The sequence below is a fragment of the Amycolatopsis sp. NPDC023774 genome (assembly GCF_040639695.1).
In the GTDB taxonomy this organism is placed as follows: domain Bacteria; phylum Actinomycetota; class Actinomycetes; order Mycobacteriales; family Pseudonocardiaceae; genus Amycolatopsis.
Genome location: NZ_JBFAAJ010000043.1, coordinates 1 through 46,912 on the forward strand (window position 1 = coordinate 1; position 46,912 = coordinate 46,912).

Here is a 46,912-nt window from a genome sequence, read left to right on the forward strand (position 1 = left end):
GCCCGCTCACGCAGCTCGTCGCTGTACTTCTTCGGTGCCGCCATGCTCCGCATCCTCCATGGGATCAGAGCCTGCACCAGACCCGGGGCGCATCAGACCTTCACACGAAGCTAGTTGCCGCGACGCTCGATCTGGCCGTGTTGTCGCGCACCATCGGTCGCCTTGTTGACCATGAGTTGATCGTAACTGCACCCACTATGGCTCCCATTGATCAACTATGAGGGCAGGTACTTCAGAGAAACTCCTGGTCAGAAGAGTGGAGCTGAGGGGAATCGAACCCCTGACCCCCGCCTTGCAAAAGCGCTGGTCAACACCATCTCCGGCGTCCACTGCTGGTCAGAGTGACTTTGCTGTTGTCTCCGCTGCCTCGCGTGGATGGTGCAGACGTCGTTTCGCAGTCATCATGACCGTCATTGATCAACTTAGACTCGGTGTGGCGTAGCCTTGGTCGTCGTCGATGTGCCGGCTGCATCCGGGCTCGTCGGCATGGCTGGTGATCGCTCAGCCGTCGTCTTCCACGTGCTGCCGTTGGTCGCACTCTGATGCCCGTCGAGCCCACGGTCCGGAAAGTGCATGCTGAGAGGTTCGAGGCGTTCGTTGTGCGCCGTGAGTGTCGACGTCGTCCTCGGCGTCGGCCGGCACCCAGCCGCCCAGGGAGATGTCGCGGGTCTGCTTGAGCGGGGCGCCGGCCCGTTTGCGGTACCAGACCTGCTTGAACTCGGCGCTGGCCGATCGGTGCACGGCGGGCATCGTCACCGGCACGCCGGCCTGGCTGACCTACTCGACGATGTCGGGATCTCCCCACGCGCCGGTCAGGTCGTGATCGACCGTGCGGACCTTGCGCAGCGTCGCGCGCAGCTGTTCACGTGTGCGGATCGCGCCCTCGGCGCGCCGCTGCACGCGGTGAGGAGTACGGCGAGCGCGGCAAAGGAGACGACGGTGGCCACAGTGGTGACGCGCATGGGGAACCCTTCTTCAGGTGCCGGGTCGTTCCACCCGGTTCATCACCGCCTCACGGACCGTGCCGGGATTCGGTTCAACGCGACGGTTTCGCAGCTGCGGTGTGTGTGCTTCTTCTCGGCCGCGGTTAGAGCCGTGGTGGAGGCCGTACTCACCACCGGCGTGCGTGTCGTCGCCGCCCGGTCTATCCGCCGGACCAGGCAGATGCTGGCCTGCATGTTCAGGACGGGTCAGAGCACGCTCTCGGCCGCGCGAGCGATCTCGTCGATGTCGTCGGTTGTGGCAACCAGGATGAACTCGTCAATGCCAACATCTGCATAGCTGTGAATAGTTTGCTTCAGTGCTTCCGGCGAGCCGCTGACGCCGGCTGCCATCTGCGTGGCACCTTCCTCGCCCTGGAAGCTGTAGTAGTCCTTGACCTGCGCGCGCCCTTGGTCCTCGTTGCCGAGGGCGAAGTAGCCGATCACGACGATTTTTGGGTTGCCGGTGCGGCCTGCGTGCTTCCATGCTCTCTTGGCGGCTTCGATGGACGGGCCGACAAGAGACACCGGGCCGGAGGCGGCGATGTAGCCGGCACCTTCCCGGGCCATGCGTGCGAGTGCTGTGGGGCTGAAGCCGCCGAAGAGCAGCGGTATTTCCCGGGTGCCGGCAGGAACGGCGGGGTTCGTCCCGTCGCCGACGGGCTCTCCCCTCCAGATCCTGCGGTAGATCTCGAGGTCGTGGTCCATTCGTTTGCCGCGGCCCTGCACGCCGCGTCCTTCGACCGGGAAGTCGTCCGGTCGCCGCCCGACGCCGAGGCCGAGTGTGAGCCTGTGTCCGGAGACGCCGTCGATGCCGGCCAATTCTTTGGCCAGTAGTGGTGCCGGCCAGGTGGGGGCGAGCAGCACGTGGCTGAGCAGCCCGATAGTGCTGGTTGCGCCTGCTGCGGCGGCGAGCGTGACGGTATCGCTTACGCCTGGATAGGCGTACCGGCCGATGGTGCCGAGGGTGGAGAAACCGGCCTCCTCGGCCTTCGCTGCCCATCGTGGAATCGTCTCGGGGCGGACGTTTCGCACCTGGTTGGGAAGCCCGATGCCGATTTTCACTCAAATCTCCTTCCAGCATCGTCGGGTTTGGTCGCTGACTACGCGTTGAGCAGGCGGCGTAGATGGTCGGCGATGAGCGCGGCGCCTTCTGGCTCCACGATGTCGTGGTGGCGTCCGGGGATGGGGATGATCGTGAGGTCGGGGCAGTGGTCGCCCCAGCCGAGGGCGGGGTCGTCCGGTTGGTCGTCGGGCTGGGGGGTCAGCCAGGGGCGCCGGTTGGTGGCCCGGAACAGCACGACCGGCCCGAGGTAGGGCTGCTGGGGCGGCTGGTAGTGGATCAGGGCCGCGGTGTCTTCGGCGAGGGTGAGATGGCTGTGCAGGAGTCCTGGGCTGACGCTGTCACTGATCCCGGACCTCTTGACCGCCTCCGTGAAGAGGGCGATCTGGTGGGGGCCGTCGCTTGCGGCGAGAAGATCGAGGTCGAGGTTGACCGAGCGGCCGTGGAGGCTGCCGACGTAGTCGGCGACGGTGCCCAATGCGTTCGCGGCGACCTCCCGGCGGGTCTTTTCGGACCGATGCCAGGGGGGAAGTGTTGTGTCGAGCAGGACGACCGGGGCGGGCGCGGCGCCGTCTGAGGTCAGTCGGTGAGCCGTTTCGAACGCGGCCAGCCCTCCGGCTGACCAGCCACCGAGAACCGCCGGTGTGGACAGGAGCTGGGCGTATCGACTTGCCCGGGTGGGGATGTCGAATGCGTCTTCGACGCGTTCCAGGCCGTAGCAAGGGCGGTGGGGCTCGAGTTTCCGGGCGATCGGCGCATAGACCGCCGAGTTACCTCCGGCGGGGTGCATCAGGTACAGCGGACGCGCGGACCCGCTCGCTTTCAGGCGGCGCACGAGTCCGCCGGACGGATTGCGCTGGCGGTCCCGGACGATTTCGGCGAACTGCTCGACGGTGGGGTGGACGCGCAGGTCAAGCGCCGTGATCGGCCGACTGACTTCGGGGGTGATGACCTCGAGGATCCGCGCGATGTCTGCGGGCGGGGCGGCGGCGAGGTCGGTGTCGAGACCCGTGTCGGTTCCCAATACCTCGGAGGCGACGCGCAGGACCAGGCGCTCGGCGTCGTCGCGGCCACGCGGTGTGACAGGCCGTGGGACCTCGGCAGCCAGGTGAGCGGCCAGCCCCGCGACGGTAGGGTTTGCGAACACCTGCCGGACGTCAAGGGTGACGCCGAGGACGGCACGGGCGCGGGCGGCGAGACGGGTGGCGAGCAGAGAGTGTCCACCGCGGTGGAAGAAGTCGTCATCAGCACCGACCTCGTCGACGGCGAGGACTTCGGTGAACAGTGCTGCGATCGACTTCTCCATCGGTGTACCTGGCTGCCGGGACTTGACTGCGGACTCGAAGCTCGGCGAGGGAAGCGTGTTGTGGTCGACCTTCCCGTTCGCGGTCAGGGGGAGCGTGTCGAGGCAGATGATGGCGGTGGGGATCATGTGGTCGGGAAGCCGCGTAGACAGGAAGGCGCGCAGTAGTTCCGGGTTGCCCGGGCCGGGGCTGACGTAGGCCACGAGATGGTTGGTGCCTGCGGGATCAGGGCGTGCGACCACAGCGGCGGCCGTGACGTCGGAGTGCTGGACGAGCACCGTCTGGATCTCGCCAGGCTCGACTCGGAACCCGCGGATCTTGACCTGGTCATCCACGCGTCCGAGGAACTCCAGCTCGCCCTGGCGGTTCCAGCGAGCCCGGTCGCCCGTGCGGTACATCCGCTCCCCGCCGGCTCCGTAGGGGTCGGGCACGAACCGCTGTGCGGTCAAGTCCGGCTGGTCGAGGTAACCCCGGGCCAACCCGCTGCCGGCGACGCAGAGCTCGCCCGCCACTCCTACCGGCACCGGGCGAAGCCGTTCGTCGAGAACGTATATCTGCGTCCCGGCGACAGGTCGTCCGATGGGGACGGTGGTTTGGTTCGGCGAGACTTGGGTGACGGCATGGACGGTGGCGAACGTGGTGTTCTCAGCCGGGCCGTATGCGTTGATGATGTCGAGGTCCGGACACATCTCACGGACCCGCCTGACCGCGTCGACGGACACGGCCTCCCCGCCGGTCCAGACTTCTTCAAGGGGCGCGAGACTCTGCGGCATTTCGTCGGCGATCACGGCGAACAGTGCCGCTGTGACGAACAGGCTGGTGATTCCGTGCCGGTTGATCAGTGTGGCTATGTCGGTAATGTCGAGTCGCCCGGCAGGGGCAAACACGGCGGTGCGACCGCTGAGCAGCGGTGTCCACAGCTCGTGGCTGAACGCGTCGAAGGTCATCGGCGAGTGCACCAGGACACGATCATGGGCGCCGTGGATCAGACGCGGGTCGAGGACCATCTCGGCCAGGTTGCGGTGTGTCAGGACGATGCCCTTGGGGCGACCGGTCGATCCGGACGTGTAGATCACACAGGCGGCGTCGTCGGGGTCACGACCTGGCTGGATCTGCTGCGGGGGCGGTTTCGCGGACAAGTCCTCCACGCGCAGCACAGCGGTCGTGGACGGGACCTCGAGTTCGCCGTGGCTGGTGGGATCGAACTCGGCAGTCGTGAGCAGCAGGTCGGGCCGGGCGTCCTGCAGGAGGAACCGGATACGCTCCGCGGGCTGAGTGGTATCGAGCAACAGGTAGGCCGCGCCGCTCTTGAGCACCGCCAAGATCGCGAAGACCAGATCAATTCCGCGTGGCAGCGCCAGTGCGATCCGACGTGGCGCATCGCGGTGCCGCGCGACGAGGTGTGCCGCGAACCGGTCGCTTGCCTCGTCGACCTCCCGGTAGGTCCATGATCGGTCGGCGGTGACGACCGCGATGGCGTCCGGGGCAGCGGAGACCTGTGTGGCGAAGAGGCCGGTGATCGTGCGCGGTCCGGTCAGGGTGTCGGCACCGCGGCCCCAGTTCGTCAGTAACCGTTGTCGCTCGCGCGAATCCACAAGATCGAAGGAGCCAACGGGCCGGTCCACGGTGGAGGCGGCGAGCTCGCCGAGGAGCCGCAGGAAGCGGGTGTGGTGCGCGGCGACGTCTTCGGCGTCGTACAGCTCGTCATTGCCCTGCAGATAGGAGCGCAGACCGCGTGATCCAGGTCCGTCGTCGAGGAAGAGCGTCAGGTCGTGGACCGGGTTGGTGGTCATCGTGCGCCAGGTGACCCGGTGACCGCCGATCGTGAAGGCGTGGTCGAAGCTCTGCAGATTCACGGTCATGCTCATCAGCCCGGCAAGGCCACTGCGGACCCCGAGATCCTGGCACAGCTGTGAACCACGGTAGCGCTGGTGGGCCAGGGCTCCACGAATCTGCGAGCGGGCGCTCTCCAGCAGCTCCCCGACCGTCGTGTCTGCGTGGACCCGCAGCCGGAGCGGCAGGACGTTGGACATGAGCCCGCAGCCGGACGCCTGTAGCTCGGTCGGGCGAGCGGCGACCGGGTAGCCCAGGACGATGTCGGTCTGACCCGTCATGCAGTGCAGGAACGCTGCAGCTGCGGCAACGGGGACCAGGGACCGCGACCGCGAGCCCACCTGTCCTGCCAGGTCGCGCATCGCGTCGAGGTCACCGGCGGGCACATGCTTGGCTGACCAGACGATCTCGTCTGCGGGACGCGTTGGCCGACGGCCGCTGAGCCGGCTGGGTTCGGGAGGCTCCTCCAGCTGGCCGGTCCAGTACTCCTTATCGGCGCTGAATTGTTTGGAGGATTGATAGGACTGCTCGGCCTGGACGATGTCCCGCAACGGGGCGAACGGTGTGGGCTCTGCCTGGACATCCGCGATCAGAGCGTCGTATATCGCGGCCACCCGCGCCACGACAAGGCGCATCGAGGCCCCATCGGTGATGATGTGGTGAAAACCGAAGTACCAAGCAAACCGGTCCACATCCAGCATAAACAGAGCAAAGGTGAACAGCGGACCAGAATCAGGACACATCGGGTCGCGCAGGTCGGCGCGTATCCATCGTTCGGCTGCGGCGAGCGGGTCATCCTCGGTGCGGACATCCACAACCGGGAACGTCCAGTCCACCGTGGAACTGATGACCTGCAGGATCTCGCCGTGCTGCTCGATGAATCGCGCGCGCAGTGCCGACGATTCGTCCACCACCTGGCGGAGGGCACGCTCGAACACAGCCGGGTCGATCTGTCCGTGAATCTCGACGTACTCGCCGAGCCGGCACGCTGATGACGCGGGGGCCAGGCGGGCCATCATCCACATCTCCCGCTGCGCGGGTGACACCGGCAGAATCTCATCCACTGTCAACAACCACCTTATGCGCGGCTCAGGACGCCCGCCGCACCGATTCGGCGACGACTGCCTCGATGGCGTCGACCGCCGTGGCGGCGCCGTCCGCCGGTACTGCCTCGGCCGCGGCGCGGCATGCCTGTGCCACCGTCGCGGAAGTCATGGATTCGCGTACGGCATTCCGCAGCGCGGCGAGTGTTATTTGACCGGGCTCGAACACGGTTGCGACACCCGCTTCGGCGAGCATGACCGCGTTGTCGAACTGGTCGATGGCCTGCGGCACCGCGACCATCGGCACCCCGAACGCCAACGCCTCCGACGCGCCACCAGCTCCGGCATGAGTCACGAACACAGACGCGTGACGCAGCACCGACCGCTGAGGCACCCGCCGGTGCACCTCGACATCGGATGGCAGCGGTCCCAGGTCCTCCGGGTCGATGTGTCGGGTGCCCACCGAGAGGACCAGGTGCCACCCCTGCCCGCTCAAGGCAGCGATGCAATCGCGGAAGAAGCCGATGGAATCGGTGAACGCCGTACCCAACGACACCAGCACCAACGGCCGCTCGGGTGCAGGCCACGGTTGCTGCTCGGGCCGCCTGTCGAGGCACGGCCCGACGAACGTGTACACCGACGGATCGAAACGCTCGGGGTGCGGTTGCAGTAGCCGCGGTATGAGCACCAGACACCGCGACGGCCGGCGCAGAAACTCCACAACCGACAACGAGATTCCCTGTGCTCCCAGCCAGTCGGCGAATCTCGCGCGGATCTCCGCCGCATCCGGAGTCTCCGCCATCACCGGCAGCCACTCCGTCGGCCGCTGATCATCAACCGTGCTCACCCGGGCCGCCGCCAACTTCACCGCAGGCAAACCCCAGCGCAATGCCAGGGCATACCCCGCGTATGCAGTCGCCTCGTACACGACGACATCAGGACGATCATCGGTGAACGCGTCTTCCAATTGCGGCAACGTGCGCTGGGCGTAAGCAAAATTCATGCCGAAGACGAACGTCGCAAGATCGACCGGTTCGCCGTCCGCGGCCGGCATCACGGTCTTTGGCTGGTCACGGATCACTGGCGTCGCGCCGGTCGAGGCGATCAGCTCGGCGAACTCCGCAGTGACCGGGCAGCTCACCCGATGACCCCGCAAGACCAACTCGTGAAGAACGCCCCGAAGTGGCTCGATGTGGCCCATCGCGCTGACCGTCACAACTAGAACGTGCAAAGCTTCGCTCCCCGCTCAGTACTCAACGCGGAACAAAGTGGGTACTGCTGCCGACATCCGATGGGCACGACGCGCACGCCACCTGACCCGCGGATACAGCCACAGCGCTGCTGCCAATTGATCTTCCTCTGGTCTCGACCCTACACGGCTCTGTCCGGAGGTTGTGTGTGACAACGGACCCACTTGCCCGCAGTGCCATCAAGGCTGTGCACCCGGACATGTTGTGCGTCACTACGAATAGCGCACGCGTGCCGCACGCGAGCAACCTGAGAACCACTTCAGTACGGACTCGCGCTCCAAGGAGACGCCATGACCTCGACGCTCAGCCTCCCGCAGCGCGGAACTGAACAGTGAGCCGCGCCGAGGCGGTGCCGGACTACCTCGATCAGCTTCGACTCGACGGACGTGTTGTCGTCGTACTGGGCGCGGGCGCCGGAATCGGCCGCCAGACCAGCCACGCGCTGGCCCAGGCGGGAGCCACAGTGGTCTGCGTCGGCCGGCGCGCCGAACCCGTCGAGATCGTGGCGAAGGAAATCGGCGGCCACGCCGTCACCGGCGACGTCACTCGCCGCGACGACATCGCACGCATCTTCGCCGAGGCCGCCAAGATCGGCCCGATCAGCGGACTCGTCGACATCGTCGGCAGGGTCCTGCCGGGCCCCGTGCTGACCTACGACGATGACCGCTACGACGAACAATTCGACGTGGTCCTCCGGCACGCCTTCCTGGCCCTGCAAGCCGGAGGCCAAGCCCTCGCCGAAGCGGGCGGCGGGTCCATGGTCTTCATCGGTTCGGTGTCCGGCCAGGAATACCTGCCGAACCAAGCCCTCTACGGGGCAGCCAAGGCAGCGCTCCACCGCCTGGTTGAGTCGGCCGGACGCGAGCTCGCGCCACGCGGCGTCCGCGTCAACGCCGTGGCCCCGGGATTCACCCACACCCCTCGTCTCGACGAACTCTTCACCGAAGACCAGTGGACCGCAGTGAACGCGACCATCCCACGCGGCCACGCGGCCACGGCATCCGAAATCGCCGGCCCGGTCCTGTTTCTGCTGTCGGACCTCGCGAGCTACCTCAACGGGCAGACGATCACCGTCGACGGTGGCATGACCGCCAGCTTCACCGGCCAGTTCTGATAGGTCCTCGGACAGCGCGACATACTCGTCGCTGCTCCCAAAGGCTCGGTGGCGAGCTTCGCGTCCCGGGCGGAAACGCCGTGCACGCCAGCCGCGATTCGGTGACCTCGCGGTGCGGCAGTCGGCGAGCGGGGCGGCGACCGTGACCTGCGGCGAGGAGCCCGCGCCGCACGACGGGCTGACGCTGCTGCACCAAGGAGAAATTGAACTCACTCGCGCGGCGATCGCGATCTACGACCCCAGCGGGCAGCTCCGCCTCGAGCTACCCGTCGAAAAGCCGGCGATGTCGGCTTTCGCGATGTCGCCGCAGTAGTGGTCGGCGTCGGGGAAGTTCATGCCGTGCACATCCACCGCGAGCGGGTTGTGGTTCGCCGCGAGCATCAACTCGACCCCGGGCACGGCGGCGGCGCCGTGGGAGGACCCGCCCTAGCCGGCGAACTCGTCGTAGAGGGTGAACATCAGCGGTCCTCCATGCTGTCGGGCACCATGCGGATCGGCTTGCCGAGGTCGAGCGCGTAGGCGAGTTCCGCCCGGGTTGAGGGACCCATGTAGCCGCCAGGAGCGACGAACACGACCTCGTCGGCGAGCCGGATCTTGGCCCGGTGCAACCGGTCCAGCGCCGTCTTCGCTTCCGTGTCAAGCACGACCCCCTCGGACGAGCGGGTGGAGGAAACCACCTCCGGACGCACCACGATCCGCCCAGCGAGAGTTTCGAGCTGTGCGACATGGGCGATGGCATCCATGAAGCGGGTCGAGCCGCAGAGACACACCACTAGCGGCCGATCAGCGTGAGACATCACAAGCTCGCCTTCCTGCTCCAGCAGGGCGGACAGGCAACCGCAGGCGTCGTCGACGTCGTGGTGGTGTCCGATGCAGCGGTCGTCAAAGCAGCCGCAGGCGTCGCCGAACCGCTGTTCGGTCTGGAAGTTGCGGCGCGCCCATTCGGTCGGGCTGATCCCGGCGGCTGCGAGCCGCTCTCGGGCCTCGGGGTTGAGTTCCATGTCGGGTGTCCTTCGTGTCGAGGGGTGGTTGCTCGTGTAGTGGCGGTGGTCGCCCGCCGGCGGCCGACGTGGGTAGAGTCGGGGCCGGTCGGGCCAGCTAGTCCCTGGCCCGACCGCCACCGGTGATCAGCGCGTGGCGCCGCATCCGGTCTTGCAGCAGACCCAGACGGTCGGGTCCACGTTGGACTTCACGAAGTAGTGGCCGTCGCCGTTGGCGGGGTCGCAGTTCATCCCGTTCACCTCCCCTCGCGTTGGTCGTCGGACGGGAACGTGAAGGGCGCGAGCTGCGCGGCCAGACGGTGGCGCAGCGCGACGAGGTGTTCGAGGACCTTGTCGAGCTCGGCGAGGGCGAGGATCCCGGCCTGGGTACGCGATTCGGCTGAGAGGGATCGCCAGTCGCCGAGGCCGGCCCACTGGCCCAGTCGGATGGCCACGCCGGCGCTCAGGGCCGCTTGGACGTGCCGGAACCGGGTGATCAGCTCGCGGGGGTCGTCGGTGCGCATCGTCGTTTGGTCTCCCGGTTAGGGTCAGAGGTAGATGCGGCTGGCGAGGAACGCGGCGGGGTCGTTGGCACGCGACACGAACGCGCGGTCGCCGGCGCTGACGCTGGCCAGGACCTGGGTCGGGGTTTCGCCGGTCTCCTGGCAGCGGTCGAGCACCTTGTATTCGAGAGCTCCGTAGGCGTCGGCGCTGGTAATCACGTGCACGTCGCGGGGGAACATCTCGCCCAGCGCGGCGGCGAACTCCTGCTCCAGCGTGCGCTCGACGTCCGGCGACGGCGTCAGGGCTGGGATCGGCTTGGACACCGGCACGTAGTCGCCGTCCACGCTCGGCCACCGCGGACCCTCACCAGTGGTCGACGCGATCAGGGTGGTGAGGGCGGCGGCCATGTCGGCGCGGTCGGCGTGCAGGATCGCCAGGTACGCGGCGTTCGCGTCGTCGTCGCCGAGGTTGGGCTCGTCGTGCTGTAACTCGTCGTGCAGCTCTTCGCGGGTTTCAAGAACGGTTTCCGCGTAGCTAAGGTGGGGGTTGGCGTACTCGTCGCGGTACCAGTCGGTAGCGATGGTGATGGCGGTGGTCAGGTCCATGGCGGTGCTCCTGTCGGTCAGTCGGACAAGCGGTGAAGGAACGCGACTTCTGCGGGGCTCGCGCTCACGACGCGGCCCCGTCCGGCTCGCAGGCGAACAGCTGCTCCTGGCCCTCGACGTCGCCCCAGGCGGTGAGCTTGGTGTCGGCGCCAGCGGTGCCGGTCGGGCGCTTGCCGCGCCCGCGCGCGGCGGACACCTGGCTCTTGGCGTGGCGCCCCTGCTCTCCGGTCATGCCGTGCCGGCTGGCGAGTTCGTCGTCGGTCGGCTTCTTCTTGTTCGGCGCCATTCGGGTCTCCCGTTCGTGAACCGGGGTCGTGCCGGGCTGGGGTGGTTTTCTTCGCTGCCCGTAGGGCTGGGCGTCGGCAGTTGCCGTCGCCCTTTTCGGCGCCTGGCGCGGCCCCAGAGGCTCGCGATCAAGGGATCAGGCCGAAAAGTTTTGGAGCCACGCGCTTTTTGTGGATTCAAAAGTTTTCGGGCCCCTTGATCGTGAGTGGGGGCCGTGCTAAGCCGGGCTGCGAAGCTCAAAGACACAGACCGCGCTTACGCGGCACCGTGTTCCACCCGCAGAGGGCGGTGTCAGTGGAGGCGACCGGACGTGGGCGTGCTGGCCCCCGTTCGGGCTGGTGTTTTTGTCGGTCCCCCGTGTCACCATCGAGGTATGGAGTTGACCGGTCGCGATTTCGACAAGATCCCGCCGCGCAATCTGCACGTGCCGGTGGTCGAATTCGCGCGCCTGTGGCTGGCCGCGGAGGAGCTCTACGACCGCGAGAAGTCGTGGTCGGCGTTCGGGGTGGTGCAGACCTGCCGGTGGCTCGCCTGTGCGACGGTGCGCGCGGCGGACGGCCGGACTTACCTGGCGGATGCTCCGGTGACGAACCGGTTCGGCTTGGCCCACGAGGAGACCATTGAGGCCGAGGCATTTGCGGCGGAGGTGCTGTTGTTCCGCCGTCCGGTGCCGGCGTGGCTGGAGGAGCGGTCGGGTTGGCTGGCGGCGATCGTGGTGACCCTGGGGTGGGCGTGGCGTCGCAGCGGAACCCCTCCGATCGACGTCCCCGCCCACATCCCAGGCTGACCGTTCATCGCGTGTAGACCTCGCCGTCGTCGACGCCCGCCTCGGCACGGTGCGGGCAACACCGCCGAGGCCGTCAGCGCCGGCGAGGTTCCAGCCGTTGTAGCGGGCCTGGACCAGATCGCCGACACCGGCGTAAGTGCCCTGCTTGCAATGCAACTCGACCCGGACGACCCTCGACCGCCATATCAGCAGGTCGCGAACGCACTGCGCGCGGCGATCTTGACGAAGACGTTCAAGCCGGGCGAGAAACTACCTTCCGGCCCAGAGCTGTCACAGCAGTTCGGCGTCGCCCGGATGACGGTGCAAACGGCGATTCGGCTGCTGCGCGACGAAGGTCTGGTCGTGTCCCGGCAGGGCAGCGGTGTCTACGTCCGCGAGCGCACGCAGCGGGCGGTGGATCTGCGGTCTCACCTTGAGCGTGCCTTCGAGCAGCCCCAGGTGTCTGTCGATTTCGCGGGCTTCTCCGGTGAGACGCTGCACGGCGCCATCACTGAGCCGCTGGACAAGATCCGTGACGGTCGTCTCCGGCCCGACTCGCTATCGATTCGACTGCTAGTACCGGATCCGCGACAGCCGTGGTCTCTGCCGGCCCAGGTCGAAGACCTTGCCGACAGTCCCGCTTTTAGGGCGCGGGCCACCCGCATCATGGAGCGCCACACGCTCGCGATCGTGGACGCGGTGAACGAGCTCGCCGACCTTGGCCTCGTCCCGGACGCTAAAGCGCAGGTGCGAGTCAATCCAGCCGTGCCGCTGTTCAAGCTGTACGTGATCAACGACAACGAGACGTTTTTCGGGTACTACCCCGTTCAGGAACACCACGTAACGCTCGACGGTGAGCGGACGGCGATCTGGGACCTGATGGGCAAGGATGCGATCTTGTTCCACTACTCAGCGGACGGTGACGAGGACAGCCTCGCGTCGCAGTTCACTCGACAGTCACGGATGTGGTTCGAGTCCCTGTGGACCACCGTGGGCCGGGACTACATGCCATGACCGCTGATCAGCTCGCTGCTGCGCTGAAGCGAACGTCGAGCGTTCTACTCGACTTCGACGGACCCGTTTGTTCGGTCTTCAGCACCTTCGCCCCGGCTGCCGTCGCCCATGAGCTACGAGCTCGTCTCAGTCTCGATGCTGCGCCAGAGACGCAGGAACCATTCGATCTTCTCAGTTACGTCGCCCGCCACGAACCGACGAGGCTCGTTAGTGCAGAGGCGGAACTGGCCCAGCTGGAGGAGATGGCGGTACTTCGAGCCGCGCCTACTCCCGACGCGGATGCAGTACTCCGACGTTTCAACGAGTTCAGCCGGCCGGTGGTTATCGTGAGCAACAACTCCGACACCGCGGTGCGCGCCTACCTGAAGCTGCACAGTCTCGGATCCCTGGTGGCCGCCGTGTCGTCGAGGGTCGATCCGGACCCCAACTTGCTCAAGCCGCACCCGCATTTGCTCCGCCGCGCGGCGGCTGCACTGGGCTGTGAGGTGGCTGATTGCCTCATGATTGGCGATTCCGCTACTGACATCGAAGCTGCTCAGGCGGCGGGAGCCGTCGCCGTCGGCTACGCAAACAAGGCCGGCAAGCGCGAACGGTTCGAGCGCCTGAGAGCCGACGCGATCATCGAGGCCATGAGCGATTTGTTGGACGTTCGCATGCCTATGTAGATCGTGCATCACCGTCTAATTCAGACACGAGCCGCGACAGCGACCACTCCCCACGCCTCGGCGCGAGCAACGTCGACCTGAAGTCGGCGTGCCAACTCGCCGACCGGACTGTCAGCCTTGAGGGCAAGAACAGCGGCGTCGTATTCGCGGTCTCCAGAAACTGCACGAGGGTCAATCAACAGCAACCCCTGTTCGCTACGAAGCACGTTCCCGAATGAAAGGTCTCCGTGGCACAAGGAACGCGACTCGTCGAGGACGAGCTGATCGAGGATCAATAGGGCGTGCTCGCGTTCTTTGTCGCTCGCCGCCTCGGAGCCTGGTGGTAGGTCGATCGCGTCACCACCGAGGAGACGCTCGCGCAGCCAGATGGAGATCGGTGGGAATTCCTGAGAATGCAGGGCCCCGGCAAGTGGACGAAGGACGTCGGCTAGTTCGTCGACCGATGCAGAGTGAATGTCTCTCGTCCCTGGCTGCACCTGGTCCATGACCGTCCAGGTGCTGACTGCGGACTCAACGACCTGGTGAACAGCCGGCGCCACACCGAGCATTGCGAGCCGTTGCGCTGCGCGAGCTTGGAGGGCGCCGACAGGATCAGGTATCGACTTCATGATCAGTGGTCCGTTGGGTGTCTTGACCGCCACAACGAGCCCGTAGCGGGCGGCCAAGACCTTCTGCGGCTGAGCGTCGTAGCTGCGGCACAGTTCGGCGAACTCTCGTTCCGCAGCAGAAGCCCACAGCTCTCCGCGAGCTGGCCAGCGAGAACATACGGCGCGCGTAACGTCGTTCGGCACCGCCACGCGCTCGCCATCTGGCAGGACTTCCGGACTGACCGGATTTCGGCCAGGGCGCTTCATTCGACTTCCGAGGATGTTGGCCGCGCGCTTGTCTGCCTCAGCCTTCCACGCTGAGTACACCCTCATGGTGGTGACTCCGCTTGAGTGGCCAAGTCGACCGGCGACGGTGCGAAGGTCGACCCCCGCGAGGATCAGCTCCGTGGCCGCGTAGTGCCGCAGTGCGTGGAGGTGGCTATCGATACCGATCGATGCGCACATACGCCCGTAGCGGTGAGTGATGGCAGAGCGGTTGCATGGTTTGTCGAACGTCGGTGCGTACGAGAACAGGTACGCCTCATCAGTCGCGCGGACGCCGAGCTCGCGCATGCGCTCCTCGTACTGCGCCCGAAGGTCGCGAAGTACGTCGATCGTCGCGTCGTCGAGCGAGATTCGCCGCGGCTGATCGCTCTTGGTCTCGTGCACCGCCAGTATCTGGTTCGTAAATTCGACATCGCGCCAGCGAAGACGGACAAGTTCGCCGCGCCGAACGCCGGTGACCATGACTAGCCAGACGAGCGTTCCCCACACCTCGTCCTGTTCCCATGCAGCGTTGATGATCTGCGCGGCCTGTTCCGGGGTAGGCGGATCAGGGTCTGGCCTCGGCGCCTTCGGCTTGACGGCTAGCTCTGCCGGGTTGGTCTTCACCCACTCCCACCGCATGGCCGCGGAAAACGTGCGCTGATCATGAAATGGATCTTGAGTACGCTCGCTTTGGCGAGTGGGTGACAGACGTGCGGCAAGCACTCCGTGATCTTGCAGCCCTTTTCGACGCAGTCGTGTGGTGGGTACCCAGCCGTCGGTGGGCGACCCGGTGGCCGCTTGTGCTTCACCGTTCGGCATTCATACGGGCCGTCGACCCTGTGATCGAGGAATGGCCGGCCATCACAGCGGACCCGGCACCGATGCAAGTCGGCGTAGAACTGCTCGAGTGTCCTGACCTTGATCTTGGCGAGAGGCTCGGCGCCAAACGCAGGATAGATGTATCGCCGGGCGTACATCTCGTAGCCATCGCGGGTCTCGTCGCCGAGTTCGGCCAAGCGCAGCCAGTCCTCCATGGCGACTCGCAGCGTGCCCTTACTCCGCGCGTGCCGGTCCTCGTCCACCTCGGCAACCAGCCGGGTCCTGATCCGCTCAGCTTCCTTCTCGTCGGTCGTCGAGTCGGTGAGGTACAGCCGGTTACCCGTGAGCGGGTCGATCCCGGCATAGACGCTGATCTGGAACGAGTTGCCTCGTCGCCGGATATGGCCCCGCTCTCGGAGCTTGCGATCAGACTTCCGCGCCACGATCTTGAGAGTACTCGCCGTCACAATGACTGACAGAGATCAACTTTGATCGTGGCACTAGCCATAAAACCGCTGGTCAAACCTGTGGAGCTGAGGGGAATCGAACCCCTGACCCCCGCCTTGCAAAGGCGGTGCTCTACCAATTGAGCTACAGCCCCGGACGCGAGTGCCCGTGGGCACCCGCGCGGTGAGTCAGTTGCGGGAAGCGTCCGCGGCCTTGGCCGGGGTGCTGCCGTTCGCGGAGACCGGGCCCGCGGGGGCGGTCGCCTGGCGCCAGAGGTCAGCCTCGGCCTTGGCAGCCTTGTTGCGCTTGACGACGAACAGGACGCCGCCCGCGACGACTGCGAGTGCCAACAGCTTCTTCATCTGAAGACCCCTTTTCCAGCTTGCTTCCGTACGCCACGATGCTACTGCACGCGCTGAGCGCCGGATCCGGCGGTTCCGGGGCCTGGTTCCACGTGGAACCATCGGCGACTCGCGTCACCGGCCCGGCGGAATACCTCCGGCGGGTGCGCCGTTGAACAAGCTGGTCGGTGCGCCCAACGTGTCCCCCGGGCTCACACCTTTGCCTTCGCGGAATACCGTTCGGCTGGAGCCGCGTCGTGCCTTTCGCCGAGAGGCGACCGTGCGCGTGCCGACCGCAGACATGTCAGCCCTGCCGGTCTTCTCTTCCCGGCAGGGCTGACTTACGTCTGGCGAGCCTCGCGCGCACGCGGGCTAGCCCGACCCCAACCAGGCCCGGCTGCCCGGTCGCGACGCCATGGGCCACCGCGAATCACGGCCCAGCCAGTGCCCACGCTTGCCGGAGCAGCTCCGCGGTCACGCCGTGCGCCTCGGCCACCCCGCCGCGAACGCCGGCGACGCCCATGCCAGGTCCCACGCGCGGTCGTCCACGCACAGGCCGGACCAGGCGATCACGCCGCCCAGCTGTTGTTGCAGGGTGAGCCGGCGCAGCTGAGGCCACGTTTCGCGAGACCGGTTACACCCACTCGCCCATCGCTTCGAGCATGTGCGAGCAGTAAAACGGCTCGTCGACCTGCACGTTTTCCGGCAGGTCTTGCTTAGCACGAAACGCTTTCAGCTCGACGACATCGACGTCGAACGGCACGGTCGACCAGGTGTAGCCCGGGCCACGCGCAAGCGCGGCATCGAGCAGCAGAGACCCGATGCCGCGACGGCGATGCCGTTCGGCCACGGCGACCGCCCGCCGCGGGGTCACCTGCACCGGGAACCCTGCGCGCATGTCCGCCGCCGCACCCAGCACGTCACGCGGCTTGTGCTCGACCTCGAACCACGTGCCCGGATACGTCGAACGCTGCGGCGAACGGGTGATCTTCCGAAGCGTCTCGAACGCTTGTTCACGGCTCGAGCCCGGCATGACCTGGGCCAGCGGGTTTTGTGACGGCTCTCGTGACGAGCTGTCAGCCTTTCGTGAGTAACGAACCGAGGGGGGCGGCCGAGAAGCCGTGAGCAAGTTTCGTCCACGACGAAGGGGGAGAAGACATGCACTCGGTGAAACTGGCCGGTAGAGCCGCGGCGGTGCTGGCGTTCGCCGCCGCGACCGTGACCGCGGTCGCGGTTCCGGCGAGCGCGCAGACCGTCGACAAGGCGACGTTCGCGTTCAGCGGCGACTCTGGCGACTGGATCAGCGGAGGCCAGTCCTATGCGTACGACACCGCTGCGAACGACCGCTGACCGTCAACGCGAGCGAAGCGGACGACTACGTCGGCATCTCCGTGTCCGGTGCCAATGGCGACAACTGGAGCGCCGATTTCGCCGCGCCGCGCGGCACTGCGCTCGCGCCCGGCACCTACGCCGGCGCGCTGCGCTATCCGTTCCAGCCGCTGCAGGCACCCGGGTTCTCGCTGACCGGCAACGGCCGCGGCTGCAAGGAGAGCACCAGTACCTTCACCGTCGAGAACGCTGTGTTTGGACCGAGTGGCTACGTGCAGGAGTTCGACGCGACCTTCGAACAGCATTGCGAGAACGGCGCCACCGCCGCGCGGGGTGAAGTGCACATCACCAACCCGCCGGCGCCCGCGGAGCTGGGAATCGGTGTGAAAGTGGCGACCTCGGGCACCGCGAGCACGCTCGACGGCAAGGCCGGCCTGACCGGCACCCTCGAGTGCACCGAGCCGGCGACGGTCACGCTGTCGGGTACAGCCACGCAGGTCAAGCACAATGTGATCATCCGCGGTTCGTACAGCACGCAGGTCGCGTGCACTCCCGGCGCGGCGGTGCCGTGGCAGGTGGCGGTGGATCCGGTCGGCACCACACCGTTCCAGAAAGGCCAGGCCGAGATCGTCACCCGGGCGACGGCTCTCGACCCGAACTACAACACCAATGTGTCCGTCAGCGACACCACCGTGGTGACACTGACGAAGGCGTGAGTCGGTGGGCCCACGCTCGGCGAGGCGTGGGCCCACCGCAATCGCGCCGGGGAGTCAGGCCGCCGTCCAGTCGCGCTCGGCGAGGCTCGGATGCAGGGGTGCGTCGACGAGCCGGTTCGCGAACGTCGACAGCGTGTAGGTCCGATCCCGAGCATGACTTCCAACGCCTGCTGCGGCGTGTACCCCGCGGCCAGGAACGCGTCCAGGTCGACCGCCGGCACCCCGCCGGCCGTGGCGAGGGCCGTGAGCGCGAAGCGCCGCACCGCTTCGAGACGCGGGACCGGCAACGGTGACTCCGAACGCAGCGCCGCCACGAGTTCGGCGGAGCCGCCGAGGCTCAGCAGCCGGGCCGTGTGGAGCGCGACGCAGAAGTGGCAGCGGTTGCGCGCCGCCACGGTGAGGATGAAGGGTTTCGCGCTCGAGCGGGTCCAGCGCCGTCGATTCGAACACCGCGTCGAGCCGCAGGAAGCCCCGGCTTCACGCTGCGTGCTGCTGTTCGCGGGGAAGCGCTCGACAAGCTGGTTGAGCGGAAGAATGACAACACGGCCATTGCCGGTACCGGGCCCACGGTCGAGCAGTCCGTTCGGGACTGGCTGCGTCACGGTTTGAAGGGCCGTGACCGAGCAACCGTGGACAAGCTGACCACCTTGGCCGAGACGACGTGGACTCCTGGCTTGAAGAGAAGGCCGAAGTCCTGGCGAATCGCACTCTGGCAGACCTTCGCTCGATCCTGCGTCGTGCGATCAACCGCACGGCGAAACGCACCAAGGGCAACGCGATCCGCAACGTGGTGCTGCTGTGCGATGAGCTTCTGACCGGCCGCGAGGGGCGCAAGTCGAAGTCGCTGACGTTGACGCAAGCGGAAGCGGTGCTCAACGCCGCCGAAGCCGAGCGCTCAACCTACGGCGAATACACCGTCGTGTCGCTGCTCACGGGTGCCCGGACGGAGGAGGCACGTCCTCTGGCGTGGCACGAGGTGGACTTGGCGGGAAGGCCGCACGCGATCCCACCAGAACCTCCGCACGTCAACGTCTGGCGGTCGGTGCGGGCCACCGGCGATACCAAGACCCGGAAATCCCGCCGCTCGCTCGCGCTGCCTGGCCGCGCGGTCGGGGCGCTGGAACGCCAGCAGCGACGCCAAGATCTTCAGCGGCGGATCGCCGGCGACCGGTGGCACGAGCAGGGGATCGTGTTCGCTTCGGACGTGGGCACGCTGCTCGACGCGGCGAACGTTCGGCGAGGCTTCCGCCGGATCTTGAAGAAGGCGGGCCTGACCCCGGAGGACTGGACACCGCGCGAGCTGCGGCACAGCTTCGTGTCGCTGCTCTCGAACAGCGGGGTCAGGTTCGAGGACATCTCGCGTCTGGTCGGCCACTCCGACACCAAGGTGACGGAGCTGGTTTACCGCCACCAGCTCCGGCCGGTGATCCAGCACGGCGCAAAAGCGATGGACACCATTTTCCCGACGAGAGCGCTTAGTCACTCAGTTAGTCACTCGGTCACGCAAAAGGCCGGTTCGCATTCTCGCGAACCGGCCTTTGACCTGGGTGGGCCCACCAGGACTTGAACCTGGGACCTCTTCGTTATCAGCGAAGCGCTCTAACCGCCTGAGCTATGGGCCCGTCGAACGAGGAGAACTTTACAGGACCCCCGGAGGGGCCCTGCAACCGGGTTACTCCCTTTCCGACAGAGTGACTTCGAGGCCGCCCGCCAGGTCGGCGGACACGTTGTAGATGAAGGCGCTCACCGTCGCCAGCGCGGAGACCAGCACGATGTTGATCGCGCCCAGGATGGCGGCGATGCCGAACACGCGGCCGGCGCTGATGAGGGGCTCGGTGGACGCGTTGGCGCCCTCACCGCCGACCAGGGACGAGTAGGTGCCGTTCAGCTTGTCCCAGACGCCCATGCCGTCGAGGACCGTGTAGAGCACGCCGACGGCGACCAGCCACACGAAGAACATCGCGACGCCCAGGACGAGCGAGAGCTTCAGCACCGACCACGGGTCAAAGCGCTTGATCTGCAGCGACGCGCGGCGCGGGCCGCGACCCGGGCGACGCAGGGCGCTCGGGGTGGGGCGGGTGCGGCCGGCCGGGGGCACGTCGGCAGCCGCCGGCGGCGCGCCCTCGGCTCCGAAGAGCCGGGGCGCGGCCGTACCGCTCACCGCGGGGTAGTCGCTCTCGCTCACGCGCGGTCCGTCCTGCTCATGATCCGAGTAGACCACATCGTCGGTGGCGATCCCCGTCGAGACCGTGGCCTCGGAGTCGCCGCCGCCGTCCTTGGCGGTGCGCTGCCAGGGTGGGCTCGACGACGTGCCGTCTGCCTTCTCGGATGGTGTCACGAATAGTCAGTCCTTACCCGTGCGTGGGGCGCCGCTCACTGCTCCGGCGCCGTGCCGTCTTCTTCCGTGCTCTCCTCGGGCGCGGCGGTCACCTCGCCGTCGACGGCGGGGGTCTCCACAGCCTCGTCCGCAGAAGCTTCCGAAGCGTCCGCGGTCTCCGTGGAGTTCTCGCCACCATTGGCGACGTCCGACCCCTCGTCCGCGTTGCGTGCGACCGCGAGAAGAGTCGTACCTTCCGCCAGATTCATCAGCCGCACGCCCTTGGTCTGGCGACCGGCCTTGCGCACGTCGCGCGCCGGCGTGCGGATGACCCCACCGCTCGAGGTGATGGCGAACAGCTCGTCGTCCCCGTCGACGATGAGTGCACCCACCAGCCTCCCACGTTTCGTGTCGTGCTGGATGGTCAGCACACCCTTGCCGCCGCGGCCCTGCACTGGGTAGTCCTCGATCGGCGTGCGCTTGGCGTACGCGCCGTCGGTCGCGACCAGGAGGAACTTGTCGGGCTTGACCACGCTGATACCGAGCAGCTCGTCGCCGTCGTTGAACCGCATGCCGAGCACACCGGACGTCGCGCGGCCCATCGGGCGCAGTGCCTCGTCGGTGGCGTGGAAGCGGATCGACTGGCCGCCGGCCGACACGAGCAGCAGGTCGTCCTCCGCCGCCGCCAGCACAGCGCCCACCAGCTCGTCGCCTTCCCGCAGGTTGACGGCGATGAGGCCGCCGGCGCGGTTGGAGTCGAAGTCGGTGAGCTTGGTCTTCTTCACGAGTCCCTTCTGCGTGGCCAGCACCAGGTACGGCGCCACCTCGTAGTTCGGGATCTCGATGACCTGGGCGATCTGCTCGTCGGGCTGGAACGCCATCAGGTTGGCCACGTGCTGGCCGCGCGCGTTGCGGTTGGCCTCGGGCAGGTCGTACGCCTTGGTGCGGTAGACGCGGCCCTTGTTCGTGAAGAACAGGATCCAGTCGTGCGTGGAGCACACGAAGAAGTGCTGCACGATGTCGTCCTGCTTCAGCGTGGCGCCCTGCACGCCCTTGCCGCCGCGCTTCTGCGAGCGGTACAGGTCGGTCTTCGTGCGCTTCGCGTAACCGGTGCGCGTGATGGTGACCACCACGTCCTCGACCGCGATCAGGTCCTCGACCGACACCTCGCCGTCGAACGGGATGATCTTCGTGCGCCGGTCGTCGCCGTACTTGTCGACGATCTCCATGAGCTCGTCGCGGATGATCGAACGCTGGCGCTCCGGCTTCTCGAGGATGTCCTTGAGGTCCGCGATCTCCAGTTCGATCTCGGCCAACGTGTCGATGATGCGCTGACGCTCGAGAGCGGCCAGCCGGCGCAGCTGCATGTCGAGGATCGCCGTGGCCTGGATCTCATCGATGTCGAGCAGCTCCATCAGGCCCGGACGCGCCTCGTCGGCCGAGGGCGAGCGCCGGATCAGGGCGATGACCTCGTCGAGCATGTCCAGCGCCTTGACCAGGCCGCGCAAGATGTGCGCGCGCTCCTCGGCCTTCTGCAGGCGGAACTTGGTCCGCCGGACGATGACCTCGACCTGGTGCTTCACGTAGTGCCGGATCATCTGGTCGAGACGCAACGTGCGCGGCACGTCGTCGACGATCGCCAGCATGTTCACGCCGAAGTTCTGCTGCAGCTGGGTGTGCTTGAACAGGTTGTTCAGCACCACCTTCGCCACGGCGTCGCGCTTGAGCGTGATCACGATCCGCATGCCGGAGCGGCTGTTGGACTCGTCGGCGATGTCGGCGATACCCGTGAGCTTGCCGTCGCGCACGAGGTGCGCGATGTTCTCGACGAGGTTGTCCGGGTTCACCTGGTACGGCAGCTCGGACACGACGAGCGTGGTGCGCCCCTTCGCATCCTCCTCCACCTCGACGACCGCACGCATGCGCACGGACCCTCGACCCGTGCGGTACGCGTCCTCGATCCCGGAGGTGCCGAGGATCATCGCCTTGGTCGGGAAGTCCGGGCCCTTGATGCGCGTGAGCAGCGCCGCCAGCAGCTCGTCGTCGGACGCCTCGTAGTTCTCCAGCGCCCACACGACGCCGTCGGCGACCTCGCGCAGGTTGTGCGGCGGGATGTTGGTCGCCATGCCGACCGCGATGCCGGAACTGCCGTTGACCAGCAGGTTCGGGAACCGCGCCGGCAACACGTTGGGCTCTTGCGTGCGGCCGTCGTAGTTGTCGCGGAAGTCGACGGTGTCCTCTTCGATGTCCGCCAGCATCTGCATCGCCAGCGGCGCGAGGCGCGACTCCGTGTACCGCATGGCGGCGGCGGGGTCGTTGCCCGGCGAGCCGAAGTTGCCCTGCCCGTCGATGAGCGGGTAGCGCATCGACCACGGCTGGGCCAGGCGCACGAGCGCGTCGTAGATCGCCGAGTCACCGTGCGGGTGGTAGTTGCCCATGACGTCGCCGACGACGCGGGAGCACTTGTTGTACCCGCGGTCCGGCCGGAAACCGGAGTCGAACATCGAGTAGAGCACCCGGCGGTGCACCGGCTTGAGACCGTCGCGCACGTCCGGCAGCGCCCGCGCCACGATCACGCTCATGGCGTAGTCGATGTAGGAACGCTGCATCTCCTGCTGGATGTCGACCGGCTCGATGCGGTCGTGTTCCGGCGGCAAGGTTTCCGTCATGGGTTCCTTCTCGGGGAAAGGTCTGGGCAGTCAGGGGAAGCGGACGGCTACACGTCCAGGAACCGCACGTCCTTGGCGTTGCGCGTGATGAACGAGCGCCGGGCCTCCACGTCCTCGCCCATGAGGACGGAGAACAGGTCGTCGGCCTGCGCGGCGTCGTCGAGGGTGACCTGGCCGAGCAGCCGGTTGGCCGGGTCCATCGTGGTCTCCCACAGCTCTTCGGCGTTCATCTCGCCGAGCCCCTTGTAGCGCTGGATCGCGTCGTCCTTCGGCAGCCGGCGGCCGGCCTCGACACCCGCCTGGATCACGGCGTCGCGCTCCTTGTCGGAGTACGCGTATTCCGGGTCCTGCCGCGGCCACTTGATCTTGTACAGCGGCGGCCGCGAGAGGAAGACGTGGCCGTGCTCGATCAGCGGGCTCATGAAGCGGAACAGCAGCGTGAGCAGCAGCGTGGTGATGTGCTGGCCGTCGACGTCGGCGTCGGCCATCAGCACGATCTTGTGGTAGCGCAGCTTCGAGATGTCGAAGTCGTCGTGGATACCGGTGCCCAGCGCCGTGATCAGCGACTGGACCTCGGTGTTCTTGAGGACGCGGTCGATGCGCGCCTTCTCCACATTGATGATCTTGCCCCGGATGGGCAAGATCGCCTGGTACATCGAGTCGCGGCCTTCCTTGGCCGAGCCGCCGGCCGAGTCGCCCTCCACGATGTAGAGCTCGCACTCGCCCGGGTCGTTGGAGCGGCAGTCCTTGAGCTTGCCCGGCAGGCCGCCGATCTCCAGCGCGCCCTTGCGGCGCACCAGGTCCCGCGCCTTGCGGGCGGCCATCCGCGCCTGCGCCGAGGAGATCGACTTGTTGATGATCGTCTTCGCCTCGGTGGGGTTGCGCTCGAACCAGTCGGCCAGCCACTCGTTCGACTGCTGCTGCACGAACGTCTTGGCTTCGCTGTTGCCCAGCTTCGTCTTCGTCTGACCCTCGAACTGCGGCTCGGAGAGCTTGATCGAGACGATGGCGGCGAGACCCTCGCGCACGTCGTCACCCGTGAGGTTCGCGTCCTTCTCCTTGAGCAGCTTCTTGTCGCGCGCGTACGCGTTGACCACGCGCGTGAGCGCCGCGCGGAAGCCCTCTTCGTGGGTGCCGCCCTCGTGGGTGTTGATCGTGTTGGCGAACGTGTACACCGACGGCGTGAACCCGTTGTTCCACTGCATCGCGACCTCGACCTCGAGGCCGGGGCCCTTCGCGTCGAACGAGATCACGCTCTCGTGGATCGGGTCCTTGCTGCCGTTGATGTGCTTGACGAAGTCCTCGAGCCCGCCGGGGTAGCAGTAGACCTTCTCCTTGACGCGCGCCTGCTTGCCCTCCGCGTCTTCCTCGGTCTCCTCGTCGGCCACGCGCTCGTCGCGCAGCGACAGGGTGAGGCCCTTGTTGAGGAACGCCATCTCCTGCAGACGACGCGAGATCGTCTCGAAGTTGTAGGTCGTGGTCTCGAAGATGTTCGGGTCGGCCCAGAAGGTGATCGTGGTGCCGGTGCCGTCGGCCGGGCCGAGGTCCTCCAGCGGGCCGGGGATCTGGTTGGTGTACTCCTGGCGCCAGCTGCGGCCACCGACCTTGATCTCCGCGAGGAGCTTCGTCGACAGCGCGTTCACCACCGAGACGCCGACGCCGTGCAGGCCACCGGACACGGCGTAGGAGTCGCTGTCGAACTTGCCGCCCGCGTGCAGGATGGTGAGCACGACCTCGAGGGTCGGCTTCTGCTCCTTGGGGTGCATGTCCACCGGGATGCCGCGGCCGTCGTCGACGACCCGTACCCCACCGTCGGCGAGGAGAGTAACCTCGACCTTGGTCGCGTAGCCGGCCATCGCCTCGTCCACGGAGTTGTCCACGACCTCCTGGACCAGGTGGTGCAGACCGCGCTCACCGGTGGAACCGATGTACATGCCGGGGCGCTTGCGGACCGCTTCGAGGCCTTCGAGCACGGTGATGGACGACGCGTTGTACTCGCTCTTGTTCTCGGTCACCGGCGTTGTTTCTCCTCGTCTCGCCCGAGCGGACACTCGCTACTCCTCCAGTGTACTTGCCCGCGCGCGCTGACATGCGGCAAGGACACCCCTCACTGCGTCACAGAGCCGCGAAATCGCTCGAAGGCGAGTCATCTCGTAGCTCGCGGGTTGTCAAGCTGTTCTCGGGGAACTCACCCGCCGACGCGCAACCGGAGTCAGCCGTACGTGTCACGCGGCCCGCGGCCCGGCACGACCCGCGGTCCTTTCCGCCAGCTCGGCGCCGTCGGCCCCTGGATCCGCATGCGCTTCACGACGCCGTTTCCGACTCCCGCGGCGATCTTCGCGAGCAGCTTCCCCTGCAGCAACCGCAGCTGCGTGGCCCACGCCGTGGAGCTCGCGCGGACGGTGAGCTCGCCGTCCTTGAGCGCTACCGGCTGGGCGTGTTCGGCGACGTCCTCACCCACCAGCCGCGCCCACTGCCCGAACACGCGCGCGTTGGTCATCGTGTCCTGCCAGCCGCTGTCGGAGACCAGCCGCGAGACGAGCCGGCCGAGCGGCTGCGGGTCGCGCGCGTCGGCTCCGGGCCCCGACCAACGACGACGGCGCGGGTTCTGGCCCCCGCCGCCCGTGATCCGGCCGCGGCGCAGATTCGGCGGAGCACCGCGTTCCTTCGCCTTGGCCTTGGCGGCCTCGAGCGCCGCGTGCGCCAAGTCCCGCCCAGAGGGCTTCCCATTCGGCCCAGTGGACACGTCACTCTCGGTACCGGATTCGGCGCTCCCACGTGGGTGACGCCCCACTCGGGGGGCGTCACGGCCCTCATCAGGCCGTTTCGTCACGCGCGGCGATAACCCGTTCACGGGCTTATCCACACTGTCCACAGGTTTGTCCCCAGATCGGTGGGTAACTTCTGTGACCGCGGTCACCCGCCGTGGCCGCCTTGATCTTGGGGCCGGGGACTCAGGCACGGTTGACCTCGCCATCCGCCACCACGAATCGGCTTCCAGCCAGCTCCGACGGCACGTCCTCGTCCACCGCCGCCGTGATGAGCACCTGTTCGGCACCCGCGGCGACCTCCGCGAGCCGCGCCCGCCGTTTGCGGTCGAGCTCGGCGAACACATCATCCAGCAGCAGGACCGGTTCGCCCGCTTCGCCACGCAGGAGCTCGTAACTGCCGAGCCGCAGGGCCAGCGCGAACGACCACGACTCGCCATGGCTCGCGTATCCCTTCGCCGGTGCCTCGCCGAGGACCAGCTCCAGCTCGTCGCGGTGCGGGCCGACGAGGCTGATGCCGCGCTCCAGCTCGTTGCGCCGGACGTCGGCCAGCGCCTTGAGCAGCAGCTCACGCAGCACATCCGCGTTCGCCCGCTCGCCGCCGGCCACGCCGTAGCCCGGGGGCAGTGCTTCGCCGAGCGACGACTTGTACGCGATCGACGCCGGCCGCGAGTCCGGCGCGACACCCATGTAGGCCTCCGCCGCGTACGGCCCGAGGTCGGCAATGAGGTTCAGCCGCGCCGCCAACAGCTGGGCGCCGGCCACCGACAGGTGATCGTCCCAGACCTCGAGCGTCGAGAGCGCGTACGGGTCTTCCTTGCCGGTGCGGCGTTTGCCCGCGGTCTTGAGCAGGGCGTTGCGCTGCTTGAGCACCTTCTCGTAGTCCGCGCGCACACCCGCGTACCGGGGTGCACGCAGTACGAGCAGCTCGTCCATGAACCGGCGGCGCTCACTCGGGTCACCGCGCACGAGCGCCAGGTCCTCCGGGGAGAACAGCACCGTACGCAGGATCCCGAGCACGTCGCGCGGCTTGCCGACCGCGCCCCGGTTCACGCGGGCGCGGTTGGCGCGTCCGGCCGTGATCTCGAGCTCGACGGTGAGCTCGCGGTCGTCGTTGACCACAGCGACCCGCACGAGTGCGCGCTCGCACCCGTGCCGGATCAGCGGGGCGTCCGTCGCGACCCGGTGGGAACCCAGGGTCGCGACGTAGCCGATCGCCTCGAGCAGGTTCGTCTTCCCCCGGCCGTTCTGACCGACGAGCACGACCGGCCCTGGTTCGAGGGCTAGGTCGGCTTGCGGCCAGGACCGGAAGTCGGTGACCTGGAGATGTCGCAGATACACGAGCGGGGGAGGCTAGCTCCCGGCCTTCTTCACAGCGTGGCCACCGAACTGGTTGCGCAGCGCGGCGACGGCGCGCATCGCCGCGGAGTCCTTCTGCCGCGAGGAGAACCGGGCGAACAGCGCGGCCGAGAGCACCGGCGCCGGCACCGCGTTGTTCACGGCTTCCTCCAGCGTCCAGCGCCCCTCGCCCGAGTCTTCGACGTAACCCTCGAGGTCGTCGAGATCCGGGTCCTCCTCCAGCGCGCGCACCAGCAGGTCGAGCAGCCAGGACCGCACGACGGTGCCGCGCTGCCAGCCCTTGATCACGGCGGGCACGTCCTTGACCACGTGCGCGGCCTCGAGCAGCTCGAAGCCCTCGGCGTAGGCCTGCATGATGCCGTACTCGATGCCGTTGTGGATCATCTTCGCGTAGTGGCCAGCACCGACCTCGCCGGCGTGCGAGAAGCCTTCTTCGCGCGGGCCTTCCGGACGCAGGGCGTCGAAGATCGGCATCGCGCGGGCGACGTCGGAGCCGGCGCCGCCGACCATGAGGCCGTAGCCGTTGTCCTTGCCCCACACGCCACCGGAGACACCGCAGTCGAGGTAGCCGACGCCCTTGGCCGCCAGCAGGTCCGCGTTCAGCTTGTCGTCGGTGAACTTCGAGTTGCCACCGTCGATCACGAGGTCGCCCTCGGACAGCGACTGGCTGAGCTCCACCACGGTCTGGCGCGTCGGGTCGCCGGCGGGGACCATGATCCAGACGATCCGCGGCGCGTCCAGTTTGGACACCAGGTCGGCGAGCGACTCGGAATCGGTGACGGCCGGGTTGCGGTCGTAGCCGACGACCTCGTGCCCGGCGGCACGCAGCCGCTCGCGCATGTTGAAGCCCATCTTGCCCAGGCCCACGAGACCGAGCTGAACCATGAGATCCCCTTAGTTAGTAACGAAAATCCTCGGTTGTGACAGACCGGTCAGCCCGGGAGGCGGACCGGCATCAGCAGGTAGAGATAACCGGGGACGACGTTGCCCTCGGCGTCGGCGGGCTTGATGAGTGCCGGCCGGTTGGGGGTGGTGAAGGTGAGCTCCGCGCGGTCGCTGTGCAGCGCGCCGAGCCCGTCGACGAGGTAGCCGGGGTTGAAGGCGATGGTGACCGGTTCGCCTTCGTAGTCGACCTGCAGCTCTTCTTCGGCGCTGCCCTCGTCGTCGCCACCGGCGGAGAGCCGCAGCGATCCGTCGGCGAACTCCAGCCGCACCTGCGTGCCGCGTTCGGCGACCAGCGAGACGCGCTTGATCGACTCGGCGAGCGCCGACACCTCGATCACGGCGCGCGACGTGTGGGTCGCCGGTAGCAGCTGCCGGTACGGCGGGAACTCCGCGTCGAGGAGGCGGGTGGTGGTGTAGCGGCCGTTGCCGGAAAGGCCGAGCAGGCCTTCGCCGCTGGCGAGCGCGAGGCGCACGGTGCTGCCGGCGCCGCCGAGCGTCTTCGCGGCTTCGGCGAGCGTGCGCGCGGGCACGAGCACCGCGGCGTCGGGCAGGCCCTCGGCCGGCTTCCACGTGAACTCGCGCATGGCGAGGCGGAAGCGGTCAGTGGCCACGAGCGTGAGGGTCTCGCCCGAGATCTCCAGGCGCATGCCGGTGAGCATCGGGAGCGTGTCGTCCTTGCCGGCGGCGGTGACGACCTGGGTCACGGCCTGGCCGAACGTGTCGCCGGTGAGCTCGCCCGCGAAGGCGGGCTGGGACGGCAGCTGCGGGTAGTCCTCGACGGGCATGGTCGGCAGGGAGAAGCGCGCGCTGCCGCACGTGATGGTGGCGCGGGCGCCGTCGACGGAGATCTCCACCGGCTGCGCGGGCAGCGCCTTGGTGATGTCGGCGAGGAGGCGGCCGGAGACCAGGAGGCGGCCACCGTCGGCGATCGTCGCGGGGACGCCCACCGTGGCGGAGACCTCATAGTCGAACCCGGACACCGTGAGCGCGTCGGACTCCCCGTCCGCACCCGCGTCGAGCAGCACACCGCCCAGCACCGGCACCGGAGGCCGGGACGGGAGGCTCCTGGCCACCCAGGCGACGGCGTCGGCAAGCCCGTCGCGCTCGACGCGGATCTTCATGCGCGCATCCTTTCGACAGCCGAGCCCCTCGGCTCGTGAAGGGTCGGCGGCTGGCGGTTCACGAGTACTGCGCCGAGTACGCCGCGACCGAGTCCCCACCGGGCCGGCCCGTTTCGGCGTGCCGGGATCGGCGCACAGGAACGGACCAGGTGCAGGCATCCACGTTAGGCCGTCGCCAGGGGTCCCGTCACCTCGGCCTCCCCTTGGCTTTGTCGACAAGGAGACAGGCTCGACGGCTTGTCCCCAGCTTCGTCCATCGCCTGTTTTTGTTTTGTTCTTTCTTTCAAAAGATCTAAGAGCAGTAGCAGTAATAGGGGCTGTGGGTTGTGTGGACAGAGCTCGTTCGCGCAGGTCGTCGGGAGCGTCGGCGTGTGGAGAGTCCTGGTGGTGGATCGGTGGATGGTTCGGGCGACCCGTGGATGGTTTCGTCCCGGCCGCGATCCATCCACATCTCGGGCCGGTTGTCCCCAAGGTTGTCCCCAGGCGTGGGGGCAGTTGTCCCCAGGTTCTGTGGGTGCCGAAACGGGCCCGAATCGCCCTGGAGAGTGACGGGCTCCCGATGTGGATCACGTGTGGGCAACCTGTGGAATCCCCGTGGACAGCCCTGTGGAAAGTCTGTGGATTCGGTGTGGGCGGGATGTGGACTGTTTCGGCGTCGGTGCAGCTGGAGGATCCGCTGGAGTTGTGCACAAACTGCGCACAGGGTGGGGAAAACTGCTTGTGTATCAATGGTTTGGGGATGGCTGCGTACGCGTGCGTACGTGGGCGACGGCACACGCCGCTTGTTTCGCTGCTTCGCCTGTGTACGGTGCTTCGTCCACGTTGGACCCGCTGCGTTGTGGAAGGTGTTGTGTGGTAAGGGAATCAGGCTCGCGGTGGGTGATGCGGTGAGCGCGCGGGGGTGCGGTGTGGATGGGCTCGGTGGACGGATGGCGGGCCTCGGTGCCGACGGGGGCCTCAGTGCTGACGGTGGGCCTCGCTGAATGCCGTCGTGAGCGCGTCCCCAGATAAAAAGGAGGGCGCCGCCCGTAGGCGACGCCCTCCTTCACAAACTCCGAGCTACTGCCGAGCCCGCTGCTTGATCCGCGAAGTGAGCTCCTGCACCTGGTCGTAGATACGCCGGCGCTCGGCCATCTCCTTGCGGATCTTCTTGTCCGCGTGCATCACGGTCGTGTGGTCGCGGCCACCGAACGTCTGCCCGATCTTCGGCAGCGACATGTCCGTGAGCTCGCGGCACAGGTACATCGCGATCTGGCGCGCCGTGGCGAGCGCCTTCGTCTTGCCGGGCCCGCAGAGGTCGTCGAGCGTGACGTCGAAGAATTCCGAGGTGACGCCCATGATCGTCGGCGCGGTGATCTCCGGCGCGTGTGAGTCGGGGATCAGGTCGCGCAGCACGATCTCGGCGAGACCGACGTCCACGGCCTGCTGGTTGAGTGACGCGAACGCGGTGACGCGGATCAGCGCACCCTCGAGCTCGCGGATGTTCGCCTCCACGCGCGAGGCGATGAACTCCAGCACCTCACCCGGCACCGCCAGCCGGTCCTGCGCGGCCTTCTTGCGCAGGATGGCGATGCGGGTTTCGAGCTCGGGCGGCTGGATGTCGGTGATCAGGCCCCACTCGAAGCGCGTCCGCAGCCGGTCCTCCAGCGTCTCGAGGCGCTTGGGCGGGCGGTCGGAGCTGACGACGATCTGCTTGTTCGCGTTGTGGAGGGTGTTGAAGGTGTGGAAGAACTCTTCCTGCGTACCTTCTTTGCCTTCCAGGAACTGGATGTCGTCGACGAGCAGGATGTCGATGTCGCGGTAGCGCCGCTGGAAGGCGACCTTGCGGTCGTCTCGCAGCGAGTTGATGAAGTCGTTGGTGAACTCTTCGGTCGAGACGTAGCGCACGCGCATGCCGGGGAACAGCCGTTGCGCGTAGTGGCCCACGGCGTGCAGCAGGTGCGTCTTGCCGAGCCCGGACTCACCCCAGATGAACAGCGGGTTGTACGCGCGGGCCGGCGCCTCGGCCACGGCCACGGCGGCCGCGTGGGCGAACCGGTTGGACGCGCCGATCACGAACGTGTCGAAGGTGTACTTCTCGTTGAGCTTCGTCTTCGACGTCTGCGGCTGCGCGGGCGCGGTGTAGGGCTGCCCGGCGATCGGCTGACCGGAGAACGTCGGCCAGATCTCGTGGACGGCGGCGAGCGCTTCGCCTTCCTCGTCCACTTCTTCGTTCGGGTCGTCGGACTCCTCGAGCGGGGCCGGCTGCGGCATCGGGCGCTGGCGCGGCGGCTCGGGCCGAGCGGCGCGCGCGGCGGCCAGGGAGGCACCGTCGATCGGCGGACGCTGCTGCGCGGCGGAACCGTTCGCAAGCCGGCCGGTGTCGGGCCGGCCGTCCTCCACGTGCGCTGGATCGAGGTGACCGGGTTCCAGGTGACCGTTGTCGGCGCGGCCGTTGGCGGGGTGCCCGTTTTCCGCCCGAGGGGGTGAGGGCACGTAGCGCGGCGCGGGCGTGATGGTCTCGGCGCTGTCGACCTTCACGGCGAGCGACACGGCGCGGCCGAGCCTGCGGGAGAGGGCGTCGGTGATCGCGCCTCGAAGCGCGCGTTCGATCGCTTCCTTCGCGAAGTCACTGGGGGCAGCCAGCAGGGCGGTGCCGTCGAGCAGGCCGATGGGCCTCGTCACCCGCATCCAGGCCCGTTGCTGCGGCGAGAGGGTGCCGTCGGACAGCTCCCGCACCACCTGCTCCCAGATGACGCCCAGATTGTGCTGGTGCTCGGACACCTGTCTGGCTCCCCTCCCCTCGTCGGCGTGAACGGCGGAATCCTCCCAAGCACGCCCGTGAAACACTCCCCTGGACGTCATCTTGGACCGACCTGCGCGCGGGCACAGCGAATATCCACATAGTTGTCCACAGCTGTGCACTAATGTACGGCTGCCCGCAGCCACGCCACCTGCGGGCTCGACGTTCGCCGTGGGCGCCTCCACACCCCGGTGGCGATACCGCCGTGCGCCTCGCGACCGGAGACCCGGACGTGGCACGCTAACAAGCCTCGCCCGCTGCCACAAGGCATCGTCGCGCGCAAGCTTTTCACGGTGTACGGCGTGTTGCCATTCGGTGCCCCGGCGTGGGGCCGGCGAGATCACGGACCGGTCGCCGAGCGTGGCGGAGGGGGTGCCTACACGGCTCCCGACCGGGGTGCGTACCCTCGTAAGGTCTCCCGTAAGCGACGGGTGCGTTTCGCGTGCCCACGTATGTCGTCGCTCGTCGTGACGAGGCCACACGTTGGTAGGAGACACCAGAGACTGCCGTGCGACCGCACGACATGCCGGTAGACGGCCGAAAATCCGTCGCCCGACGGCCGAGACACAGGAGTAGCAGTGAGCAAGGGTAAGCGCACCTTCCAGCCGAACAACCGCCGACGCGCGCGGACCCACGGTTTCCGCCTCCGCATGCGGACCCGTGCCGGCCGGGCCATCTTGGGGGCTCGTCGTCGCAAGGGCCGCGCCGCGCTGTCCGCCTGATCCGGCTCGTCGAGGCGCGCCGTGCTGCCCGCAGCCGCACGCCTACGGCGGAGTGAAGACTTCCGGGTCGTTCTCCGCCGGGGCTCCCGGGCAGGCAGGCGCCGCCTCGTCGTCCACGCGTTGACCACGGACCCGTCCGCGGCCGCACCTGATGCGGCCAGGGCGGGTTTTGTGGTGAGCAAGGCCGTCGGCAACTCGGTGGTGCGCCACCGAGTGACCAGGCAACTGCGGCATCTCGTTTCGGCCCGGCTCGGAACACTGCCCCCGGGCAGCTCGTTGGTCGTACGGGCATTACCTCCGGCGGCGTCCGCTTCGAGCGCGGAGCTCGGCGCCGATCTCGACGCGGCGTTGCGCCGGCTCGGACTCACCTCGTCCCGCCGCACCGCCGGGGAAAGTGCTCCCCGGCAGCCGCGTCAGCAGGACGCGGCCCCCGACCACGGATCAGCGGTGTAACGGCAATGCAAGCCACTCCCGAGCACACCCACGGCGGCACCGACGTCACCGGGGAGACGGCCCCGCGCCGCCCCGGGCCGGTGGCGTGGGTGCTGCTCCTCCCCATCAAGTTCTATCGCAAGGCGATCTCGCCCTTCCTACCGCCGGCCTGCCGCTTCTACCCGAGCTGCAGCGCGTACGCAGTCGAAGCCCTGACCCGGCACGGTGCCGGCCGCGGCTCCTACCTCGCGCTGCGCCGGCTGGGGCGGTGCGGCCCGTGGACACCGCCGGGCCGCGATCCGGTACCCGAGAAGTTCTCGTGGCGCCACCACCTGCCTGAAACACCGATCGAGGAGTAGCTCAGTGCTCGATTTCATCTACTACCCCGTGTCCTTCATCTTGTGGTGTTGGCACAAGGTATTCGGGTTCGCGTTCGGGGAAGCGTCGGCGATTTCCTGGATCCTCGCGATCATCTTCCTGACGTTCACGGTCCGCGGCATCATGTTCAAGCCGTTCGTGAACCAGGTCCGGTCGATGAAGAAGATGCAAGACTTCGCGCCGGAGATGAAGAAGCTCCAGAAGAAGTATGCGAACGACAAGCAGCGCCAGGCGCAGGAGATGCAGAAGCTCCAGCGCGAGCACGGTGTCAACCCGCTGGGCAGCTGCCTGCCGATGATCCTCCAGATCCCGGTGTTCATCGGTCTGAACCACGTGCTGCGCGCCTTCACGATCCAGCCCGCCGGCGGCGGTGTGAAGACCGAGAACTACTTCTTCAACCAGCACGACGTGCAGTCCTACGTCAGCGCGAAGCTCTTCGGTGTCAACCTCGGCGAGGCGGTCTACAACGGCGTCGGCGTGGTCAGCGGCAGTGTCGCGGCTCCCGGGTTCCACTGGAACGTGCTCCCGGTCGCGCTGCCGCTGATGATCATCGCGTCCATCGCCACGCACCTCACCGCGCGGCACTCGGTGGCCCGGCAGAATGCCGCGTCAGCCACCCCGCAGACCGCGATCATGAACAAGCTCACGATGTACATCTTCCCGCTCGGCGTGCTCGTGTTCGGTGCCCTGTTCCCGCTCGGCCTGCTCTTCTACTGGCTGGCGAACAACGGCTGGACGCTGATGCAGCAGCGGCTCGTGTACACGCGCATCGACAAGGAAGAGGCCGCGCGCAAGGCGGAGGCCGCGGAGAAGCGAGCGTCGCTCGGGCCCAAGCCCGGGCAGAAGCCGACGGCTCCGAAGGTCGGGCAGAAGCCTGTGCAGCAGAAGAAGAACAACTCGTCCGGCAACGGTCAGCAGCAGGGCAAGGTGACCAAGGCGGGTTCGGCGCACGGTTTCGCGCAGACGAAGCACCCGTCTTCCTCGGGTGGCGTGGAGAGCGAGAAGACCACTTCGGCCCAGGCTGCCTCGCAGGACAAGTCGTCCGAGCCGTCCGAGCCGGACACCAAGGCGACCCCGTCGAAGCCGGCGCAGCAGCCGGCCCAGAACGGATCGAACAAGGAGAACGGAACCGGGGTTTCCGGGCTCCTCAAGGACTCGACCAGGAAGTCGGGCCGGAAGCGTCGCTGACGCGTCCGGTTCGGAGAGGAGACGAATGATGTCGGAGACGGTCGACACGATCGACGCCGATCAGGACGACGAGACCACGGCCTCGGCCGCACCCGCCGCGGGTGCTCCCGCCGACGCCGCCGACGAGAAGCAGGGCGGCGACGACCTGCTCGTGCAGGAAGGCGACATCGCCGGCGACTACCTCGAGCGCCTGCTCGACCTGCTCGACTACGACGGCGACATCGACCTCGACGTCGAAGCCGGCCGCGCCATCATCAGCATCGACGGTGGCGAGGACCTCGAAAAGCTCGTCGGCCCCCGCGGCACCGTGCTCGAGGCCCTGCAGGAGCTCACCCGCCTCGCCGTCCAGCAGGAGACGGGCTCCCGCAGCCGCCTCATGCTCGACATCGCCGGCTGGCGCGCCGACCGCCGCGAAGAGCTCCGCGAACTCGGCCGCTCCACCGCCGAGTCCGTCCTGTCCAGCGGCGAGCGCGTGCGCTTGCAGCCCATGAGCCCCTTCGAACGCAAGGTGGTGCACGACGCGGTGGCCACCGTGGACGGCGTCACAAGCGAAAGCGAGGGCGAAGACCCGAAGCGCCGCGTGGTGATCTTCCCAGAGGGCTGAGCCTCCCCGGCCCGCGTTGCCGCTCCTGTCGCGGCTTTGATGTGGGTGATCTGGACGCAGCACTGAGTATTGCGAAGCACTGAGCAGAAGCGGCCCGCCGGATTTCCGGTGGGCCGCTTCTTTCGTCCCCGCTCTCAGTCTTTGCTTTGTTCCGCCGTAGTGCGTGCGCCATTGGCTCTCGTCTCGGGTGGCCTCTCGCCATGGGCGGCCTCTCGCCCCAGGGTGACCTCCCGCCATGGGCGGCCTCTCGCCGTGGGCGGCTTCACCACCGTGCGCCCACCTGGCCCCGGCCTGGACCCGCCACACCGGGCACCTTGCCACCATGCCCCGGCTGCGCTTCCGCGCTTGCCGCCGTGCGTCGCGCGCTGCTGCCACGTTCACCACCTCGTTACGTGCCAGAACCCAGTCTCCAACGGCCCGCGCGCGCCGCTGGCTGTTGCGCTGGGCGGCCTCACCACTGTGTCCCCGGGCCGGCTCCCTGCGGCGGTTCTCTTGCCGTCGTACCCCCGCACCTTCCTGCGCCGCGCTCATCGCCTCGTTACGTGCCGAGACCTGGTCTCCACACCCGCGCACCACTGACTCCCGCGCTTGGCAGCCTCACGACCGTGCCCCCAGACCGGCTGCTCCCCCACGCCCGCCCCACTGGCCGCTATGCCCACGAACCGGCTCCTGCGCTGGGGGCTGCCTCACCATCGTGACCGGACTCGCTTCGCGAACCCGTCTACTGGTCGCTGTGCCCGCGAACGGGCTCCTGCGTTGGGCGGCCTCACTACCGTGTCCCCGGACTGACTCCCCACGCCCGTCCACTGGTCGCTGTGCCCGCGAACCGGCTCCTGCATTGGGGCCTCACGATCGTGATCGGACCCGTTTCCCGGGCCGTCTACTGGTCGCCATGCCCGGGCCGGCTCCCGTATTGGGGCCCTCACCGTCGCGACCCAATCCGCTCCCCAGGCCGCCAGACCCCGGACCGGCTCCACGGGCTCGGGCCGCACCATCGTGCACGGGACCGCTCCCCGCGCCGGTTCTCTTGCCGCTGTGCCATGAACCTGCTCCCCGCGCTGGCGACTGCACCGCCGTTCCCGGACTCGCTTCCTGCGCCGGTTCGCTTGCCGCCGTGGCCCGAGCCGATTCCCGTGCTCACCCTGTGCCCCGTGGCCGAAACCTAGTGCCGCGGGGCATTGCTTTGGCCCGCTGGCTCGAACTCGCTCCCGTGCCCATCGCCTTGGCCCCGTGACTCGGATCCACCTCAGCGCTTGCTGCCGTACCCCCCGCGGCTCCTACCCCATCGCCCGAACCGGCTCCCGCGCTCGTCGCTGTGCCGCCAGGCGTAAATCTCCCTCGTGCCCATCGCCTGGCGTCGTGACCCGGGCCTGCTCTCTTGCTGATCGCGCTGCCGTCGCACAACTGCGGCTCGGGATCACTCTCACACTTGCCGCCTCGCCGCATTGGCCCGACCAGTTGCGGAAAGTCGTAGCCTGCCACCTTGGTCTGTCTGCTCCCGTGCTCTGGGCCGCGCACCTGCTCGCGCCGCCGGGCTCCGCACCGGCGTCATGGCTCGCAGGTGTCGGACTGCAGGGCAGGGGACTCCGCACCTGCTTCGTCCATAGCTCCGCAGGGCTCCGGCCTCACCGCGACTCTTTCCACTCCCACCCAGTCGACTACCTACTGCGGTTTCCTGCGTCACTCAGGCTGCGCGAGCGACAAGGCTCACTCCGTCGCCGGATCTCCAGCCGCTTCGGCCTCCACGCCCGAGCCCGCACCAGCCGGGACCCCTCGCCCAGCCACCCGAGCGTTCTCCGGCGCGCTCAACCGACCCGCCACTCGCAACCCTCGCGCATCCCCGGCATCCCGGGCATGGCGGCTCAACCCCGCGCACCTTGCGGCGACCCCGCACCCGCGGCACCCCAACCATCCACAAGCCACGGTGCTTCCCGGGTTTCTGCCGACTCGGTCGACTGAACTCGCCACGCGAACACTCCCTGGCGGCTCGACCGCCGGCCAGCGTTCAGGCGACGCGACTCCACCGGGTTCCCTTTCCATCCATCGAGCTAGGCGAGGTCAGCCGCCGCGGTCGATCCGTACGCGCCACCCCGCGCACACTTGGAGAAGCAAGGTCGACCACCTGCGGGTCCTCCCAATCGCGCCTCCGCATCCACCGATACCGCGACCGCCCACGCCGCGCGGATGCACGTCGGTACTGCCGTCGCGGATGACTGGATGCGTTGCCCGGCACGCCTCGACGTGACTCTGTCCCCGACCGAGCTCGCCTCAGCCCTCATCGCTGGAAGCTGTCCTTCGTTTCACCATCCCGCAGGCCGCCTGGCGCAAGTGGATTGGCCCCAGCAGACCGCCAACCCGCGACACCGCTGCCTTCATCCGTGCGCCACCTGAGCGCTCGGAGTGGCTCGGGTGCCGTGGGTCCGCCCACGCAGGCTGGCCGGGACGCTTCAGAACACCCGCCGGAACGCCACCACGAGGCCCGTATTCGCGAAGAAGACCTCACCCCGTCAGTTCGTCCGGACTAGCCGGTCTCGCGCGGCGCCGGCCGTCGAGGCGGCGGAGTTCGCTCCTGGCAACGCGGCTCATCGAGACGCCTAGGCGCCAACTGCCCGAGAGTTCGGATCCGCGTTCTCGTGCTCGGACGACCGGCACCTCTGATCTAACGCTCGGCCCTCAGTCCTGCCTCGGGCGGTCGGCCGGCGGCAGGCGTGGCCGAGCGAGTGCCGGACGCAGCGCGCACAAGGCGGCCGGTGCCGCGAACGTCTGGCAGCGACCTTCCAGCCGCTCTTTACGCCAGCCCGCTTGCGTGCCGAACCGGTTGCCGCGATCGCCCACTGGCCTGTTTACGGAGCAGGGCCCGCCGTCGGTTCATCTGACTGATCGCTCTCGACTCAACCCTCAGCGGCGCCTTCGAAGGCTCTCTCGAGGGTCGCTCGCTTGGACCGATCCCCTGCCCGGGCGCTCGCGTGACCTTCGCTCCAGAGAGGTCGTCTCAGCCATTGGCGGCGCCTGCCCATGGGCGGTATGCCCGCGCGCGGAGCGAACGGCGGGTGCGCCGTTTCACGTGAAACGGCGCACCCCGTAGCGACCACCCCTCCGCCGTGGTTTCACGTGGAACACGGCTGTGGACACTCGAATCCCCGAGTGGAGTTGTCCACAGTTGCGGTCTGTCGGCTCGATTTGGGCTCGGCATCGGGGACAATCGAGCGAGTGCGTTTCACGTGAAACGCGCGGACCGAGGAGTGGGTTTCGTGAGCTTGGACGGCGCCACCGCGATGGTGCGGACTGCGGCGGCGGAGGTGTTCGGGGAGCGGGTGGACCGGGCGGCTGGGTACGTGGAGTTGCTGGCTACACATGGGGTCGAGCGGGGGCTGATCGGGCCGCGTGAGGTGGAGCGGTTGTGGGAGCGCCACGTGCTGAATTCGGCTGTGATCGGGGAGCAGATTCCCGACGGGGCGCGCGTGGTGGACGTCGGGTCGGGGGCTGGGCTTCCGGGCGTGCCGCTGGCGATCGCTCGACCGGACCTCGCTATCGTTCTTCTCGAACCCATGGCCCGCCGGGTCGACTGGCTGGCCGAGGTTGCCGAGAAGCTGGAACTCCCGATCACCATCGTGCGTGGACGCGCCGAGGAGCGTTCTGTGCGTGAGCAGCTGGGTGGCGCAGACGTGGTCACGGCTCGCGCTGTTGCTCCTCTCGCTCGTCTCGCGGGCTGGTGTCTTCCACTGGTTCGCCCCGAAGGTCGTCTGGTTGCGCTCAAGGGGGCCAGCGCGGGAGAGGAAATCGAGCGAGATCGCGTGGCTGTGCGGAAGGCCGGCGGTGCCGATCCAGAACTCGCCGAGTGCGGGAAGGCAGTGCTCGAGATCCCCAGCACGGTCGTGATGATCCGCCGCCTGCCACCGAAGCCGTCCCGGCCTCGCGGCAGGCGGAGTTAAGCGTACGAGTGCGGTCGCGACGTTCCACGTGAAACACCGCGGTCCGAACGCCAACGAGTCGTCTATCAAAAGGAGGTGTCGAGCCCGGTGAATCCCCGACCGTCCGACCCTGCGAGCACCGGCCACGACCTGGGCTGGACGCCGATCGCCGAAGAAGCCGTCCGAGCCGCGAGCGTTCTGCACCCGAAGGAGGGCGCGCTCCCCCGCCCGCTCCGTCGCCGCGTGCTGACGGTCGCCAACCAGAAGGGCGGCGTCGGCAAGACGACAAGCGCCGTCAACCTCGCTGCCGCGCTCGCGGTGCACGGGCTCAAGACTCTGGTGATCGACCTCGACCCCCAGGGCAACGCCAGCACCGCGCTCGACATCGATCATCGCTCCGGCACGCCGTCGATCTACGAGGTGCTCATCGGCGAGGTGTCAATCGCCGAGGCGGCCGCCGTGAGCGAGCAGTCGTCGAACCTGTTCTGCGTGCCCGCCACGATCGACCTCGCCGGCGCGGAGATCGAACTCGTCTCCATGGCGAACCGCGAGACGCGGCTCAAGGAGGCGCTCTCGTCGGAGATCCTCGACCAGATCGGCGTTGACTACGTCTTCATCGACTGCCCGCCGTCGCTCGGCCTTCTCACCGTCAACGCGATGGTGGCCGCGCAGGAGGTGCTCATCCCGATCCAGTGCGAGTACTACGCGCTGGAAGGTCTCGGGCAGCTGCTGAGCAACATCGAGCTCGTGCAGCAGCACCTCAACCGCGAGCTCCGCGTGTCCACGATCCTGCTGACGATGTACGACGGGCGCACCAAGCTCGCCGACCAGGTCACGAACGAGGTCCGCAACCACTTCGGCGACACTGTCTTGAAGACCGTCATCCCGCGCAGTGTGAAGGTCTCGGAGGCGCCCGGCTACGGTCAGACCGTGCTCTCCTACGACCCCGGTTCACGTGGCGCCATGAGCTACCTCGACGCCGCCAAGGAGATCGCGGTGCGTGGCGCGACCGAAGGAAGGAGCAGTACCGCATGACTGAGCGCAGAGGAGGGCTGGGGCGGGGGCTCGCGGCCCTGATCCCGACCGGGCCGGCCACCACCGCTGGCCCGGCGCCCTCCCCCGTCGAAGGTGGCACGTCCGCGGACAAGGCGGCGCGTGAGGACAAGGGCTGGTTCGCGGCTAACGGTGCGGCGACTCCCGTCAGCGGCGAGGTCGCCGGCGCGGTCTACCGGGAGATCCCGGTCAGCGCCGTCAAGCCGAACCCGAAGCAGCCCCGCCAGGTCTTCGACGAAGAAGCGCTCGCCGAACTCGAACACTCCATCCGCGAGTTCGGACTCATGCAGCCCATCGTCGTCCGTGAACTGGGCGACGGCGCGTACGAGCTCGTCATGGGCGAGCGGCGCCTGCGGGCGTCGCAGCAGGCGGAGCTCGAGGCGATCCCCGCGATCGTCCGGCAGACCGCCGACGAGTCCATGCTGCGCGACGCGCTGCTGGAGAACATCCACCGCGTCCAGCTGAACCCGCTCGAAGAGGCGGCCGCGTACCAGCAGCTGCTCGACGAGTTCGCGGTGACACACGAAGAGCTCGCCAGCCGCATCGGCCGCAGCCGCCCCGTCATCACCAACACGATCCGCCTCCTCAAGCTGCCGCTCGCTGTGCAACGTCGCGTGGCCGCGGGCGTGCTTTCGGCCGGGCACGCGCGGGCGTTGCTGTCGCTCGAAGATCCGGAGAGTCAAGAAGAGCTGGCGGCTCGGATCGTCGCGGAGGGCATGTCGGTGCGCGCGACCGAGGAAGCCGTCACGCTGAAGAAGAGCGAAAAGCCGGCGAAGCCGAAGCCCGCTCCCCGCAAGCCGATTCAGGCACCGGGTCTGCAGGAACTGGCCAACCGCCTGTCCGATCGCTTCGACACCCGAGTGAAGGTCGACCTCGGCCGACGGAAGGGACGCATCGTCCTCGAGTTCGGCTCGGTCGACGACCTCGAACGCATCGTCTCGATCATCGACGCGAACTCGAGCGAAAAAACGGCGAATCAGACAGAGGAAACCGACTAGGGATCACCCCGGGTCGTTTCGTCACGGTGATGATTGCTCACCGGAAGGATGATCGGAACTCTGGGTGGTCGCCGCGGGCGCGGAAAAATCGGCGGTCGCGCGGCGCGGAATCCGGGAGAGTTGGGGGAAACAGCTCTCCCGAAGGAGCGTCCCGTGATTCCTCCGCGCCTGGCGCCGTTGCTGAGTCAGTTCGACTTCGCGTGCGAACGACTCATCGCTCGGCTCGGCGGGCCGGCGGTCGACAGCGGCGACGGCACCCCCGTCTCCGTCGACCCGATGACCGACGACGAGTTCCGGTGGGAGCCGGTGCCGGACTGTAGGTCGGTGCGGCGGCGCTTCGAGGGGCCGGGGCCGCGCGCGTCGTTCCTCGCCGGCCGCGGCGACTGGGGCCGCGACTCGGCGCCTCACCCTCACCCGTGGCCGCCCCCCGTCACGACGATCGCGTGGCGGCTGAGTCACCTGACCGAAATGCTGTTGCTGCGCACCGACCACACGTCAGGCAGCCACACGCTGACCCGCGACGACTACGTCGACACCGGCGACGCCGCAACCGCGGACGCCGCGTTCCGAACCGGCGCGGCCGCGTGGCGGAAGGCTTTCTTGAGTGTCGACGACGCAGCGCTCGACACCGCGGGCCTGTGCACTTATCCCCATGGCAGCGACCCCGAAGAGCCGTTTCTCGAGATCGTGTGGTGGGTCAACCAGGAGGTGCTGCACCACGGCGCCGAAATCGCGCTGCTGCGAGATCTCTACCGAGCGCGGTGATCAGCGCGCGACGGCCCGCGCCACGAGATCCGCGAACACCGACCCGAGCGATTTCCCCGCTGCCTCAACGGCCATCGGCACGGTCGACGTCTCCGTGAGACCCGGCGACAGATTCACCTCGAGGAAGTGCACCGTGCCGTCGGCGGTGATCACGGCGTCGGTGCGCGAGATGTCGCGCAGGCCGAGCCAGCGGTGCGCCGCCACGGCCAGCTCGCCGACGGCCTTAGCCGCTTCCTCGGAAATGCGCGCCGGCGTGAAGAAGTCGGTGAGGCCGGCCGTGTAGCGGGCGGTGTAGTCGTAGACGCCGCTCTCCGGCACGATCTCGACGGCCGGCAGCGCCTCGGCGCCGTGCTCACCTTCGACGACCGTCACGGCTACCTCGACCCCGTCGATGAAGCGTTCCGCCAGCACGGTGTCGCCGTACGCGAAGCAGCCGACCATCGCCGCCGGCAGCTCGGACGCCTCGCGCACGACCTGAGTGCCGAGCGCCGAGCCGCCCTGGTCCGGCTTGAGGATCATCGGCAGGCCGAGGCGCTCCACCATCGCGTCGAGCACCGACTGCGCGCCGAGCTCACGGAAAGTGCTGTGGGGCAACACAATCCAGTCCGGCGTCGAGAAACCGGCCTGCTGTACGAACGCCTTCGCAGTCGGCTTGTCCCACGCGCGGCGACAGCCCTGCGAGCTCGTGCCGACGAAGGGCACGTCGAGCATTTCCAGCACCGTCTGCACAGAGCCGTTCTCGCCCTCTCCGCCGTGCAGCGCGACAACGACCGCGTCAGGACGCTGCGTACGGAGACGTTCCAGCAGTCCGGCGTCGGTGTCCCACTCCTCCACGGTGAGCCCCTCGGCGCGCAGCGCGGCCGAAAGCCGGCGGCCCGAACGAAGGGAGACGTCGCGTTCGTGGGAAAGCCCGCCTGCGAGCACGGCAACGGTACGGTCGACCACCGTGGGAACTCCTTAGGTTTTGCTGCGGACCGGTCAGACCGTGTCCGGCGACGGGGTTTCCGACCCCGAGATGGTGCGTGCCTTCACGCTACCGAAGGTGCGGCTGAGGTCCATTTCGGACTCCAGCACCGCCGCGAGCCGGCGCACGCCTTCGCGGATCCGTTCGGGCGTCGGGTAGCAGTACGACAGGCGCATCTGGCGCGAGCCGTAACCGTCGGCGTAGAAGCCGGTGCCCGACGCGTACGCCACGCGCGCGGTGACCGCGCGAGGCAACATCGCTTTGGTGTCAACACCTTCCGGCACCGTGACCCACACGTAGAAGCCGCCTTCGGGCATCGTCCACGAGCAGCCCGGTGGCAGGTACTGGTTCAGGGCCGAGATCATCGCGTCGCGGCGCTCGCGGTAGTTCTCGCGGAACTTCTTGACCTGGCCCTTCCAATCGTGCGTCGCGAGGTAGCGCGAGACGATCATCTGGTTGAACGTGGGTGGGCACAGCGTCGCGGATTCCGCCGCCAGCACAAGTTTTTCGCGCACGGCGTGCGGCGCGAGCACCCAGCCGACGCGCAGGCCGGAGGCGAACGTCTTCGAGAACGAACCGAGATACACGACGTTGTCGGGGTCGAGCGAGCGCAGCGCCGGGTAAGTCTGGCCGTCGAAGCCGAGCAGCCCGTATGGGTTGTCCTCGACGATCAGCACGCCGTGCTCGCGGCAGATCTCCACGATCTCTGCGCGGCGATCCACGGAGAGCGTGACGCCGGCGGGGTTGTGGAAATTCGGGATGGTGTAGAGGAACTTGACGCGTCGGCCGGTCTGCTCGGCTTGGCGCAGCGCCTCGCGAAGGCCTTCGGGCACGAGGCCCTGGTCGTCCATCGCGACGTGCACGACCTTCGCCTGATACGCCGCGAAGGAGCCGAGCGCGCCGACGTACGAAGGGCCTTCGGCGATCACGATGTCACCGGGGTCGCAGAACAGCCGAGTGACCATGTCGAGGCCCATCTGCGAACCGACGGTGACCACGACGTCGTCCGGGTGCGCCTTGATGCCTTCGAGCGCCATGATCTCGCAGATCTGGTCACGCAGCGTGGGAATGCCGTGGGCCGACCCGTATTGCAGCGCCACAAGACCCTCGTCGGCGATGATCTCCGCCACCTGCGCCGACAACGTGTCCAGCGGCAGCGCGGCGAGGTTCGGCATACCGCCGGCCAGCGACACGACCTCGGGCCGGCTCGCCACCGCGAAGAGGGCCCGGATCTCCGAAGCGGTCATCCCGGCGGTGCGCGCTGCGTACCGGTCGAGGTGAGGGTCGAGATTGTGGCGGCCGGCTTGCGGCTTGACGGGGCGGTTCTCGGTCATCGACACACCTGAGGGCTCGGTGGTACCTGCGGGTAGATCCATCGAGTGTAACCAGGGCCTCTTCCTGGTCCCCGCTCTTCCGGCGCTCATCACATCGTCCTATTCTTCGAGTGGCTCTTTTGGTTGTTCCTGCGCTCATGCGGGGAGCGGATGCCGGTCGTGAGGGACTCGGGGAGGTTTCAGGTGTCACGTCGCGTGGTGGGCGTCACACTCGACAATCTCGAAGACCTGCCCAAGAGCTGCCGCCGGTGCGTCTACTGGGAGCTCGCGCCGCACCTCAAGGCCCAGGCCGAGGAGTTCGGCTCCACCGAGGTCGAGAAGGAAGCGTGGGTCTCCAGCGTGCTGCTGGAGTGGGGCTCCTGCGGCCGCATCGTCTACAGCGACACATTGCCGGTCGGCTTCGTGCTGTACGCGCCGCCGAACGCCGTGCCCCGCTCCCTGGCCTTCCCCACGTCGCCGCCCAGCGCCGACGCCGTGCTGCTCACCGCGTTCCAGGTTCTGCCGGAGTTCCGCGGCGGCGGCCTCGGCCGGATGCTGGTGCAGGCCGTGGCGAAGGACCTCACCAAACGCGGTGTTCGCGCCATCGAGGCTTTCGGCGACGCCGTGCCCGACGAGGTCGACCCGATGGGCCAGCACACGTGCGTGCTGCCTGCGGGTTTCCTGCAGAGTGTCGGCTTCAAGACGGTTCGGCCGCACTCGAAGTGGCCGCGGCTGCGGCTGGAGCTGCGTTCGGCGATCACCTGGAAGGAAGACGTCGAGGCGGCGTTGGAGCGGCTGCTCGGCCAGGTGACGATCACGACCGCGGAGCCGAGTCTCGGGCGGGCTTGATCAGCTGTTCTCCAGCTGGTTCTTGAGCTTGGTGAGGCTCTCGCGCCAGTAGGCCTTGAAGTGGTTGGCTGTCTCTTCGTCGACAATGCGCTCGTGCGCCAAGGCGATCTGGGTATTCGTGCCTTTGTCGACAAATCCGATGTTGACGCGCGTGGCTCCGTCGTTCCAGTCGAAGCGCGCCGACTTGTTCTGTTGCGTCTTTCTGGTGGTGAGCCCATCGCCGTCGAGCCACTTTTCCCGCGCGGCCGGCTCGGCCACGGCCTTGCAGACATCCTCGACACTTGCCTCGATCGTCCGGCTCGCACTCACCGTGAACAGCCCGTTCCGACCCCCGTTGCGCGGCCGCAACCCCCGGGACCGCTCGTACTCGACGGTCACCGTCTGTACCCACCAAGTGCCCATCTGCTGCTCCTCGATGAGCCTGCCGACGATCTCCCAGTGGCTCTGACCACGCGCTCCCCTTGCGTCAAGTACCTCACCCCACTCGCCGAACCCGCGCCCGGTTGCCTTACGCACCGCATCGTCCGAGGTCAACTTCGTGCCACCCATGGCAGCCCTCCTTGTCTCGTCACCCCGAACGTCGCCACCGGCCCCGCCTCTTCGACACACCCCCCGAAAGATCTTCGTGACCCCGGCTTACCACGGTCTTACCCCGCCCGAAATACCCGATTTCCACAGCTGTGCACAACTGTGGAAGAAACCCCGAGTTATCCACAGATCCCTGATAGACGCCGTGGAAAACCTGTGGATGAGTAGACTGGATCTGGGGACGCCCCCGAGGAGGGCGGGGGCTGCCCCAAGGTGTGGTGTGTCCACGGCGGGACGGGCGCAATGGGTTGTGGCGGTCGGCGGGAGCGGTCGAAACGGTCGCGCGGCTCCGGTTGCGGGTGGGCGGTGGACTACTCCACCCGGGTTGGCCCGTGCACCGCCCGGGGTGAGGTTGGGGCCGCGGTTGTGCACAGGGCGCCAGCGGTCGGCGGTGTGTCACGCGGTGAGTGCAGCTGGTTGTGCGGATGTGGGTGACTACCCAGAGTTGTTGTGGGTAAGTCCGCCGAAGGTGCTGCGGCCGGGTGGGGTTGGGCCGGGTGCGAGGCTGCGGTGACGGTGGGTCCGGCCGTGTTGGGGTGGTGGGGAGAGCTCGGGATCGGCGACGGGCTTCAGGAAGGCCAAGCATCTGGCCGGAGTGGCAGTGGATCGGCGTCCGGAGGCGGCGATCTGCGGCCGCCCACGGAGGGCTTGACTTTGGCGACCTGCAGCTCGAAGGCTTACGGACGGCGGAGCAGATCAGGCCTCTCAGCGGCGGCGCCAGCCGAGGCCCTCCAGCCAAGGCGCCCGCCGGCGGCGCCATGCGGCGCTGTAAACGGCGGCCCCGGCGCACCGACTTCCAAGCTGGAGCCAGTCCGACGGCGGGGCTTGCGCCCGGACGCACACGCGAGGGAGTGGCGGTGGCGCCCGGTGCAGCCGATCCGCACCCAGCGCAGTCCGGACAGTGGCCTGGTTCTGTAATTCGGCGGGATTGCGCGGCGACCGGGTGCCAGCCTGCAGCGATCGCAGCTGGCGCCCGTGGTCGGTCGCAAAGAGCTTGGCGGCTTGGGCTGGGAAAAGCGAGCGGGCCCTGTCCTCGGAGGCCCTGTCCTCAGAGGCCGTGGTTGGTGGCGAGCGCGGAGTCTGGAGAGCTCGGTCCGGTGGCCATTTACCGGCCAGCGATCAACGGCCGGTGACCACAACTTGGCCTGGCGGCCCGGTCCTCTGCACTTCGTGGCGGGTTGTCAACGCTTCGGGAACCTTGACCCCGGGTGGTCTCGGGAAAATTGACCCCGTGCGCGGTGTTGTCGTCTAGTTCTGGTCGGTGTTCTGCTGCT

Annotated in this window: 42 protein-coding genes and 2 tRNA genes; 18 read left to right on the forward strand and 26 right to left on the reverse strand. The window is 67.8% G+C overall.

Annotated elements, in window-relative coordinates; genetic code table 11:
- On the forward strand, positions 1–221 hold a 221-nt coding region (locus tag AB0F91_RS42540; RefSeq protein ID WP_360607427.1), incomplete at its 5' end, for a hypothetical protein.
- A 556-nt stretch (positions 222–777) separates the two neighbouring features.
- On the opposite strand, the gene AB0F91_RS42545 is transcribed toward AB0F91_RS42540, so the two are convergent.
- The 4 genes from AB0F91_RS42545 to AB0F91_RS42560 form a co-directional block, all read right to left on the reverse strand.
- Positions 778–900, reverse strand: coding sequence for a hypothetical protein (locus AB0F91_RS42545; RefSeq protein ID WP_360607429.1), 123 nt, complete (start codon positions 898–900; stop codon positions 778–780).
- 290 nt (positions 901–1,190) lie between these two features.
- Positions 1,191–2,045, reverse strand: a complete 855-nt coding sequence (locus AB0F91_RS42550; protein WP_360607431.1) for an LLM class flavin-dependent oxidoreductase — start codon at positions 2,043–2,045, stop codon at positions 1,191–1,193.
- Positions 2,046–2,083: 38 nt separating this feature from the next.
- Positions 2,084–6,244: an amino acid adenylation domain-containing protein gene (locus tag AB0F91_RS42555; protein ID WP_360607433.1), complete on the reverse strand. Its 4,161-nt coding sequence runs from the start codon at positions 6,242–6,244 to the stop codon at positions 2,084–2,086.
- 25 nt (positions 6,245–6,269) lie between these two features.
- Positions 6,270–7,424, reverse strand: a complete 1,155-nt coding sequence (locus AB0F91_RS42560) for a macrolide family glycosyltransferase (protein WP_360607435.1) — start codon at positions 7,422–7,424, stop codon at positions 6,270–6,272.
- A 380-nt stretch (positions 7,425–7,804) separates the two neighbouring features.
- Here AB0F91_RS42560 and AB0F91_RS42565 point away from each other — a divergent pair, with 380 nt between their 5' ends.
- On the forward strand, positions 7,805–8,587 hold the full coding sequence (locus AB0F91_RS42565; RefSeq protein ID WP_360607437.1) for an SDR family oxidoreductase: 783 nt from the start codon (positions 7,805–7,807) through the stop codon (positions 8,585–8,587).
- A 231-nt stretch (positions 8,588–8,818) separates the two neighbouring features.
- Here the strand turns inward: AB0F91_RS42565 and AB0F91_RS42570 are convergent, their stop codons facing one another.
- The 5 genes from AB0F91_RS42570 to AB0F91_RS42590 all read right to left on the reverse strand — a co-directional run bounded on the left by AB0F91_RS42570 (position 8,819) and on the right by AB0F91_RS42590 (position 10,962).
- Positions 8,819–8,986: a hypothetical protein gene (locus tag AB0F91_RS42570; protein ID WP_360607439.1), complete on the reverse strand. Its 168-nt coding sequence runs from the start codon at positions 8,984–8,986 to the stop codon at positions 8,819–8,821.
- Positions 8,987–9,045: 59 nt separating this feature from the next.
- Positions 9,046–9,588 carry a hypothetical protein gene (locus tag AB0F91_RS42575; RefSeq protein WP_360607441.1) on the reverse strand — a complete coding sequence of 181 codons (543 nt, stop codon included), beginning with the start codon at positions 9,586–9,588 and terminating at the stop codon, positions 9,046–9,048.
- Positions 9,589–9,824: 236 nt separating this feature from the next.
- Positions 9,825–10,091, reverse strand: coding sequence for a hypothetical protein (locus AB0F91_RS42580; RefSeq protein ID WP_360607443.1), 267 nt, complete (start codon positions 10,089–10,091; stop codon positions 9,825–9,827).
- 24 nt (positions 10,092–10,115) lie between these two features.
- Complete coding sequence (locus tag AB0F91_RS42585) at positions 10,116–10,676, reverse strand: hypothetical protein (RefSeq protein ID WP_360607444.1); 561 nt, start codon at positions 10,674–10,676, stop codon at positions 10,116–10,118.
- Positions 10,677–10,740: 64 nt separating this feature from the next.
- Positions 10,741–10,962, reverse strand: a complete 222-nt coding sequence (locus AB0F91_RS42590) for a hypothetical protein (protein WP_360607446.1) — start codon at positions 10,960–10,962, stop codon at positions 10,741–10,743.
- 372 nt (positions 10,963–11,334) lie between these two features.
- On the opposite strand from AB0F91_RS42590, the gene AB0F91_RS42595 reads away from it, so the two are divergent.
- From AB0F91_RS42595 to AB0F91_RS42605, 3 genes are all read left to right on the forward strand, one after another.
- The gene (locus tag AB0F91_RS42595; RefSeq protein WP_360607447.1) at positions 11,335–11,748 is read left to right on the forward strand and encodes a hypothetical protein; all 414 of its coding nucleotides are present in this window, start codon (positions 11,335–11,337) and stop codon (positions 11,746–11,748) included.
- Between the two features lie 150 nt (positions 11,749–11,898).
- On the forward strand, positions 11,899–12,741 hold the full coding sequence (locus AB0F91_RS42600; RefSeq protein ID WP_360607449.1) for a winged helix-turn-helix domain-containing protein: 843 nt from the start codon (positions 11,899–11,901) through the stop codon (positions 12,739–12,741).
- Positions 12,738–13,406, forward strand: coding sequence for an HAD-IA family hydrolase (locus AB0F91_RS42605; protein ID WP_360607451.1), 669 nt, complete (start codon positions 12,738–12,740; stop codon positions 13,404–13,406). Before AB0F91_RS42600 ends, AB0F91_RS42605 begins: the two co-directional genes overlap by 4 nt.
- Before the next feature lie 20 nt (positions 13,407–13,426).
- On the opposite strand, the gene AB0F91_RS42610 is transcribed toward AB0F91_RS42605, so the two are convergent.
- The 5 genes from AB0F91_RS42610 to AB0F91_RS42630 all read right to left on the reverse strand — a co-directional run bounded on the left by AB0F91_RS42610 (position 13,427) and on the right by AB0F91_RS42630 (position 16,900).
- The gene (locus tag AB0F91_RS42610; RefSeq protein WP_360607453.1) at positions 13,427–14,884 is read right to left on the reverse strand and encodes a tyrosine-type recombinase/integrase; all 1,458 of its coding nucleotides are present in this window, start codon (positions 14,882–14,884) and stop codon (positions 13,427–13,429) included.
- On the reverse strand, positions 14,881–15,522 hold the full coding sequence (locus AB0F91_RS42615) for a hypothetical protein (RefSeq protein ID WP_360607455.1): 642 nt from the start codon (positions 15,520–15,522) through the stop codon (positions 14,881–14,883). Before AB0F91_RS42615 ends, AB0F91_RS42610 begins: the two co-directional genes overlap by 4 nt.
- Before the next feature lie 85 nt (positions 15,523–15,607).
- Positions 15,608–15,680: transfer RNA gene (locus tag AB0F91_RS42620), tRNA-Ala, on the reverse strand.
- 34 nt (positions 15,681–15,714) lie between these two features.
- Positions 15,715–15,888, reverse strand: a complete 174-nt coding sequence (locus AB0F91_RS42625; RefSeq protein WP_360607457.1) for a DLW-39 family protein — start codon at positions 15,886–15,888, stop codon at positions 15,715–15,717.
- 613 nt (positions 15,889–16,501) lie between these two features.
- Positions 16,502–16,900: a GNAT family N-acetyltransferase gene (locus tag AB0F91_RS42630; protein WP_360607459.1), complete on the reverse strand. Its 399-nt coding sequence runs from the start codon at positions 16,898–16,900 to the stop codon at positions 16,502–16,504.
- A 125-nt stretch (positions 16,901–17,025) separates the two neighbouring features.
- Here AB0F91_RS42630 and AB0F91_RS42635 point away from each other — a divergent pair, with 125 nt between their 5' ends.
- From AB0F91_RS42635 to AB0F91_RS42645, 3 genes are all read left to right on the forward strand, one after another.
- Positions 17,026–17,217, forward strand: a complete 192-nt coding sequence (locus AB0F91_RS42635) for a hypothetical protein (RefSeq protein WP_360607461.1) — start codon at positions 17,026–17,028, stop codon at positions 17,215–17,217.
- 41 nt (positions 17,218–17,258) lie between these two features.
- Complete coding sequence (locus tag AB0F91_RS42640; protein WP_360607463.1) at positions 17,259–17,912, forward strand: hypothetical protein; 654 nt, start codon at positions 17,259–17,261, stop codon at positions 17,910–17,912.
- A 661-nt stretch (positions 17,913–18,573) separates the two neighbouring features.
- Positions 18,574–19,479 (forward strand): site-specific integrase, encoded by a 906-nt coding sequence (locus AB0F91_RS42645; protein ID WP_360607465.1) that lies wholly within the window; start codon positions 18,574–18,576, stop codon positions 19,477–19,479.
- Here the strand turns inward: AB0F91_RS42645 and AB0F91_RS42650 are convergent.
- From AB0F91_RS42650 to dnaA, 9 genes are all read right to left on the reverse strand, one after another.
- A tRNA-Ile gene (locus AB0F91_RS42650) sits at positions 19,461–19,534 on the reverse strand. The genes AB0F91_RS42645 and AB0F91_RS42650 overlap by 19 nt on opposite strands.
- A 50-nt stretch (positions 19,535–19,584) precedes the next feature.
- Positions 19,585–20,250 carry a DUF3566 domain-containing protein gene (locus AB0F91_RS42655; protein WP_360607467.1) on the reverse strand — a complete coding sequence of 222 codons (666 nt, stop codon included), beginning with the start codon at positions 20,248–20,250 and terminating at the stop codon, positions 19,585–19,587.
- A gap of 35 nt (positions 20,251–20,285) precedes the next feature.
- A complete protein-coding gene (gyrA, locus tag AB0F91_RS42660; RefSeq protein ID WP_360607469.1) occupies positions 20,286–22,898 on the reverse strand; it encodes a DNA gyrase subunit A in 2,613 nt (870 codons plus the stop codon).
- Positions 22,899–22,945: 47 nt separating this feature from the next.
- Positions 22,946–24,913 carry a DNA topoisomerase (ATP-hydrolyzing) subunit B gene (gene gyrB, locus AB0F91_RS42665; RefSeq protein WP_360607471.1) on the reverse strand — a complete coding sequence of 656 codons (1,968 nt, stop codon included), beginning with the start codon at positions 24,911–24,913 and terminating at the stop codon, positions 22,946–22,948.
- A gap of 197 nt (positions 24,914–25,110) precedes the next feature.
- Entirely contained in the window at positions 25,111–25,644 is a 534-nt protein-coding gene (locus tag AB0F91_RS42670; protein ID WP_360607473.1) for a DciA family protein, read from the reverse strand.
- Between the two features lie 208 nt (positions 25,645–25,852).
- Positions 25,853–27,007 (reverse strand): DNA replication/repair protein RecF, encoded by a 1,155-nt coding sequence (gene recF, locus AB0F91_RS42675; protein ID WP_360607475.1) that lies wholly within the window; start codon positions 27,005–27,007, stop codon positions 25,853–25,855.
- A 12-nt stretch (positions 27,008–27,019) separates the two neighbouring features.
- Positions 27,020–27,910 carry a phosphogluconate dehydrogenase (NAD(+)-dependent, decarboxylating) gene (gnd, locus tag AB0F91_RS42680; RefSeq protein WP_360607477.1) on the reverse strand — a complete coding sequence of 297 codons (891 nt, stop codon included), beginning with the start codon at positions 27,908–27,910 and terminating at the stop codon, positions 27,020–27,022.
- 47 nt (positions 27,911–27,957) lie between these two features.
- The gene (dnaN, locus tag AB0F91_RS42685) at positions 27,958–29,091 is read right to left on the reverse strand and encodes a DNA polymerase III subunit beta (RefSeq protein WP_285971339.1); all 1,134 of its coding nucleotides are present in this window, start codon (positions 29,089–29,091) and stop codon (positions 27,958–27,960) included.
- A gap of 1,059 nt (positions 29,092–30,150) precedes the next feature.
- Entirely contained in the window at positions 30,151–31,854 is a 1,704-nt protein-coding gene (dnaA, locus tag AB0F91_RS42690) for a chromosomal replication initiator protein DnaA (protein ID WP_360607479.1), read from the reverse strand.
- A 597-nt stretch (positions 31,855–32,451) separates the two neighbouring features.
- Between dnaA and rpmH the strand changes: the two genes are divergently transcribed.
- The 9 genes from rpmH (at position 32,452) to AB0F91_RS42735 (ending at position 41,924) form a co-directional block, all read left to right on the forward strand.
- Positions 32,452–32,595 carry a 50S ribosomal protein L34 gene (gene rpmH / locus AB0F91_RS42695; protein ID WP_285971341.1) on the forward strand — a complete coding sequence of 48 codons (144 nt, stop codon included), beginning with the start codon at positions 32,452–32,454 and terminating at the stop codon, positions 32,593–32,595.
- Between the two features lie 21 nt (positions 32,596–32,616).
- Positions 32,617–33,048 carry a ribonuclease P protein component gene (gene rnpA / locus AB0F91_RS42700; protein WP_360607482.1) on the forward strand — a complete coding sequence of 144 codons (432 nt, stop codon included), beginning with the start codon at positions 32,617–32,619 and terminating at the stop codon, positions 33,046–33,048.
- 5 nt (positions 33,049–33,053) lie between these two features.
- Positions 33,054–33,386: a membrane protein insertion efficiency factor YidD gene (gene yidD, locus AB0F91_RS42705; RefSeq protein WP_220245402.1), complete on the forward strand. Its 333-nt coding sequence runs from the start codon at positions 33,054–33,056 to the stop codon at positions 33,384–33,386.
- Positions 33,387–33,390: 4 nt separating this feature from the next.
- Positions 33,391–34,593 carry a membrane protein insertase YidC gene (gene yidC, locus AB0F91_RS42710; RefSeq protein ID WP_360607484.1) on the forward strand — a complete coding sequence of 401 codons (1,203 nt, stop codon included), beginning with the start codon at positions 33,391–33,393 and terminating at the stop codon, positions 34,591–34,593.
- 28 nt (positions 34,594–34,621) lie between these two features.
- Positions 34,622–35,197: a R3H domain-containing nucleic acid-binding protein gene (locus AB0F91_RS42715; protein WP_360607502.1), complete on the forward strand. Its 576-nt coding sequence runs from the start codon at positions 34,622–34,624 to the stop codon at positions 35,195–35,197.
- Between the two features lie 3,251 nt (positions 35,198–38,448).
- A complete protein-coding gene (rsmG, locus tag AB0F91_RS42720; protein WP_360607486.1) occupies positions 38,449–39,129 on the forward strand; it encodes a 16S rRNA (guanine(527)-N(7))-methyltransferase RsmG in 681 nt (226 codons plus the stop codon).
- A gap of 87 nt (positions 39,130–39,216) precedes the next feature.
- The gene (locus AB0F91_RS42725) at positions 39,217–40,143 is read left to right on the forward strand and encodes a ParA family protein (RefSeq protein ID WP_360607488.1); all 927 of its coding nucleotides are present in this window, start codon (positions 39,217–39,219) and stop codon (positions 40,141–40,143) included.
- Positions 40,140–41,159, forward strand: coding sequence for a ParB/RepB/Spo0J family partition protein (locus AB0F91_RS42730; protein ID WP_360607490.1), 1,020 nt, complete (start codon positions 40,140–40,142; stop codon positions 41,157–41,159). The genes AB0F91_RS42725 and AB0F91_RS42730 overlap by 4 nt, the downstream gene beginning before the upstream one ends.
- A 153-nt stretch (positions 41,160–41,312) precedes the next feature.
- Positions 41,313–41,924, forward strand: coding sequence for a DinB family protein (locus AB0F91_RS42735; protein WP_360607492.1), 612 nt, complete (start codon positions 41,313–41,315; stop codon positions 41,922–41,924).
- Here AB0F91_RS42735 and AB0F91_RS42740 read toward each other — a convergent pair whose 3' ends face one another.
- Positions 41,925–42,869: a D-alanine--D-alanine ligase gene (locus tag AB0F91_RS42740; RefSeq protein WP_360607494.1), complete on the reverse strand. Its 945-nt coding sequence runs from the start codon at positions 42,867–42,869 to the stop codon at positions 41,925–41,927.
- A gap of 33 nt (positions 42,870–42,902) precedes the next feature.
- Complete coding sequence (locus AB0F91_RS42745) at positions 42,903–44,222, reverse strand: PLP-dependent aminotransferase family protein (RefSeq protein WP_360607496.1); 1,320 nt, start codon at positions 44,220–44,222, stop codon at positions 42,903–42,905.
- A gap of 183 nt (positions 44,223–44,405) precedes the next feature.
- Here AB0F91_RS42745 and AB0F91_RS42750 point away from each other — a divergent pair, with 183 nt between their 5' ends.
- Positions 44,406–45,050, forward strand: a complete 645-nt coding sequence (locus AB0F91_RS42750) for a GNAT family N-acetyltransferase (protein ID WP_360607498.1) — start codon at positions 44,406–44,408, stop codon at positions 45,048–45,050.
- Here AB0F91_RS42750 and AB0F91_RS42755 read toward each other — a convergent pair whose 3' ends face one another.
- Positions 45,051–45,599 (reverse strand): SRPBCC domain-containing protein, encoded by a 549-nt coding sequence (locus AB0F91_RS42755; RefSeq protein ID WP_360607500.1) that lies wholly within the window; start codon positions 45,597–45,599, stop codon positions 45,051–45,053.
- Positions 45,600–46,912 lie beyond the last annotated feature (1,313 nt).

Excerpts from the sequence above, each read along its gene's own strand:
- AB0F91_RS42755 (WP_360607500.1), bottom strand. The coding sequence starts at position 45,599 with ATGGGTGGCACGAAGTTGACCTCGGACGATGCGGTGCGTAAGGCAACC.
- AB0F91_RS42635 (WP_360607461.1), top strand. The coding sequence starts at position 17,026 with ATGCACTCGGTGAAACTGGCCGGTAGAGCCGCGGCGGTGCTGGCGTTC.
- gnd (WP_360607477.1), bottom strand. The coding sequence starts at position 27,910 with ATGGTTCAGCTCGGTCTCGTGGGCCTGGGCAAGATGGGCTTCAACATG.
- AB0F91_RS42630 (WP_360607459.1), bottom strand. The coding sequence starts at position 16,900 with ATGCCGGGCTCGAGCCGTGAACAAGCGTTCGAGACGCTTCGGAAGATC.
- AB0F91_RS42730 (WP_360607490.1), top strand. The coding sequence starts at position 40,140 with ATGACTGAGCGCAGAGGAGGGCTGGGGCGGGGGCTCGCGGCCCTGATC.
- AB0F91_RS42580 (WP_360607443.1), bottom strand. The coding sequence starts at position 10,091 with ATGCGCACCGACGACCCCCGCGAGCTGATCACCCGGTTCCGGCACGTC.
- gyrA (WP_360607469.1), bottom strand. The coding sequence starts at position 22,898 with ATGACGGAAACCTTGCCGCCGGAACACGACCGCATCGAGCCGGTCGAC.
- AB0F91_RS42745 (WP_360607496.1), bottom strand. The coding sequence starts at position 44,222 with ATGACCGAGAACCGCCCCGTCAAGCCGCAAGCCGGCCGCCACAATCTC.
- AB0F91_RS42605 (WP_360607451.1), top strand. The coding sequence starts at position 12,738 with ATGACCGCTGATCAGCTCGCTGCTGCGCTGAAGCGAACGTCGAGCGTT.
- AB0F91_RS42575 (WP_360607441.1), bottom strand. The coding sequence starts at position 9,588 with ATGGAACTCAACCCCGAGGCCCGAGAGCGGCTCGCAGCCGCCGGGATC.
- dnaN (WP_285971339.1), bottom strand. The coding sequence starts at position 29,091 with ATGAAGATCCGCGTCGAGCGCGACGGGCTTGCCGACGCCGTCGCCTGG.
- AB0F91_RS42560 (WP_360607435.1), bottom strand. The coding sequence starts at position 7,424 with ATGGGCCACATCGAGCCACTTCGGGGCGTTCTTCACGAGTTGGTCTTG.
- AB0F91_RS42600 (WP_360607449.1), top strand. The coding sequence starts at position 11,899 with ATGCAACTCGACCCGGACGACCCTCGACCGCCATATCAGCAGGTCGCG.
- yidD (WP_220245402.1), top strand. The coding sequence starts at position 33,054 with ATGCAAGCCACTCCCGAGCACACCCACGGCGGCACCGACGTCACCGGG.
- AB0F91_RS42595 (WP_360607447.1), top strand. The coding sequence starts at position 11,335 with ATGGAGTTGACCGGTCGCGATTTCGACAAGATCCCGCCGCGCAATCTG.
- AB0F91_RS42625 (WP_360607457.1), bottom strand. The coding sequence starts at position 15,888 with ATGAAGAAGCTGTTGGCACTCGCAGTCGTCGCGGGCGGCGTCCTGTTC.
- AB0F91_RS42585 (WP_360607444.1), bottom strand. The coding sequence starts at position 10,676 with ATGGACCTGACCACCGCCATCACCATCGCTACCGACTGGTACCGCGAC.
- AB0F91_RS42715 (WP_360607502.1), top strand. The coding sequence starts at position 34,622 with ATGTCGGAGACGGTCGACACGATCGACGCCGATCAGGACGACGAGACC.
- AB0F91_RS42590 (WP_360607446.1), bottom strand. The coding sequence starts at position 10,962 with ATGGCGCCGAACAAGAAGAAGCCGACCGACGACGAACTCGCCAGCCGG.